The 53,383-nt window shown below is 65.9% G+C and carries 62 protein-coding genes and 3 tRNA genes (2 of these 65 cut by a window edge); 25 read left to right on the plus strand and 40 right to left on the minus strand.

Annotation, left to right across the window (positions count from 1 at the left end; all coding sequences use genetic code 11):
- A protein-coding gene (locus ASG62_RS17120) for a YcbK family protein (RefSeq protein WP_056693668.1) crosses the window boundary here: on the minus strand, nt 1–49 show its start. 992 nt of this gene lie to the left of the window's left edge; 49 of the gene's 1,041 nt are visible here — the first part of the coding sequence; the start codon lies at nt 47–49; the stop codon falls past the left edge of the window.
- A 208-nt stretch (nt 50–257) separates the two neighbouring features.
- The gene (locus ASG62_RS17125; RefSeq protein WP_056693671.1) at nt 258–698 is read right to left on the minus strand and encodes a VOC family protein; all 441 of its coding nucleotides are present in this window, start codon (nt 696–698) and stop codon (nt 258–260) included.
- A gap of 203 nt (nt 699–901) precedes the next feature.
- Between ASG62_RS17125 and ASG62_RS17130 the strand changes: the two genes are divergently transcribed.
- Together ASG62_RS17130 and ASG62_RS17135 are read left to right on the plus strand one after the other, a co-directional pair.
- A complete protein-coding gene (locus tag ASG62_RS17130) occupies nt 902–1,480 on the plus strand; it encodes a cold-shock protein (RefSeq protein WP_056693674.1) in 579 nt (192 codons plus the stop codon).
- A 14-nt stretch (nt 1,481–1,494) separates the two neighbouring features.
- Nucleotides 1,495–1,980: a DUF192 domain-containing protein gene (locus tag ASG62_RS17135; RefSeq protein WP_056694037.1), complete on the plus strand. Its 486-nt coding sequence runs from the start codon at nt 1,495–1,497 to the stop codon at nt 1,978–1,980.
- Between the two features lie 160 nt (nt 1,981–2,140).
- Here the strand turns inward: ASG62_RS17135 and ASG62_RS17140 are convergent, their stop codons facing one another.
- Nucleotides 2,141–2,404 (minus strand): hypothetical protein, encoded by a 264-nt coding sequence (locus tag ASG62_RS17140; protein WP_156382210.1) that lies wholly within the window; start codon nt 2,402–2,404, stop codon nt 2,141–2,143.
- Between the two features lie 155 nt (nt 2,405–2,559).
- Nucleotides 2,560–2,748 (minus strand): hypothetical protein, encoded by a 189-nt coding sequence (locus ASG62_RS17145; protein ID WP_056693679.1) that lies wholly within the window; start codon nt 2,746–2,748, stop codon nt 2,560–2,562.
- A gap of 233 nt (nt 2,749–2,981) precedes the next feature.
- Between ASG62_RS17145 and ASG62_RS26640 the strand changes: the two genes are divergently transcribed.
- From ASG62_RS26640 to ASG62_RS17160, 5 genes are all read left to right on the plus strand, one after another.
- A complete protein-coding gene (locus tag ASG62_RS26640) occupies nt 2,982–3,320 on the plus strand; it encodes a hypothetical protein (RefSeq protein WP_156382211.1) in 339 nt (112 codons plus the stop codon).
- A 327-nt stretch (nt 3,321–3,647) separates the two neighbouring features.
- Complete coding sequence (locus ASG62_RS17150) at nt 3,648–4,886, plus strand: tyrosine-type recombinase/integrase (RefSeq protein ID WP_056693684.1); 1,239 nt, start codon at nt 3,648–3,650, stop codon at nt 4,884–4,886.
- A gap of 51 nt (nt 4,887–4,937) precedes the next feature.
- Nucleotides 4,938–5,180, plus strand: coding sequence for a hypothetical protein (locus tag ASG62_RS26645; RefSeq protein WP_156382212.1), 243 nt, complete (start codon nt 4,938–4,940; stop codon nt 5,178–5,180).
- Nucleotides 5,181–5,216: 36 nt separating this feature from the next.
- A complete protein-coding gene (locus ASG62_RS17155; RefSeq protein ID WP_156382213.1) occupies nt 5,217–5,447 on the plus strand; it encodes a hypothetical protein in 231 nt (76 codons plus the stop codon).
- Nucleotides 5,448–5,578: 131 nt separating this feature from the next.
- Nucleotides 5,579–5,911, plus strand: a complete 333-nt coding sequence (locus ASG62_RS17160; RefSeq protein ID WP_056693690.1) for a hypothetical protein — start codon at nt 5,579–5,581, stop codon at nt 5,909–5,911.
- Nucleotides 5,912–5,989: 78 nt separating this feature from the next.
- On the opposite strand, the gene ASG62_RS17165 is transcribed toward ASG62_RS17160, so the two are convergent.
- From ASG62_RS17165 to ASG62_RS25830, 18 genes are all read right to left on the minus strand, one after another.
- Entirely contained in the window at nt 5,990–6,763 is a 774-nt protein-coding gene (locus ASG62_RS17165) for a hypothetical protein (RefSeq protein ID WP_056693693.1), read from the minus strand.
- Complete coding sequence (locus tag ASG62_RS17170; protein ID WP_056693696.1) at nt 6,760–7,527, minus strand: hypothetical protein; 768 nt, start codon at nt 7,525–7,527, stop codon at nt 6,760–6,762. Before ASG62_RS17170 ends, ASG62_RS17165 begins: the two co-directional genes overlap by 4 nt.
- On the minus strand, nt 7,524–9,458 hold the full coding sequence (locus tag ASG62_RS17175) for a phage tail length tape measure family protein (RefSeq protein ID WP_162246012.1): 1,935 nt from the start codon (nt 9,456–9,458) through the stop codon (nt 7,524–7,526). The genes ASG62_RS17170 and ASG62_RS17175 overlap by 4 nt, the downstream gene beginning before the upstream one ends.
- Nucleotides 9,455–10,504, minus strand: a complete 1,050-nt coding sequence (locus ASG62_RS17180) for a hypothetical protein (protein ID WP_056693703.1) — start codon at nt 10,502–10,504, stop codon at nt 9,455–9,457. Before ASG62_RS17180 ends, ASG62_RS17175 begins: the two co-directional genes overlap by 4 nt.
- Entirely contained in the window at nt 10,504–11,121 is a 618-nt protein-coding gene (locus ASG62_RS17185) for a hypothetical protein (protein WP_057180524.1), read from the minus strand. The genes ASG62_RS17180 and ASG62_RS17185 overlap by 1 nt, the downstream gene beginning before the upstream one ends.
- A gap of 5 nt (nt 11,122–11,126) precedes the next feature.
- Complete coding sequence (locus ASG62_RS17190) at nt 11,127–11,375, minus strand: hypothetical protein (protein WP_056693712.1); 249 nt, start codon at nt 11,373–11,375, stop codon at nt 11,127–11,129.
- Nucleotides 11,376–11,435: 60 nt separating this feature from the next.
- Nucleotides 11,436–12,701: a phage major capsid protein gene (locus ASG62_RS17195; protein ID WP_056693715.1), complete on the minus strand. Its 1,266-nt coding sequence runs from the start codon at nt 12,699–12,701 to the stop codon at nt 11,436–11,438.
- A 12-nt stretch (nt 12,702–12,713) separates the two neighbouring features.
- On the minus strand, nt 12,714–13,406 hold the full coding sequence (locus ASG62_RS17200; protein ID WP_056693718.1) for an HK97 family phage prohead protease: 693 nt from the start codon (nt 13,404–13,406) through the stop codon (nt 12,714–12,716).
- 2 nt (nt 13,407–13,408) lie between these two features.
- Entirely contained in the window at nt 13,409–14,662 is a 1,254-nt protein-coding gene (locus ASG62_RS17205; RefSeq protein WP_056693722.1) for a phage portal protein, read from the minus strand.
- Nucleotides 14,659–16,320 (minus strand): terminase large subunit, encoded by a 1,662-nt coding sequence (locus ASG62_RS17210; protein WP_056693725.1) that lies wholly within the window; start codon nt 16,318–16,320, stop codon nt 14,659–14,661. Before ASG62_RS17210 ends, ASG62_RS17205 begins: the two co-directional genes overlap by 4 nt.
- A 247-nt stretch (nt 16,321–16,567) precedes the next feature.
- The gene (locus ASG62_RS17215) at nt 16,568–16,963 is read right to left on the minus strand and encodes a hypothetical protein (RefSeq protein ID WP_056693729.1); all 396 of its coding nucleotides are present in this window, start codon (nt 16,961–16,963) and stop codon (nt 16,568–16,570) included.
- Nucleotides 16,960–17,283 (minus strand): HNH endonuclease, encoded by a 324-nt coding sequence (locus tag ASG62_RS25825; protein WP_156382214.1) that lies wholly within the window; start codon nt 17,281–17,283, stop codon nt 16,960–16,962. The genes ASG62_RS17215 and ASG62_RS25825 overlap by 4 nt, the downstream gene beginning before the upstream one ends.
- The gene (locus ASG62_RS26650) at nt 17,280–17,615 is read right to left on the minus strand and encodes a hypothetical protein (RefSeq protein ID WP_056693731.1); all 336 of its coding nucleotides are present in this window, start codon (nt 17,613–17,615) and stop codon (nt 17,280–17,282) included. Before ASG62_RS26650 ends, ASG62_RS25825 begins: the two co-directional genes overlap by 4 nt.
- Before the next feature lie 66 nt (nt 17,616–17,681).
- Nucleotides 17,682–17,891 carry a hypothetical protein gene (locus tag ASG62_RS17225; protein ID WP_056693734.1) on the minus strand — a complete coding sequence of 70 codons (210 nt, stop codon included), beginning with the start codon at nt 17,889–17,891 and terminating at the stop codon, nt 17,682–17,684.
- Entirely contained in the window at nt 17,888–18,250 is a 363-nt protein-coding gene (locus ASG62_RS17230) for a hypothetical protein (RefSeq protein WP_056693737.1), read from the minus strand. Before ASG62_RS17230 ends, ASG62_RS17225 begins: the two co-directional genes overlap by 4 nt.
- Nucleotides 18,247–18,549, minus strand: a complete 303-nt coding sequence (locus ASG62_RS17235) for a DUF6074 family protein (protein ID WP_056693740.1) — start codon at nt 18,547–18,549, stop codon at nt 18,247–18,249. Before ASG62_RS17235 ends, ASG62_RS17230 begins: the two co-directional genes overlap by 4 nt.
- A gap of 892 nt (nt 18,550–19,441) precedes the next feature.
- A complete protein-coding gene (locus ASG62_RS17245) occupies nt 19,442–19,651 on the minus strand; it encodes a hypothetical protein (protein ID WP_156382215.1) in 210 nt (69 codons plus the stop codon).
- A complete protein-coding gene (locus tag ASG62_RS25830; RefSeq protein WP_200944666.1) occupies nt 19,648–19,878 on the minus strand; it encodes an AlpA family phage regulatory protein in 231 nt (76 codons plus the stop codon). Before ASG62_RS25830 ends, ASG62_RS17245 begins: the two co-directional genes overlap by 4 nt.
- A 74-nt stretch (nt 19,879–19,952) precedes the next feature.
- Here ASG62_RS25830 and ASG62_RS17250 point away from each other — a divergent pair, with 74 nt between their 5' ends.
- Nucleotides 19,953–20,417: an Arc family DNA-binding protein gene (locus tag ASG62_RS17250; RefSeq protein WP_056693746.1), complete on the plus strand. Its 465-nt coding sequence runs from the start codon at nt 19,953–19,955 to the stop codon at nt 20,415–20,417.
- Nucleotides 20,418–20,440: 23 nt separating this feature from the next.
- Here ASG62_RS17250 and ASG62_RS17255 read toward each other — a convergent pair.
- The 5 genes from ASG62_RS17255 to ASG62_RS17275 form a co-directional block, all read right to left on the minus strand.
- A tRNA-Arg gene (locus tag ASG62_RS17255) sits at nt 20,441–20,517 on the minus strand.
- Nucleotides 20,518–20,601: 84 nt separating this feature from the next.
- Nucleotides 20,602–20,677 (minus strand) — tRNA-Arg (locus ASG62_RS17260).
- Nucleotides 20,678–20,813: 136 nt separating this feature from the next.
- Nucleotides 20,814–21,119, minus strand: coding sequence for an ETC complex I subunit (locus ASG62_RS17265; RefSeq protein WP_056693749.1), 306 nt, complete (start codon nt 21,117–21,119; stop codon nt 20,814–20,816).
- 126 nt (nt 21,120–21,245) lie between these two features.
- Nucleotides 21,246–21,322, minus strand: a tRNA-Pro gene (locus ASG62_RS17270).
- A gap of 289 nt (nt 21,323–21,611) precedes the next feature.
- Nucleotides 21,612–22,637 carry a LacI family DNA-binding transcriptional regulator gene (locus tag ASG62_RS17275; protein ID WP_056693752.1) on the minus strand — a complete coding sequence of 342 codons (1,026 nt, stop codon included), beginning with the start codon at nt 22,635–22,637 and terminating at the stop codon, nt 21,612–21,614.
- Nucleotides 22,638–22,939: 302 nt separating this feature from the next.
- Here ASG62_RS17275 and ASG62_RS17280 point away from each other — a divergent pair, with 302 nt between their 5' ends.
- The 8 genes from ASG62_RS17280 (at nt 22,940) to ASG62_RS17315 (ending at nt 32,021) form a co-directional block, all read left to right on the plus strand.
- Entirely contained in the window at nt 22,940–23,725 is a 786-nt protein-coding gene (locus ASG62_RS17280; protein ID WP_056693754.1) for a ThuA domain-containing protein, read from the plus strand.
- Nucleotides 23,722–24,777 carry a Gfo/Idh/MocA family protein gene (locus ASG62_RS17285; protein ID WP_056693759.1) on the plus strand — a complete coding sequence of 352 codons (1,056 nt, stop codon included), beginning with the start codon at nt 23,722–23,724 and terminating at the stop codon, nt 24,775–24,777. Before ASG62_RS17280 ends, ASG62_RS17285 begins: the two co-directional genes overlap by 4 nt.
- Nucleotides 24,778–24,995: 218 nt before the next feature.
- Entirely contained in the window at nt 24,996–26,255 is a 1,260-nt protein-coding gene (locus ASG62_RS17290; protein ID WP_056693761.1) for an ABC transporter substrate-binding protein, read from the plus strand.
- A gap of 112 nt (nt 26,256–26,367) precedes the next feature.
- Nucleotides 26,368–27,366 (plus strand): carbohydrate ABC transporter permease, encoded by a 999-nt coding sequence (locus ASG62_RS17295; protein ID WP_082537139.1) that lies wholly within the window; start codon nt 26,368–26,370, stop codon nt 27,364–27,366.
- 1 nt (nt 27,367) lies between these two features.
- On the plus strand, nt 27,368–28,210 hold the full coding sequence (locus ASG62_RS17300) for a carbohydrate ABC transporter permease (protein WP_056693763.1): 843 nt from the start codon (nt 27,368–27,370) through the stop codon (nt 28,208–28,210).
- A 3-nt stretch (nt 28,211–28,213) separates the two neighbouring features.
- Nucleotides 28,214–29,917: an alpha-amylase family glycosyl hydrolase gene (locus ASG62_RS17305; RefSeq protein ID WP_082537140.1), complete on the plus strand. Its 1,704-nt coding sequence runs from the start codon at nt 28,214–28,216 to the stop codon at nt 29,915–29,917.
- Nucleotides 29,918–29,960: 43 nt separating this feature from the next.
- Entirely contained in the window at nt 29,961–31,055 is a 1,095-nt protein-coding gene (locus ASG62_RS17310) for an ABC transporter ATP-binding protein (protein WP_056693765.1), read from the plus strand.
- Nucleotides 31,056–31,142: 87 nt separating this feature from the next.
- Nucleotides 31,143–32,021, plus strand: coding sequence for a 1-acyl-sn-glycerol-3-phosphate acyltransferase (locus ASG62_RS17315; protein ID WP_056693768.1), 879 nt, complete (start codon nt 31,143–31,145; stop codon nt 32,019–32,021).
- A 215-nt stretch (nt 32,022–32,236) separates the two neighbouring features.
- On the opposite strand, the gene ASG62_RS17320 is transcribed toward ASG62_RS17315, so the two are convergent.
- The gene (locus ASG62_RS17320; RefSeq protein WP_056693772.1) at nt 32,237–32,494 is read right to left on the minus strand and encodes a hypothetical protein; all 258 of its coding nucleotides are present in this window, start codon (nt 32,492–32,494) and stop codon (nt 32,237–32,239) included.
- 115 nt (nt 32,495–32,609) lie between these two features.
- Nucleotides 32,610–33,149, minus strand: a complete 540-nt coding sequence (locus ASG62_RS17325; RefSeq protein WP_082537141.1) for an NUDIX hydrolase — start codon at nt 33,147–33,149, stop codon at nt 32,610–32,612.
- A gap of 350 nt (nt 33,150–33,499) precedes the next feature.
- On the opposite strand from ASG62_RS17325, the gene ASG62_RS17330 reads away from it, so the two are divergent.
- Nucleotides 33,500–35,152 (plus strand): Na/Pi cotransporter family protein, encoded by a 1,653-nt coding sequence (locus tag ASG62_RS17330; RefSeq protein ID WP_056694047.1) that lies wholly within the window; start codon nt 33,500–33,502, stop codon nt 35,150–35,152.
- Nucleotides 35,153–35,174: 22 nt separating this feature from the next.
- Here ASG62_RS17330 and ASG62_RS17335 read toward each other — a convergent pair whose 3' ends face one another.
- From ASG62_RS17335 to metC, 8 genes are all read right to left on the minus strand, one after another.
- A complete protein-coding gene (locus tag ASG62_RS17335) occupies nt 35,175–35,441 on the minus strand; it encodes a hypothetical protein (RefSeq protein WP_056693775.1) in 267 nt (88 codons plus the stop codon).
- 148 nt (nt 35,442–35,589) lie between these two features.
- A complete protein-coding gene (locus ASG62_RS27030) occupies nt 35,590–36,099 on the minus strand; it encodes an OmpA family protein (protein WP_056693778.1) in 510 nt (169 codons plus the stop codon).
- A 50-nt stretch (nt 36,100–36,149) separates the two neighbouring features.
- The gene (locus ASG62_RS27035) at nt 36,150–37,820 is read right to left on the minus strand and encodes a hypothetical protein (protein WP_056693781.1); all 1,671 of its coding nucleotides are present in this window, start codon (nt 37,818–37,820) and stop codon (nt 36,150–36,152) included.
- Nucleotides 37,817–38,239 (minus strand): ExbD/TolR family protein, encoded by a 423-nt coding sequence (locus ASG62_RS17350; RefSeq protein WP_056693783.1) that lies wholly within the window; start codon nt 38,237–38,239, stop codon nt 37,817–37,819. The genes ASG62_RS27035 and ASG62_RS17350 overlap by 4 nt, the downstream gene beginning before the upstream one ends.
- A 36-nt stretch (nt 38,240–38,275) precedes the next feature.
- Nucleotides 38,276–38,653 (minus strand): ExbD/TolR family protein, encoded by a 378-nt coding sequence (locus ASG62_RS17355; RefSeq protein WP_056693786.1) that lies wholly within the window; start codon nt 38,651–38,653, stop codon nt 38,276–38,278.
- A 66-nt stretch (nt 38,654–38,719) separates the two neighbouring features.
- Nucleotides 38,720–39,436: a MotA/TolQ/ExbB proton channel family protein gene (locus ASG62_RS17360; protein ID WP_056693788.1), complete on the minus strand. Its 717-nt coding sequence runs from the start codon at nt 39,434–39,436 to the stop codon at nt 38,720–38,722.
- A gap of 123 nt (nt 39,437–39,559) precedes the next feature.
- Entirely contained in the window at nt 39,560–39,988 is a 429-nt protein-coding gene (locus tag ASG62_RS17365) for a hypothetical protein (RefSeq protein WP_056693791.1), read from the minus strand.
- Between the two features lie 303 nt (nt 39,989–40,291).
- Nucleotides 40,292–41,485: a cystathionine beta-lyase gene (gene metC, locus ASG62_RS17370; protein WP_056693794.1), complete on the minus strand. Its 1,194-nt coding sequence runs from the start codon at nt 41,483–41,485 to the stop codon at nt 40,292–40,294.
- A 224-nt stretch (nt 41,486–41,709) separates the two neighbouring features.
- Between metC and ASG62_RS17375 the strand changes: the two genes are divergently transcribed.
- From ASG62_RS17375 to ASG62_RS17390, 4 genes are all read left to right on the plus strand, one after another.
- Nucleotides 41,710–42,729, plus strand: a complete 1,020-nt coding sequence (locus ASG62_RS17375; protein ID WP_056693795.1) for an amino acid ABC transporter substrate-binding protein — start codon at nt 41,710–41,712, stop codon at nt 42,727–42,729.
- Nucleotides 42,730–42,871: 142 nt separating this feature from the next.
- Nucleotides 42,872–44,062: an amino acid ABC transporter permease gene (locus ASG62_RS17380; RefSeq protein WP_056693798.1), complete on the plus strand. Its 1,191-nt coding sequence runs from the start codon at nt 42,872–42,874 to the stop codon at nt 44,060–44,062.
- A 16-nt stretch (nt 44,063–44,078) separates the two neighbouring features.
- Nucleotides 44,079–45,578, plus strand: coding sequence for an amino acid ABC transporter permease (locus ASG62_RS17385; RefSeq protein ID WP_056693803.1), 1,500 nt, complete (start codon nt 44,079–44,081; stop codon nt 45,576–45,578).
- 11 nt (nt 45,579–45,589) lie between these two features.
- Nucleotides 45,590–46,366: an amino acid ABC transporter ATP-binding protein gene (locus ASG62_RS17390; RefSeq protein WP_056693806.1), complete on the plus strand. Its 777-nt coding sequence runs from the start codon at nt 45,590–45,592 to the stop codon at nt 46,364–46,366.
- A 393-nt stretch (nt 46,367–46,759) separates the two neighbouring features.
- Here the strand turns inward: ASG62_RS17390 and ASG62_RS17395 are convergent, their stop codons facing one another.
- The 3 genes from ASG62_RS17395 to ASG62_RS17405 all read right to left on the minus strand — a co-directional run bounded on the left by ASG62_RS17395 (nt 46,760) and on the right by ASG62_RS17405 (nt 50,310).
- The gene (locus tag ASG62_RS17395) at nt 46,760–48,727 is read right to left on the minus strand and encodes an OmpA family protein (protein WP_244487542.1); all 1,968 of its coding nucleotides are present in this window, start codon (nt 48,725–48,727) and stop codon (nt 46,760–46,762) included.
- A 157-nt stretch (nt 48,728–48,884) separates the two neighbouring features.
- A complete protein-coding gene (locus ASG62_RS17400; RefSeq protein ID WP_056693813.1) occupies nt 48,885–50,051 on the minus strand; it encodes an FAD-dependent oxidoreductase in 1,167 nt (388 codons plus the stop codon).
- Nucleotides 50,052–50,064: 13 nt separating this feature from the next.
- A complete protein-coding gene (locus tag ASG62_RS17405; protein ID WP_056693817.1) occupies nt 50,065–50,310 on the minus strand; it encodes a zinc-finger domain-containing protein in 246 nt (81 codons plus the stop codon).
- A gap of 174 nt (nt 50,311–50,484) precedes the next feature.
- On the opposite strand from ASG62_RS17405, the gene ASG62_RS17410 reads away from it, so the two are divergent.
- From ASG62_RS17410 to ASG62_RS17425, 4 genes are all read left to right on the plus strand, one after another.
- Nucleotides 50,485–51,252 (plus strand): alpha/beta fold hydrolase, encoded by a 768-nt coding sequence (locus tag ASG62_RS17410; protein ID WP_056693819.1) that lies wholly within the window; start codon nt 50,485–50,487, stop codon nt 51,250–51,252.
- Nucleotides 51,249–52,139 carry an alpha/beta fold hydrolase gene (locus tag ASG62_RS17415; protein ID WP_056694050.1) on the plus strand — a complete coding sequence of 297 codons (891 nt, stop codon included), beginning with the start codon at nt 51,249–51,251 and terminating at the stop codon, nt 52,137–52,139. The genes ASG62_RS17410 and ASG62_RS17415 overlap by 4 nt, the downstream gene beginning before the upstream one ends.
- A gap of 118 nt (nt 52,140–52,257) precedes the next feature.
- Entirely contained in the window at nt 52,258–53,088 is an 831-nt protein-coding gene (gene cysE / locus ASG62_RS17420; protein WP_056693822.1) for a serine O-acetyltransferase, read from the plus strand.
- A gap of 115 nt (nt 53,089–53,203) precedes the next feature.
- Nucleotides 53,204–53,383 carry the 5' portion of a DUF3126 family protein gene (locus ASG62_RS17425; protein ID WP_056693825.1) on the plus strand. Its footprint extends 33 nt past the window's final position, so 180 of the gene's 213 nt are visible here — the first part of the coding sequence; it begins with the start codon at nt 53,204–53,206; the stop codon falls past the right edge of the window.

The following is a 53,383-nucleotide window of genomic DNA, read 5'->3' on the forward strand; positions in this document are numbered from 1 at the left end:
AGGTCCGTCGGAGCCCGCGCAGGCGCGAGCCGAAGGTCGATGTCGTCAAGCCTTGTCCACCCTTAACGATGGGCACGGCCCGTCGAGCCGCTTGCACCCTTGGCCATGCCGCGACGAGGCGGCAGGCCCATGCTGATCCGAACGGGACGATCCCCGAATTATCGATCGCCACATGGGAAGGCGACCGATCCCGTTACGGTCTGTAAATCATTTTAGGCTGTATGGCGAGAATGAGGCGTCACGAAGGCTTGCCTTGCTTACCACGTGCCGGTGTTCGGCATGGAACTCCATGGTTCCACAGGAGGCTTGGCTGGGCCTTTCTGGAGGAGTTCGAAGGAGATATTGTCCGGCGACTTGACGAAGGCCATGTTGCCGTCGCGCGGCGGGCGATTGATCGTGACGCCCTTGTCCATGAGGTTTTGGCAGGTCGCGTAGATGTCGTCGACCTCGTAGGCGAGGTGGCCGAAATTGCGTCCGCCCGTATAGGTCTCGGGGTCCCAGTTGTAGGTCAGCTCGATCAGCGGAGCCTTCGTCTCCGTGGCGGTCGCGGCGTCGTCGGACGCGGCGAGGAAGACGAGCGTGAAGCGGCCCTTCTCGTTCTCGGTCCGCCGGACCTCGACCAGCCCCATCTTCCCGACGTAGAAGTCGAGCGATTCGTCGAGGTCGCGCACGCGAACCATGGTGTGCAGATAGCGCATGAAGGTCTCCGGTTGGGATGATGCTCCAATGGTAGGGCCGCTTTCGCCGTCGCCAACACCCGGCGGCGGGATCGGCCCGGCTGTCGCCCCGTGGGAGCGAGCCCGATGCGGCCTTCTCGACATCAAGACATACTGACAAATCCCGCGATGCTGATATCCTCGATTTTAATGATTCGTTGGGGTGTGAGAGGCCGAAGTCCGGGATGTCCGAGAGTACCTCCGCCATATTCCACCCATCGTCCGATCCGGGCGAATGCGATGGGTTCGATCTCGACGTGGTGTCGGGCCATATCAAATGGTTCGACGTTTCCAAGGGCTTTGGTTTCGTCGTGCCGGATGGCGGCGGCGAGGATGTGCTCCTGCATGTGACCTGCCTGCGCCGCGACGGCTTCTCGACCGTTCTCGAAGGCACGCGCATCGTCTGCGAGGTGCAGCGCGGGGAGCGCGGGCTGCAGGCGTTCCGCGTTCTGTCCATGGATGCGTCGACGGCGATTCATCCCTCGCAGCTGCCGCCCTCGCGGCTGCAGACGCAGGTCGTCGCCGAAAGCGGGCTGGAGCCGGCGGTGGTGAAGTGGTTCAACCGCACGAAGGGCTACGGTTTCCTGTCGCGGGGCGAGGGGACGGAGGACATCTTCGTCCACATGGAGACGCTTCGGCGCTTCGGCATGACCGAGCTTCGGCCGGGGCAGGAGGTGCTCGTGCGGTTCGGGGCGGGCTCGAAGGGGCTAATGGCGGCCGAGGTTCACCCGGCCTCCGGGTCCGAGCAGCCGGCCTCGCACTGATGAAGGCCGCTCGCATGGACACGAAAGCAGGGCGCGGGCTGAAGAGCGTCGCGCTCGGGCTGGTCGTCGCCCTCGGCCTCGGGGCCGCGACGCTTTTCTCGGCGGGCGCCGATGCGGCCGGGACGCTTGTCACGCGCAGCGGCGAACACAGGGTCGATATCGAAGTCGCGGACACGCCGGACGAGCGCGAACACGGCTTGATGAACCGCCAATCCATGCCCGCCGATGCCGGCATGCTCTTCGATTTCGGGATCGACCGGCCCGTGACCATGTGGATGAAGAACACCTATCTTCCGCTCGACATGGTGTTCATGGACGCGTCCGGAACGGTGACGCATATCGCGGTCAACGCTCAGCCGCTCTCGCTCGATCTCATCGAGTCCGACGGGCCGGTCCGCTACGTTCTGGAACTGAACGGCGGCGCCGCCGCGCGCTACGGCCTAAAGGTCGGAGACCGCCTGAAGCACCCTCTGGTCGGCAAGTCGTCGGCGACGCCCTGACGCTTGCCGTCGCTCAATGCTGCGGAAGGCATCGAAGGTCAGCGGATCGGGCTTTTCCCGTCAAAGCGGCTGTTTTACCCACCGTCTCCCGATCGCCGCTGCCGGTCGAGAGGGGCGTCCGCCGACGGGAAGAGCGGTCCCCTCCCGTTCTCGCGACGGCTCAGATCTCGATCTTTCTCGGCACATAGCCGCCGCGCCGGATGATGGCTGCGATGGCGATCTGCTCGTTCAGCGGTTTGGAGAGGATGGGCAGAACGCGGGTTTCCCAGATCTCGCGCTGGGCCGCATTCAGGCTCGCCTGCCCGTTCTCCGCCACGGCGCTCGCGACCGCCATTTCCGGCGAACCGGCAGCGATCAGCTCGGCGGCGATCACATCCCGAATGAGATCTCTCAGTTCGCGATCCACCGACGTCATTCGACTCATGCATTACGTCCTTCACACTCACGTCGGCAGGACCTAATCGGTCCGCGATGGCCGTCCAATGTCCAGCCGACGAAAATCTCGCGAGATGGAAAACGGCAAGGCGTCTCGCCCATCCCGGAAAGGCCTGAATCTAAGGGCCATACCGAACCCATCCGTCAGCTGGATGCGGAATCCCCGACATCGTCCTGATCCGGGTCGGGCAAGGTCCCGGCTCCCGGCGTCCGCTCCTTGTCGGTCAGGGCCGGGTTCGCATGCGGCCCTGCGGCCGGCATGTCCGCGTCCCGCTTGTCGGACGGTTTGGACGGGGCCTCGTTCGGGCTGGTCGGAATGGGTCTCTCGGTCATCTCGTTCCTCCACGCGCAACGATCGGGCCGAGGGTGCTAGGCTTGATGCCTCTGTTCAGCCCAGACCCGATCTGGACGCCGCACCCGAAACGCCGCCGGGGGAGGGAGGTTGCTCCTTGGTCGGCTCGCAAGCCGAGCCGGATTCGCCGCACCGATTTCCTGCGGCGACAGGCTATCGATTGGCAGAGAGGATACCGCTTATCCGATCCGGGGAACCTGTCGGACGTGGAGGGATGAACGAGCGATCCGGCTCCGGCGCACCGCCGTTTCGCTCATCGGCCATGACAGAATCTCACGGGACGATTATCAACGCGGCCGGGGCTTCGATCACAAGCCGACCCTTCGACGAAACGCATGACGATGGTTGCGAGAGCATCGTCTCGGCTGACGAGGACGACAGGATGAACGACGGCGACAAGCCCGGTGGCGTCAGGCCAGAAACCACGAAGGAGAAGTCCGAACGTCTGAAAGCGGCGCGGCTTCAAGCCGAGCGCGACAAGGACACCCGCATCGAGCGCGCCACCCGCAAAGCCATCGCGCGGAGGAAGGTCCTGGGCGATGGGAAGGGCTGACAGGCGCTTGGCTGCGAGGAAACGTGGCTTAGCAGTCGCGCGAGCTAGCGCAAATACTGTGGAGGGAAGGGAAGAACTGAGGCTAAGCCGCTGTAAAAGGCTGGTGATCCCGACTGGATTTGAACCAGTGACCCTCAGATTAGGAAATTGATACAAGGGTTCTGCGAGGAAGTGCGCCTAGCTGCGATAAACATCCACAAGCCATTGTCTTTCAGGCCTTTCAGCGTTTCGCGATGCTCCGTAAGATGCGCTGAGAAGCGCAGAAGCGCGGGGGCGCTGTGCCCCTGACGTGCCCCCGCTTGATCGGGGGCACAGATTGGACACGCGATGAAGCTGACGAACGATCTCCTTAAACGGGCTCTCCCGGAGCCAGGCAAGCGTCTTGAACTTCGGGACGACGACGAGCCCGGCTTGATCTTTCGTGTCACAGAGAACGGCGCCCGCTCTTGGTCTGTCCGCTATCGCAGCGCCGCGGGTGAACAACGGCGGAAGGCGCTCGGTCCTTATCCTGCCGTGACGCTCTCTCGAGCCAGGGATGAGGCCAGAAAGGTGAAAGGCGCCGTCGCTGGAGGTGCGGACGTCGTCGGCATCGATCGCGCCCACAAGGCTGCTGAAGCTGGCAAGCGCCTTCATCGGATTGGCGACCTTGCCGACGCTTATTTCGAGGACGCGGGGAGGGGGCTGCATAAGGCGAATGCCAAAGGCCCTAAGCGAGCCTCTACGTTGAAGGAAGAGCGTAGGATCTTCGATCGCTTCGTGGCGCCGGCTCTGGATGCAAAGGCAGTCCCGGAAATCAAACGCTCCGACATTCAAGCGCTCGTCTCGAAGGAGTCGCGCAAGTCTGCGGCGAACGGGCGACAGTGCCTCGCTGTTGTCCGGCAACTTCTCGGCTATGCCGTCCGTCGAGAGATCATTGAGACCAACCCGGCGCATGATATCGCAGTCACGGCGTCGCAGCCGCGCGAGCGCGTCCTGTCGGACCAAGAGCTTCGCGCGTTCTGGCAGGCGTGCCTTGAGCCTCAGGAGGTGAAGGGGCTCGGGATATCGCAGGAGATGGGGCGAGCCCTTCAGATGGCCGCGGTGACGTTGCAGCGGCGTGGCGAGATCGTCGGCATGCGGTGGGCCGAGATCGATCGTGCGAAACGTGTCTGGACCATTCCCGGAACGCGGATGAAAGGAAAGCGCACGCACCTCGTCCCGCTCTCTGATCTCGCAATGTCCATCCTGGAGAGGTGCGAGGGGCAAAGCGAGTTCGTCTTCACGTCCGGGCGGACAGACTCACACATTGAGGCAGGCGCTTTTTCGCGTGCAATGAACCGGATGACCACAGCCCTCGAGATCAATGGGGCGACTCCTCACGACCTGCGCAGGACCGGGGCAACGAACATGACAAGCGAGCGGATCGGCCTTCCGCGCTTCATCGTTTCCCATGTCATCGCGCATGCTGGTGACACGGGCGGGGCGGCGGCCGTGACGGGTCGGCACTACGATTTAAACGACTACCTACCGGAGAAGCGGAAGGCGCTGGAGGCTTGGGCGGTGCTTCTAAGTTCGATCGTGATTTGACCTAATATGGCTTGTTACGATTTATACAGGCAGTGAAAAAGGCGAGGTAAAATGTCCGAAAACGATACGTTGAAGCGTGATGAGGCCATCGAGCACCTAAGAGCCGTTCGCGCGTACTTGGTTGAAGAAAGACGTGGCGCGGCTCGCAGTCTTGCAACAGATACCATGCTGCCGAACGTGATGGCGGACCGGGTGGTTAACTTCCAACGCATGATTGAGGCGGTAGACGCTGCAATCGAAGATGAAAAGACAGTCACAAGCGAGGCGAAAGTCTCACGGGTTCGTCCTACCTGATTGAATCGTAAAAACCGCGATTGAAGGGCTCGGACAGTGGGAAACGACGTTACTTACTTCCCACGCTTCATGACGGATCATCAGCTTCGGACCTATTTCGGGCTGACAGAACGCGCGCTGGTCCGCCTGAACGCGATGCGCGATTTTCCAAAGCGCGACACGATCACGAACCGGCGCGATAGCCGCGCGGTCGATCTCTTCTTTGACAGGATGAGCGGCTTGGAGCCTCCCGCGCGAAATAGCGCTCCGAGCGTCGATCACTTTTAAGGCCTGCGCATCAGAAGCCGGCAGGCTGCAACGCCTATGTTGGCGGAGGGAAACGGGCGGTGGCTGACTGATCCTCCAATTGCACTCCCACACGCTTAACGATAGCTTGAGAAAGGAAAGGGAGACTGCCTATGTCCGTGACTTTTATGACGAGCAATCCGAAAGCGCTGCTCGCGAAATTCAAAAAAGCTATTGATGAAAAAGACGTCGCAACGTGGTCGTACGACGGCGATGGCGACTTCACGCATGACACAGATCAGTGGCGGAGCAAGGCTTGGATGCGGCCCGAACTTTTATCGGATCGTCTCAATTTTTCTATTTTGGCACCCAAAGATGGCGGCATGACGAAGACAGTTTACGGCATCTATCACGGCAGACTGATAGAATGCTTCCTTTCTCACTTCGATGATGCTTTCGTGAGTGGCGCTGCCACGGCTAAAGTCTCTGGGAAAGACTCTATTTAAGCTCACTTCTTGGGTAATCTGCCGCCGGATGATGCCAAAGCGAAGCATCAAGCCGGCGGCGGTCGCAAGACAGGATGATCAGGCGTCGAAACGCTCCGCTCGTCGTCTGGCGGCACGGTTCAAGACGGCAACCTGTCCGCCTTGAGTGTTCGCCGAAATGAGTCGCCCCAGAGCGGATGACGACGCCGGCCGCGTGGCGGTCAGATCTTCCGCCCATGTGCTGACGACCGTTTGCGAAACCCCTTCCGCCGTGATCAGCGTCTCGAGGATCGCGCCGCCAGGGATCAACGGCCCCTCGAACGTCTGAGGGACTTCAGCGAGGGAGGCGCGCTGCGCTTGCATCAACGGAACGCCGATCGTCCGCTTGTCGAAGCCGGGCCGGCTGGCCTGTCCGACGGCGCCGTAGATCATCAGCAGAGCGGCTTCGCCCAACGGCGGGGCGAAATCGCTTTCCACGGGCCGCCAAACGCATACGCCGTCCTCGAGGCTGAAGCCAAGACACTTTGGGCACCCGTCCGTCTCAGACCATCCGGTGATCCAGAAGCGGCGGGGGAGGGTGCCGAGCGTCGGCGCGAACGGGGCAACGACGGTGAAGACCTCGTCGACCAAGGCGCCGTCGCTGGTGATGATGTCGTCGAAGGTCGTGCCGATCTCCGCGGCCAGATGCGCGATCTCCTTCGCCAAGAACTCAGCGATGAACGGGAAACCGCAAACCGAGACAACCGCTTTCATGCCCTCGATCGGGATCGTCTTGCGATGGTGCTCGATGATCTCGCCGGCCATGTTGAACACGGCCGAGTCCGTCCAGATGAGCGCGCGATTCGGCCCGAGGATGAGGTTGCAGGCGCTCAAGCGACCGCTCCACGACGAAGCGCGTCCTGCCGGCGCCGCTCTCTCCGGTTCACCGCTGGCATCGCAACGACAATGCCGGCCGAAGTCGCGGGCAGCGGACCGGGCTCGATCGTCTCTCCGACGCGGTCATCCCAGCGCTTGAGGATGCGATCGGTGATGCCGTGCCGATCGACCGTGATCAGCATGACGTGACCGCCGATGAGGAGCCGGCCGGACTTGCCCTCGTCCATGCCGTCAGACGGCTGCCGACGCTGTACCTCCATCAGGGCAATGCCGTGTTGTACCGGGTCGAACTCTTCCCGCGTCGGTTCACCGATCTGCCGCAAGAGTGACGCCTTCGCCCCGGATCGAAGCTTGGGGTGATGCAGCCAGGCGAGGTCCACGATGAAGGACGGCTCGCCCTCGCGGTTCGTGAAGTGGACACTCTTCGGGCGCCGATCGCGCTTCGACCATCCGACGACCATTGCACAGAGCCGACCGGAACCGAGCTCATCGATGGTACGCTGAAGGTCGCTCCAGTGCTCCGCGAAGAACGCCTCGCCCCGATCCGCGAAGTCGTCGATGTCGCGGAATCCGCGGCGGATGATCGTCGCCATGATCTGGGGCGCGTTCGCCATGCCGGTACAGGTGACGACGACGTTCGCTTCAGAGACGACGACGTGCTTGGGCCCGAGGGAGAGCAGAACGCCATCCTCGTCGTAGCATGCGGCATCCTGAAGGATGATCGCACGGTGGCCCTGATGGTAGAAGTTGAGAGCGCTCATCGGTCCGTTTCCTGAAGCTCGAGGATTTCGTAATCGGTATCGAGACGGGCAATATCGCCCTGGCTCTTTCCCATGGTCTGCATGTCCAGCATCAGCGACGAGGTGGCGTCCTGCTGCGCCTCCATTCGCTGACGAAGGGATTCGCCTTCTTGGAAGCGAGACTGAGCGAGGGAGAGACTGCGAACCTCCTCGATCCGCCGCCGCTTCTCCTCCTCCGTCATGATCGCGCCGGAGAGGTCCAAGCGGGTGCGCATGGCGTCGATCTCAGCACGCCCCGCAGCAGACCGGACGCCGATGCCGCGGAGGTCGAGTTCATGCCCGGCACGCACGACCTCTTCGACGCGAGCAAACTCCTGCAGGCCGGCTTGCCGCTGGCGTTCGATCTCCATCAATTCGCCGTAGGACCGGGCGAGACCAGACGCCTGCTCGGCTTCCGCGTTGATCCGGTCGGCATCGGTGCGGCGATCGGGAACGAACTCGCGTAGGCGGCCCATGGACTCGCTAAGCTGCTTTCGCGCCATCCGCTCGGTGCTGGTCGAAAGGGAGTCAATCTGCCGTTGAGCGTCAGCGCTCGCGCGTGCGAGTTCGATCAGTTCGGCCCCCATCTTTTGCAAGGCCGCGTTCGCCGGGCTGAGATTGGCGATGCCGGCGACCTCCTCGACGAAGGAAGCCGCGTCGGCCGTTCCATCCCTCAGACCCTTGCGGAGTTTCAGGAGCGGTTCGGAAAAGGCCTCATAGCCAGCGGCAACGCGGAAGGCGTCGCGCCCCTCGCCAGTGCTGGCAGCGCCGCGGGCGGAGCCGCCCAGCACGACGCCGCTGCCGGAGCCGAAGGCGTCGAAGAGGGACGCGCGAGCGGACGTCTGGAGTTCCGCTTCACTGCGACGAAGGGCGAACGAACGCGCGGCCGCGGAGCTATATTCCTCGCTGGCTCTGAGCGCGACGCCGTACTCGTCCGCAATCTCGCCAATGATCCGGCGATGGTTCTCCATCGCCTCGTTGAGCGGCTTCACGGCGCTATCGGTGCGCGTCGCGAAGTAGATGGCCGCGCTGCCTGCCGCCAGGAGCCCGGCCGCGACGGCCGTCACCGGCGTCACCATTCCGGCGATGCCGGTCCCGATCGCGGCAAGACTTCCCTTCACGCCGCCGGGCCCGTCCCCAAGCGCCTGGACGACCTGTCCGCCCTGCGAGGCCAGGATCTGGAACGGGCTCGCACCCATCGCCAGCATCGTTGCGACGTCGTTCACCTGATAGCCGAGGTTCGCCATCTGGTTCGAGGTGAGCTTCGTCGTCGCACCGACGTCGGCCATGGTTTTCTCGGCCAGCGCCATGCGCGCACCGACCATCGCCTCCGCATCGGCAAGCTCACGGGTCGTGATCACCCCTCCCGCCGCGAGATCCCGGTATGTCGCGAGCTCGGCATTCAACTGCCGCTGAGCAGCGCTCAAGGGGTCGAGCTGCGATCGTAACCGCTCGGCCGCGCGCTCAGCCTCTTCAAAGACGGATGCAGACGCGCGGGCCGGGTTTGCAGCCTCTGCGCCGATGTTGAAGCGCTTCGAGATGTCCAGCGCGGCCCCGCTGTCCGAACCCGTCGCGCGGCCGGCATTCTGAAGGTTCGACTGAATCTTCGCGAGCTGTCGCGCGTACTCTTCGCCCTTGACGATGCCGGCGGACATGGCGCTGTCCAGCGCCTTCAGGTCTGTGTGAAACTGCTTCGTTGCTCGCCCCATGCCTTCGAGACGCGCCTGCAGAGCACGATAGCCGCGCTCCGCGCCGCCCAGGCGAACCGTCCCTTCAGCGACGACCTTGTAGGCGCCCTGGCTGGCTTCTGCGACGAGCTGCTGAGATCGTGCGATGGATTTGGCGACGCGCTCGAGCTCGCTGCCGCCCTCCTGGCGATAGCGGACAGTCAGGGTTTTGACGGTATTGCTCATGAGCATGCCTCGCAGTTGAACGCGGAGGCGGCCTTCGCCTTGTCGGCCTTGCTCGCGTACGGGTTACAAGCAACGGAACAGAAGCTCCGCTTCTGTGAGGGGAAGTCGGGCTGGAAGGTTTGTCCGCAGGTCTTGCAGGACAGCACCGGCCGCGCCTCGCGCAAACCGGCGCGGGCTGACGCGCTGCAAGCGGTCGAGCAAAACTTGGAGAGACCTCGCTTCTCGGAAAAGCGCGGCCGGAAGATCGCGCGGCAAACGCCACAGGACACCTCGCGATCGGAGCGAGCTGTCGCGGTGTAGCAATCGAGCGAGCAGTATTTCGGGTTCTTCGTGCCTGGTCGGGCGGTGAAGGTCTTGCCGCAGCCGACGCACGATACCTCCCAGGATCGCCGCTGGCTCTCGCTAACGCAGCTGGTCGAGCAGAACCGAGCGTCGAGCCGGGAGGACAGGAACCGCTTGTTGCATTGTTCGCAGTTCCGGGCCCTTTCCTCGAGCGTCTTGGCCGAGCGCTCAGCGCATCGGGTCAGATACTCCGCGAGCGACACCTGCTCACCAAACTCGGATGCCTTCTTCCGGTAGGCGTACTGTCCGCATTCGAAGCTGCAATACTTCACCGGGTTGCCGGCATGGGTCTTCCGATCCGGCGGAATGCGCCCGTTGCAGTGGGCGCAGAAAGTCCGCAGCGTTCCCACGCTCGAGACGAAGTCGGGTTGCCCATCAGCCCAGGAGGGCCGGGTCGCGCCAAGCTCCTTCAGGGCCGCCGCTACGATCTCAGCCGCGCAAGAATCCGCGTCCTTCCACGCCCAACCTCTCTCGATCAGGCCGATGCGAAGGCCATGACGAGATGCGCCTTCGAACGCGAAGACGGTCGGATCGCCGGCGGCCAGGATTACCTTCGCCTGCCCCACGAGGTGAATGAAGCGCTTGGTGTTCAGCTTGCGATACTTGACCTTGGCCGAGACCGCCGCGCGACGGGCTTTCCGCGCGCGATCCTTGCCAAGCTCCTGCCGCAGGTAGGTCGCGAATTCCGGCGTGATGTGGAGCATCAGAAGATCCTCCGATAATCGGCAAGCAGGCCTGCCGCTTCAGGATCCGCGAGGCCGGCGCCGGCGGACGGAACCCAGAACGATGTCGCGCCAACCCCCTCCGTCGTTTCGCTCTTGATGAGCGCGTCACGACCGCGGATGGAGAGGTAGGCAGCGACGAGCTTGATGGCGGCGCGTTCAACGGCTGGCGGCAGCGTGGATGGAGGAGCGTCGGCATTGTCCGTGGGCAGGACATAGCCTGCGGCATAGGTGACAGAGACCCGGTCTCCCCACCCTACGCGCCAACCGTCGTCATCGATGCGAAAGAGTAAGCCGGTTGCGGGATCGTACTGGACGAAGCGAGGCTCGATTATCTCGGACCCTCGACGAACTTCGTCGAAGGACGTGACCGCCGATCGACCGAGGAGAACGGCACCGCTCGCGGACGGTCCCTCGAAAGTCTCACGGACGGTCTCGGTCGCGAACGGCCGGCGGCAGTGATCGACGATCGCGCTGGAGGCGTGCTCGATCAGGATGCGCACCGTCGCATCATCGCCCACGCCGAACCCCAGGAGAGCCCGAGCGCGTTCGATCGTGGTCAGCTTGGTGTCCGTTGCGGGCGTGATGACGGTGATCATGGTGATCACTCCTTCGGCGTGTCGGGAAGCGGCTTGCGTACGGAGCTCTTCGCCGCCTTGTTCGAAGGTTCGACAGCCATTTTGTTTTCGGGCGTGGGAGCGCTCTTCACGCGGCGCGCAAGTCCGGAAGCCACGAGCTGCTCAGCTCGCGTCGCGGTAACTGGAAACACGTCGCCGATGTCGCAGACGACGGTCTGCGGGGTATGGTGGACGTTGAATGGCTTCAGCGCCTCAATCTCGACTTCGCTGGTCATGGTTCTGATCTCCGGTTCGGGAAAGGTGAGCCGGGCTGTCGGGCGCCCGGCTCCTTGTCGTCAGCCAGCGTTGCCGGCGACGAGGTTGCCGTAGACGAAGGACTCGGGCCGAGTGACAGCGAGCGCGACGCGCTCCTCGGCCCGGATCGTCACCGCGTTCTTGATGAAGTTGTCGCGGTCCTCGGTGGAGACCTGAACGTTCGCATCCTCGCGATCGAAGAGCTGGGCGCCCATGTTGAAGGCGCCCGTCAGGAACTTGCCTGGCGCGATGGCATCGCTGTCGACGACCGGAAGGCCCCAGATGCGCTTCTCGACGACGCCACGCGGATCGCCGATCACGTAGCGACCATCGCCATCCTTCAGCGTCTCGATCTCCGCCCAATCGATCGGGTTCATCACCACAGCCGTCGCGCGGTAAAGCGCGATACGCACCTGAAGGATGGCACGGCGGATACGGTCGATCTTCGTATCGCTCGGAAGCGAGTAGGTTCCGAAGGCGAACGCCGTTGACTGAGGCACGATGCCGAGGAGGTTCTGCCCGGTGCCGTCGCCCCCGAGGATCTGAGCTTCCTCGACCATCGCGAGCCCGTATCGCAGCCGGCCGTCGATGTAGGACTGCAGAAGCGGGATATCGTCGAGGACCTGCTTCGAGGCATGGATCCAGTGCGCGAGCGTGCGGACGGGCGTCGAGAGGAGATCGAACGAGAGATCAGACTGTGGCTTCAACGCGAGTTCGGCGACCGGCGCGGCCATGTTCTGGAAACCGGTCTCCTTCACGTACTCGATGGCATTTGAGTCGGTCCGGCCGGGCATCATCAAGTCACGGATGGTGAAGGTGCGTTCGCCGGGCGTGACGATGTATGGCAGGCGCTGCGGGCGGATCGCGTCACCCACGCCACCGGTCCCGGTCGTCGCACTGGTGACGCTGGTCACGGCCTTGACCGCGATGCGCGCCGTGCCGCCGCCGCGCGTCTTCATGCCCTTCCACTCGTCGCTCTCAGTGAAGGTGTTGCCGAGCGTCTTGACCGCCGGGCCGTCGCCGCCGCCGCGACGCGCAAGCTTCTGCTCCACCGCCAGAAGCTGGGTCTGGAGATCGGTGCCGGCCTTGGCGAGGCTGGTCAGCGCCGCCTTCGTGTCCGCGAGCATCTGCCCGTGGTCCTTGATCTCCGCGGCCGCCTTGTCGGCGAAGGCCTTGATCTCGGCATCCCGGGTCGCGAGAGCGTCGCGAAGGGCACGGATTTCGAGCTGGTCGTCGGCGGCGTCGCCGGCGGCCTTCGTGTGGAACGCGCGATGGGCCGCGGTCAGCTTGGTATCGTGGATCGACATGGTCAGGGTCCTTCAGAAAGTCGGGAGGGTGAGAGGGGTGCTCAGTGCCTTCAGGAGGTCGCTGACCTCGCCGGCGCTGCTGCTGCCGGGGCCGCGCGCGGCCCAGGCGTTGAAACCGACATCAGCGATCGTGTCGGCATCGGAGCGCGCAAAGCCTCGATCGCTGAGGAGCGCCTTGAACTCGCGGTCGCTGATCCGTTCGCCTGCCGCGAGCTTTGCCTTGATCGTGTCGACCCGGGCCTCATCGTTCGCGGGATTGGTGACGACGGAGACCTCGACGAGATCGACCCGCTTCAGGGTCCGAATGCGCGTCTTCTCGTCGAAGCTGTCCTCGCGCGTGTAGAAGCCGATGGAGAGTCCCGTAATGGCGCCGGCCTTCATGCCGCGATGAGCGACACGGGCGTTCGGCGCCTCGTCGGTCCACAGTTCCCCTTCGAGAAAGAGGCCGTGATCGTCTTCGCGCATCACGTCCCATTGCCCGATCGGCTCATCGGAGCGGTGCTGCCAAAGGATCGGAAGCGTCCGGCCTTTGCCCTTCGTGTCGGCAATGCTCGCCGCGAAGGCGCCAGGCGCAACGATCTCGCGATAGCTGTCGACCACGCCCCAGACGCTGCCATAGCCAGAGAAGTGGCCGGACGCGTCCGGCTTGGCCTTGATGCAGAGGTCGAAGCTCCGATGCTGCGTGATCGAGTCCTTGCGCTCCATGGTCATTCTCCTGGGATCGGTTCGCCGGGCGCCGGCTGGACGCGCGCTGGCTTGCGGCCGGCCTGATCGAGCGGCACGAGGGTCGAGTTGACGAGGTGGACGTCTCCGCCAGGGAAGCGCGGCAGGTTCTCGCGATCGGCGATCTGGTTCGGCGTAATGGCCGCGACCTGCATCAGCTTCGAATACATCTCGGCGCGTCCGGCGCTGTCGGCGCGAAGGAGGCCTTCGACGGTGAATTCAGCGTAGAGCGAGGCGCGTTCCGCTGGCGCGATCAAGGAGCGTTTGAGCGCCTGCTCGATCCGCGTCAGGTACGGACGAAGACCGAGCGTGAGCCAACCGAGCATGATCTGTTCGACGCCGGCTCCAAACATGGTCTGTCCGGCCGAGCTGTGCCCGACGAGCACAGGCGGCACGCCGAACCATCGGCAAATCTCCTCGATGTGGAAGGCACGGGTCGCCAGCATCTCGGCATCCCGAGGCGGCATGTTCACGTCCTGCCATTTGAACCCGGCCGCTCCCTCCATCAGCAGCGTCTTGCCGGCGTTCTCTGATCCGGTGATCGGCTCGATGAGAGCCGTCTTCGCCTGCTGCCGCTGTTCCGGCGTCAGGAGCTTGTCGCCCTCGTAGGTGATGATTCCACCCGGCCGCATGCCATTGGCGAAGGTCCGAGCGGAGGCCTCGTCCGTCGCGATCGCCGCGCCCAAAGTCTGCCGAGCATGCCCAACGGGAGAAAGGCCGAGATCACCGCCAAGACCGAAGCCACGGACGTGCATCAGTTCGCCATCACCGAACTCGATCACACCGCGCGGGTCCGAGTACCGGTAACGCAGCGCATCGGACTGGTCGCGGTAGACCATCATCAAGTCCGGCCGCAGCAAGGTCATCGAGACGACGCCGCCGGAAACGCCACGGCCGAGCTCCACATATGCGTTGCCCCAGATCAGCAGGTGAGCGACCAGACCCTCCCAGAACTCCACCGACGTTTGATCGGCGTTCGGCATGTCATGGATGAGCGGATAGAGCGGGTGACCGCTCGCCACGTCGCGGCCACCGTCGGCACGCCGCACGTAGAGCGAGAACGGAAGGGTCGCGATCGTCTGGGAGATCAGACGGACGCACGCCCAGAACGTCGCGATCTGCATCGCCGTGTCCGGCGTGACGTTCTTTCCCGCCCAGGACTCCGTCCCGAAGTAGGTCCGCCAGATGCGGCTTTCCTTCAGGCCGAAGCGGCGCGCGAGGGTCGTGAGCGCGTTCATGCCGTCACCGCATTGTTGAGGAAGTCGTCGAGATCGATCGGAGCGGCCGGCTGGAAGCGCTTCGCGAGGCCAAGCGCCATCACGAGCGTCACGGCCGGATCGACGCGGACGGGTCCGCGTCCATTCGAGCGATCCTTCGCGATCTTCAGATTGCCGGCAGGATCGCTGTCCATGATGGCGCCGGCGACCGCTGCGGTGAGCACAGGATGGCCGCCGTGACGGACACGACCGGTCAGAGCCAGTTCGGCGAACCAATCCACCGCCGGGCCCATCTCCTTGAAGCCCTGGCCGAACGGCTCGAGCGGGACCGGGAAATTGCCGTCGATCTCCTCGAGATCCTGTTTAAAGTCGTCGACCCGCCACCGGTCGAAGCCGAGCACCACAATGTTGAACTCGGCCGCAAGCGCGACGAGCTGCGCAGCGACGAAGCCATAGCGAATCGTCGGCCCCGGCACCGCGATCATGTGGCCGGCCTTGATCCAAGCGCGAAAACGATCCTGTTCGGACGGCCGGCGGACACCCAGCTGGCCTTCCGGCGTCCAGCACCATTGCAGAACGTCAAAGCCGGGCTCTTCAGCGTCATCCGGAAAGACGAGCGTCAGGCTGGTGAGGTCGTGCTTGCCGGAAAGATCCAGCGCGGCGAAACACGTGCGGCCGGCCAGCTCGCTCCGATCCACAGTGACGTTTCCGCGACGCCAGACGGCTGCCGTCACGATGCGATTTTCCTCGCGCGCGTCGACGCGCTGATTCAGACGAAGGTTTCGAAACGATGCCTCGAAGGCCGGGATGCGCCGGGCGCGCGCCGCGGCCTCGCGCATCTCCTGCAGCGAGACGTATTTTCCAAGGGCCGGATTGCAGGCGAGCCAAGTGGCTTCGGCGAAGGGATCGGCCTCCGGCGGTGCGCAGATGAGCTGGACGAAGATGCTCGGATCGGCGCCGCTGAGACCATCATCGATGAGCTGCGAGAGCGGGTGATCGTCGTCGGGCGCCTGCGTCGAAATGATGAGGGCAAGCGCTTCGCGGCGCTTTCCAAGACCATTCATCAGGTTGTCGAGAAGCTCCCGATCGCGAGCCTGAGCAAGCTCGTCGTACACAAAAAGCGACGGCGCGAGACCGTGGGCTCGACGCGCGTCGGCTGAAAGGGCTTCGTAGACCGATCCCTTACCGATACCGTCCAGCACCTCGATCTTCTTCAGGAAGCGCTGCACGTTCACGCGCGCGGCAAACTCCGGAATGCCGAGCAGCATCGCCTCGCACTCGTTGAAGATGATGGCGGCCTGCTGACGATCGATCGCGCCAGAGTAGACCTCGCCACGGGCTTCGCTCTCCGGTCCAAGCAGGTGACAGAGGACAAGACCAGCCGCGAGGCCTGTCTTGCCATTGCCCTTTGGTGCGCTCGACACGCCGATCCGGCGCCGACGCATGCCCTTGGCGTCCAGATCGCCGTAGATCTGCAGGATGAAATCCCGCTGCCCGGGAAGGAGCTTCATCCGCTTCCCCGCCAGCGGACCCTTCGTGATCGGCAGGAACTGCAGAAAGGCGATCACGCGTTCAGCGCGGCCGAGGCCCTTCTTCTGCCAAGGCAGCGTCCGCCGGCGGGCGGGAAGAGCCTCCCGAGCCAGCTTGAGGCGAGATGCGCCAGGTCCGCGGAGGCCCATCAGAAAGCCCTCCGCGAGCGACCGAGATCGAAATCAGCGGCAACTAACTCTGAAGAGAGGTACCCCAACCGGTCTTGATCCCCTTGGGGTCCAGCTTTCGACCCCCCCGCCTTGCCCGACGCGATGGAGACAGCCAAGGAGGCTCCATGGCGGGCCTCTTCGATCCGAGGACGCGAGGCTGCATTCGTCGAGCGAACGGCGTCCAAGGTTTTCCAGCGGTCAGAGCGGAGGGTGCGAGACATGACGATCAGAGCGCCCAGCCCGTGTCGAGGATCGCGAACTTCTGCCCAGGCCGAACGGCGATATCGGCATGGCTGGGAATGTTGTTCACGAGCGGCGGGTCAATGACCGCGCGAGGAACCGCTTCGACCGCGACATTCGAGGTGCCGAAGGCCGGTGTCTCGGTGCCTTCCCAGATGGCGACGTAGCTCCAGCCAGCGCCGCTCTTGGCGACGTCGTCCACATAGCGGCCGCGAAGAGAGACGATGAGATCACAGCCCTTGGGCGCGGCCGGAACGGTGATGACCTCGCTCATGGCCGAGCTCGTGGCGGTCAGCTTGCCGCTGGCGACGATCTTCGTGAACGCGGCGTTGTCGGTGTATCCTCGCAGGTGAGCGAAGATCGTGTAGCGGGCAGCACTCATCGTGCGTCTCCTCGATTGAAAGGATGGTTGGGATCGGTCGGGAGGCCGTCGGCACCAACGCGGGCGGCATAGCCACGCGCCTCGTCGCCCTGCTTCTCTCCGCTGTGATGCGGGGTGCAGAGGGACTGCCAGTTGGTGCGATCCCAGAAGAGGCGCTGATCGCCCCTGTGGGGGATGATGTGGTCGACGATGGTAGCGGGAGCGATGCGGCCTTCGCGGGAGCAGGCGACGCAATGAGGGTGCGAGCGCAGATGGCCGGCGCGGGCTTTGCGCCACGCGGTGCCGTAACCCCGTTCGGAGGCGGACGCGCGCGCGCTCAACCGAGCACCCGAAGATCGTAGCGGACGACCGTTTCGCCGATGACGACGGGCGTTGCCGTGGTGATGGTGCGGGTCTGGCCCTGACGAATGATCTCGTCGCCAGCGACCGGAGGTGCGGGCCAAGCGGCAGCCAGGATCTCTGTCGGGGAAAGGACGACGACGGTTGCGTTCTGGTCTACGCCGGCAACCAGCTCTTCAGGCGTGGCGCCGCGGCAGAAGGCAAGCACGTTGACGCTAAGGGCGGGAGCACCGCGAAGCACCCGGCGCAACGTGACCCGTTCGCCTTTTTTGGCGAGCTGTCGGTCCAGTGCGGCTGTCGTGGGGTGGGTCAAGTCCGATGCCTCTCGAATGAGGCATCAGAGGTAGCGTGAAGGCGAACCGCCCGTCTTTACGGAGGCTTAGGCTGCCTTGGGGTTCGTTGGGCTGCGCCGGTTTTCAGGGCGCTGCATCCATGCGGTGAGCTCGCCTTCGAAGGCATAGAGCCGGCCGCCGGACTTGTAGATCGGAGCATCGGTCTCGCGCGCGAGAGCGTAAACTCCATCGTTCCCGAGGCGGAGAAAGCGCCCGATGGTGCCGGCCGTCCAGAGGATGTCGAGAGGCGCCGTCATCGGGATCCTCCCGCGCACCCCGTCTTGAACTCCTCCACACGATGGCCCTGCTCTCGCAGGTCGGCAACGAGTTCCGCAAGCGCCTCGTCCGACGTGCCCTCCGCAAAGCGCGATCGACGGTCGTTCGCGATCTGCGTGACGATCCAACTCGTGAACGGATGCGTGTTGTAAGGCGGATCGAGGTAGCTCGTCACGAAGTGGAACTCATATCGAAATTTCACCCCGTTGGAAAAGCGAGGCGCGCAGCTGGCGCGCTTTCTGGTCTTTGTCGGAATGAAGGTCGTCCGCCCGCGCTTCTTGATCGTGGTGCCCGCCCAGGCTGCTTTCACGCGGCGCGCCGTCTCGTTCTCGTCGCTCATGACGCACCCCCGTCCGGCTGAGCGCGGACGCCTTCATAGTCAATCCGGTTCATCTCATCCGCGACGGCCTGCTCGAACGCTAGGCGTTGCGCCGTGGCGCGCTCCTGACTGACGCCAACCTTGAGGAACTGGTTCTCGATGCCGCCGAAAATCTTGGAGCGATAATGCGCATCCAGCTTCGGCTTAGATGTCGCGTCGAGGAGCAGTAAGGCGGTCTGCCGTACCTTCTCCAGACGGCGCGCGGACGGGAATGGCACGATCTCGCACCGCGGTGTCCGGCGGTCTTCACGCGTCGACATTGCGAAGCTCCTTCATCCCGAAATGATGGAAAAAACATGCAACTGCGCTCGCTCGCGCCTTTTCGCTTTTGGCGGCAGCTTCGCTCATCGCTGTCAGAGTTAAGCGACTCTTTGGATGTTCAGGGAGATCATTCCGCCTCGTTTTCCGTGCGCGCACGTAAACGCCAACCTGAAATGGTGAGAACGGATTCATTGATCGTTCGATGGGTAGCGAGCGAAGCGAGGTGCCCAGCGGACGAGCGATGAAGACGATCGAACGGGTCGAGGGCAAAACCCTCGCGGGGTTTGGGGCAGCGCCCCGATCTTTTGCCGGCGCCGCGCGATCGAGCCGCTTAGATCCTGTCAGAGGCTCACGCGACATCGACGCGCTCCTCTTCTTCAAGGGTAGCTTCAAGGGTAGTGGGACCACGCGTGGGGCATGGTTCTGGACACGCGTGGTCCCATCGGCGCCTCGGTTCGGTAGGACAACCGTGGTCCCACTGAACGACGTCGGGAACCGCCAGCCGAAGGAACCGACGAGACTGCAATTTGCCGTTCGTTACCCTCCAGTCGTGACGCACGATGAACAGTCCGAGGTTCACCATGTTGCCGATATCGCGCTCGATCGTCTTTCTGGAGCATCTCCCAGCTATCCTCGAGAGCGTTACCGAGGTAGGGTAGAGTTCGCCCGTATCCCAATCGACGAAACGCTTGCAGACGGCGATCACTCGGAAACTGGCCTTGGCATCACTGATGACGGCCATCGCCATTTCATGCCAGTTATCGAAAACGTCGAAGCCTTCTTTTCGGGTCTCCGGCCATTTCAGCGGCCAGCTGGCCGCAGGTGCAATCCGCTTACGTGTGCCACTCCGAGGCGGTAGCCTTACCTCAGCCCTCTGTTCGGAATGAGCATTCATAGCGCTCTCCCCTGGATCAGCGCCGCCTCGCGAAGAGCCGTGCACGCTTCCGCTGCCGAGAGACCGAAGCGCCCCCGCAGCGCCGGGACGATCGGCGTTGGGATTTCGCCCATCGCTCGCGTCGCGATCCAAAGCGTGGCTTCGTCAATCGCCGCGGAGGACAGGTGATTAAGCCCCCTCATCCTGCCGATCGGAAGCGCGCTCATGCGGCCCTCCCGCTGTCGCGAGCGGCGATGCGGGAATCTATCCAGGCCGAAACCTCTTCATCGGTCCAGCCAACCGCACGAGAGGAAAGCTGAATAGCACGCGGAAATTCCCCCTTGCTCATCAGCTCGTAAATCGTTCTGCGAGAAATCCCAGTTTGTGCCTTCACTTCCGGGAGGCGGAGAATACGACTTGCCATGAAAGGCTCCTGAGTGCGAGTTGCACCCATTAATTACCTATTCATGCTATTGGGTGCAACTAGCACCCATAGATAATTTTAGATGCAAGTGGCACTCAGACGATATGACCGACGACAAGAAGTATCCCAGCCAAGCCGCAGAGCGTTTTCAAGTCCGCATGCCGGACGGCTTGCGAGACCGCTTGCGAGACGCCGCAGAGATCAATGGCCGAGCGATGAACACCGAGATCGTTAAACGCCTCGAAGAATCGTTCGAGGAGCATCCGGCCGTCCAGAAGCTCGAGGACGAGGGCTGGAAATCGCTTGAGCGACTTTTGTCGCTGGACGACAGCTTCAGCGAGGTGAAGGAGCAGAACCGTACGTTGGCCCAACTCGTCAAGAATTCGACGGCTATGCTGGAAATGCTGGCTCGCCATCTCGTCAAGAATGATGCAGGAGCGAATGACCTCCTGGCCGAAATCAAACAGTTCGCCGACAGGGCCGACTCGATCGCTGCGCCTGAACTGGTTGCCCCTGACGTGCCCCCGTTGCCGCCTGGACATAACGAACGAACAGAGAAGAAGCTATAACACACTGAAAAGTATCAGCTTTTTGGTGATCCCGGCGTGATTTGAACACGCGACCCTCAGATTAGGAATCTGATGCTCTATCCTGCTGAGCTACGGGACCGTGCGCGGCACGATAGGGGAAATGGTGGCGGGGGGCCAGCCCCTTCGGGTGGCTTCGGCGTGAAGGGGCGGTGGATTCGAACGGTGGTGACCCCGGCTGGATTCGAACCAGCGACCATCGGCTTAGAAGGCCGGTGCTCTATCCTCTGAGCTACGGGGCCGAACCTTGGGCGGCGGTGAGATCGGCGCTCCGTTCGGATGCGGCCGAGGTCTAGCATGGATGGCGGGCGCTCTATAGCCCCGAGCGCTGCGCGACGTGACAGCGATCGAGCGGCGTTCCGTTCGATCGTAAGCGAGTCAGTGCGTCCAGGGCTGGCGGCGGTCGTAGCGGAAGTTGTCGGTGTAGGAGACCTTGCGCCGCGAAGGGTCCTTGGGCTCTTCGACGCGGTAGGGAATGTCGTTGCGCTCGGCATAGTCGATGGCGGCCTCGCGGCTCTCGAAGGAGAGGCGGATCTGCGCCTTCATGTCGCCGGACGAGGTGTAGCCCATCAGCGGCTCGACGCGCTTGGCCTCTTCGGGCTCGTACATCAGCAGCCATTCGCGCGTGCCGGCCTTGCCGGACTGCATCGCGGTGCGGGCGGGACGATAGATGCGTGCGACCATGCCTGTCTGAACCCCATCGCGTCGCCGAAACGGCGTCGGCGAAGACCCTTTCTGGAGAACCCGAACGGCGCTCGTCCGCCCGCGTTCCACTGCCCGTCCGGTCGCCGAACGGGGCCGATCAGGCCTTGGTCGGAGCGGCAGGATTCGAACCTGCGACCCTCTGGTCCCAAACCAGATGCGCTACCAGGCTGCGCTACGCTCCGAAAAGGCCTGAGAGGTGGCTTTGCGGGCTTTCGCCGAGATAGTCAAGACGGTGCAAGGACGGAAGCGGGCAGGGATGGCCGGGACCGGGTGATTTGGTGCGAAAACCGTCGCAGTGGTGAAGCAATGGCGAAGGCTTGACGATCAGCCGCACCCGCCGCCTAGCTGGCGACGCCGTGGAAGCGGGATGGTCACACGACAAAGCGGCGTGTTCGCGGAGGCTGATGATCGAGGATCGATCGGCGTGGCGGTTCGCCGTTCTCCGCTCCAGGGGCGCGGCCGGGCGTTCTCTCAGCCGCGCGGCGGTGCGGTCGAGCCGCCTTCGATCAGCGGGACGTCCCAGACCTCGACGAGGTCGGACGCGGGCGTTCCGCGTGCGCGCTCGATCGCCATGTCCGCGATTCGGCGGCCCGCCGCGCGCACGGGCGAGCGCAGGACCGTGAGGTCGGCGAAGGCCATGTCGGCGGGGAGGGCGGAGACCGCGTCGTCATGCGCGACGAGAGAGATGTCGCCGGGGATCGAGAGACCGGCCTCGGCGATGGCTCTGGACGCGCCGGTCGCGAGCAGGATGGAGGAGCAGAGAAAGGCCGTCGGCCGGTCCGGGAGGGCGAGCATGGCACGCGCGGCCTCGTGGCCCCGGCGATAGGTCTGCTGGCCGCTCGCGATCAGTCTCTCGTCCGGTTGGAGGCCTGCCTCGCCGAGCGCCGCGAGAAAGCCCTCCCGCCGGTCGCGGCCGTAGGCATAGGCCTCCTCGCCGTTGAGGAGCGCGATGCGCCGATGGCCGAGGGCGGCGAGATAGGCGGCGCCTTTGTGAAAGGCGCCGACATTGTCGACGCTCAAGGAGGCGACGTCCTGGCCGAAGATCGGGCGGCCATGGGCCACGACGGGAAAGTCGATCTCGGCAAGGCTCTGAGTCTCCGGCTCGTCGAAGATCGGCGAGAGGAGAACCAGCGCATCGACCGCGCCCGATCCGACGATGCGCTTGCAGGCGGCACTCTCCTCGCCCGCGCGGATGGGAAAGAGGTGGATGGCGAGGCCCCGCTCGGCCGCCGTCTCGCTGATGCCGGCCAGAAGGTCGGTGACGATCGGGCTCTCCAGCATGTTGTTGCGGGTGGAGAAAAGAAGGCCGATCGCATTGGCCCGCCCCGTCGCGAGGCGCTGGGCGGCCGGGTTCGCGCGGTAGTTCAGCCGCTCGGCGGCCTCCAGAACGCGGGCTCGCGTCTTGGCGCCGACCTCGGGATAGCCGTTGAGCGCGCGGCTGACGGTCGTCGGCGACAGCTGCAGATGGTCGGCCAGCGCCTTCAAGCTCGTGATCATTCGCCTCCCCGATTCCCCCGACGGCATCTGAACGGCGTCTCGAGCTGGAGCGCCCCGGTCGACTGCCCGCCCGTGATTTCCGGGGTGCATGTTGACACGTCCCTCAAAGCGCTTCAATCTCCATCCAAAGCGCTTTGATTGTCGTCAAAGTGCTGCATTGCACTCCTGGGAGGGGGTGAGCCGGAGGAGCGGCTGGTGTGGGAGGAGATGGCGGACGCCTGGCTTTCGGCCGGCTCGTTCCCTGTCGAGCCCGTCCGGCTCCGCTTCTTCCGGTCTTCGCATTAGGAGAAGGAAGGACAGAGATGAGCATCCGCACCGTCGTCTGGAACGAGTTCGTCCACGAGCAGGAAAATGCCGTGGTGCAGGGGATCTATCCCGACGGCATCCACAACACGATCGCCGCCGCCATCGCCAAGGATGGCGACATCTCCGTCTCGACCGCGACGCTTGGCGAGGCTGAGCATGGGCTCGCGCAGGAGCGGCTCGACGAGACGGACGTGCTCGTGTGGTGGGGGCACAAGGCGCATGGCGAGGTCTCCGACGAGATCGTCGATCGCGTACAGCAGCGCGTGAACGAGGGCATGGGCCTCATCGTCCTCCACTCCGGCCATTTCTCCAAGATCTTCAAGCGGATGATGGGCACGCCCTGCTCGCTGCGCTGGCGCGAGGCCGGCGAGCGCGAGCGGCTCTGGGTCATCAATCCGTCGCATCCGATCACGCAAGGGATCGACAAGGCAATCGAGCTGCCGAACTCGGAAATGTACGGCGAGCCCTTCCTCGTGCCGGAGCCGCTGGAGACGGTCTTCGTCTCCTGGTTCGAGGGCGGTGAGGTGTTCCGCTCGGGGCTGACCTATCAGCGCGGCGCGGGCAAAATCTTCTACTTCGAGCCCGGCCACGAGACCTACCCGATCTATCACGATCCGAACATCCAGATGGTCCTGCGCAACGCCGTTCGCTGGGCGTACAATCCGGCGCCCGCCTGGAAGGACGTCTCCAAGGCGCCGAACGTGCCGATCGATCAGGCGCGCGAGACGATCGAGAAGAAGGGCGCCTCGCTGCACAAGGCGGGGGAGGCCGGCTACCGATGAGCGCCGAGAAGCGAATCCTCATTCTCGGCACGGGCGGCATCGCCCATCGCCATGCCGAGCATTTCCTCGCCATTCCGCAGATCGCGGTCGTCGCGGCGGTGGACACCCAAGTCCAGCGGGCCCGGGATTTCGCCGCCGAGCATGGCATCGCCCATGCCTTCGGCAGTCTCGAGGAGGCGCTGGCCTGGGGCGAGTTCGACGCGGCGGTCAACGCGACGCCCGACCCGGTCCACAAGCCGACGACGCTGCAGATGATCGCGGCAGGCAAGCCGGTCTTCTGCGAAAAGCCGCTGGCGGTGAACTTCGAGGACGCGATGGCGATGACGGAGGCCATCGAGGCGGCCGGCCTCGTCAACATGGTGAACCTCACCTACCGCAATGCCCATGCCATTCAGATGGCGCGCCGCATGATCGACGAGGGCCGCATCGGCACGGTCCGGCATTTCGAGGCGAGCTACCTTCAGAGCTGGCTGACCAGCAAGCATTGGGGCGACTGGCGCACGGACGAGCGCTGGCTCTGGCGGCTGTCCTCGGATCACGGCTCGAAGGGCGTTCTCGGCGATATCGGCATTCACATCCTCGACTTCGTCCTGTTCGGCACCGGCCTCGAGATCGCGGCGCTGCAGGCCCGGATGAAAACCTACGACAAGGCCGAAGGCGGGGCGATCGGCGCCTACAAGATGGACGTCAACGACAGCGTCGCCATGACGGTGGAGATGTCGAACGGGGCACTCGGCGTTATCCACATGAGCCGCTACGCCACCGGCAATCTGAACGACCTCAACTTGGCCGTCTACGGCGAGACGGGCGCGCTGCGCATCTGGGCGAACCAGCTGGAGTCGCGGCTGGAGGTTTGCCGGGGCAAGGACATGGAGACCGCCATTTGGCGGCCGGTCGAATGCCCGGTGACGCCGCGCAACGAGCATCGCTTCGCGATGGCGCTCCTGTCGGGCGAGAACGGCCAGCCGGACTTCCGTCACGCCGCCGAGGTTCAAAAGCTTCTCGATCTCTGCTTCGTCTCCGACCGCGAGGGCCGGATGCTCGCTGCCTGATGGCACGATACTGTTCGCTTTACTTATAGAATGCGAAAAAGCTGGTCCGGGGTTGCTTACGTCCGACGGAGCGCAACCTTCTCTTCCGAGCTGACGATGCTGTCCGAGCGTATCCCGTCGTTTCGAACGGGAGCGCCGGGGCCGGCGAGGAATGGGTGACGGGACGCAAGGGTTCGCCGGCCGGCGATCGCCGATGACGATGTCTGGGAGGAAAGATCATGTTGAAGTCACTGATGGGGGCGCTCGTCGCCACCACCGTTCTCGGTGCCGCACCGGCCTTCGCGGACGAGCTGTCGATCGTGGCCGGCTCGATCGGCAAGGATATCGAGGAGCTGCGCGGGCAGCTCGACGCTTTCGAGAAGGCGAGCGGACACACGGTCAAGATCGTGACCATGCCGGCCTCGACCACCGACCAGTTCGGCCAGTACCGGCTCTGGCTCTCGGCCGGCAACAAGGATGTCGACGTCTATCGGACGGACGTGATCTGGGCGCCGCAGCTGGCGACGAACTTCGTCGATCTCACCGAGGCGATGAAGGACGTGGTGGGGCAGCACTCGGCCTCCGTCATCGCCTCCCAGACGGTGGACGGCAAGCTCGTCGCCATGCCGCTCTATGCCGATGCGCCGGCGCTCTACTACCGCAAGGACCTCCTGGAAAAATACGGCAAGACCGTCCCCGCGACCTGGGCCGAGCTGACCGCGACCGCGCAGGAGATCCAGGACAAGGAACGCGCGGGCGGCAACGCGCAGATGAATGGGTTCGTTTTCCAGGGAGCGGCCTACGAGGGCCTGACCTGCGACGCGCTGGAATGGATCGTCTCCGACGGCGGCGGGCAGATCGTTTCCCCCGAAGGCGAGATCACGGTGAACAACGCGAAGGCCGCGGCGGCGCTCGACAGGGCGCGCGGCTGGATCGGCACGATCGCGCCGGCCGGCGTCACCGGCTACATGGAGGAGGAGACGCGCGGCGTCTGGCAGACGGGCAACGCGGTCTTCATGCGCAACTGGCCCTATGCGTTTCCGCTGGGCAATGGCGACGACTCGCCGATCAAGGGCAAGTTCGACGCCGCTCCTCTGCCCGCCGGCGACGGCGGCACGTCCGCGGCCTGCCTCGGCGGCTGGAACGTCGCGGTCTCGGAATATTCCGAGCACAAGCCGGCGGCGATCGAGCTCGTGAAGTTCCTGACCTCGGCCGAGGCGCAGAAGCAGCGGGCGCTCGGCACGGCGCGCCTGCCGACCATCGCGTCCGTCTACGACGATCCCGAGATCCAGGAGAAGCAGCCGCTCGTGGCGAAGTGGAAGACGGTGTTCGAGAACGCGACGCCGCGCCCCTCCGCGCCGACCAAGGCGAAGTACAACGAGGTCTCGCAGCAGTTCTGGACCGCGGTCAACCGCACCCTGTCCGGCCAGGGAGACGGGGCGACCAATCTCGATGCGCTGGAAAAGCAGCTCCGCCGCCTGAAGCGCAGCGGCTGGTAGGTTCGGCGGTCGCGATTGGGGCGGCAGCTCCGGTCGCGGCGGTCCGTCCGGCGCAGCACTCCGGCCGACGTCTCGGCCGGAGAGGGTGTTTCCTCCGTTCCAGGCGTGTCCCATGACCCAAGCGACGCTCGGCGTGCCGCCGACGAACCCTCCACCGAAGGCGGACGCCGCCGGCGTGCCCGGCCGGTCCGCCCTGACGCGCCAGCGCCGCCGTGCCGCCTGGATCTTCCTCCTGCCGATGATCGCGGTTCTCGCCCTCGTCGCCGGCTGGCCGCTTCTCCAGACGATCCGCTTCTCCTTCACGGATGCGACGCTCGGCGATCTCGCGGCGGCGAAGTTCGTCGGCTTTCGCAATTATTACGAGTGGGTCGACTATGGCGACGGGGAGGGCGAGGCCTTTGGCCTGCTGGTCGATCCCGTCTGGTGGCAGGCGGTCTGGAACACGGTCTCCTACACCGCGATCTCGGTGACGATCGAGACGCTGCTCGGTCTCGTCTTCGCGCTGGTGCTGAACGCTGAGTTCAAGGGCCGCTCCATCGTGCGCGCCGCCGTTCTCATTCCCTGGGCTATCCCGACGATCGTCTCCGCCAAGATGTGGGCCTGGATGATGAACGACCAGTTCGGCATCCTGAACGACATCCTCGTTTCGGTCGGCATCCTGTCGGCGCCGATCGCCTGGACCGCCTCGCCGGACACGGCCATGCTCGCGGTCGTCATCGTCGATGTCTGGAAGACGACGCCCTTCATGGCGCTTCTCATCCTGGCGGGCCTTCAGATGGTGCCGGGCGACGTCTACGAGGCCGCCAGGATCGACGGCGTGAATCCGGTGAAGGTGTTCTTCAAGGTGACGCTGCCGCTGATCCGCCCGGCGATCCTCGTCGCAGTGATCTTCCGGGCGCTCGATGCGCTGCGCGTCTTCGACCTCATCTACGTCCTGACCCCGAACAACGCGGAGACCAAGACGATGAGCGTCTACGCGCAGGAGAACCTCTTCCAGTTCGACAACTTCGCCCAGGGCTCTGCTGCCTCGACCATGCTCTTCCTGGTGATCGCGATGATCACGCTTCTCTACATCAAGCTGGCGCGGGTGAACTTCGAGGGAGGGCGCTGAGATGACGAGCCGCACGCTGAAACGCACGGCCGGCACGATCGGCTTCTACGCCCTCGTCGTCGCCATCGTCGTCTTCTCGGTCTTCCCCTTCTACTACGCGATCCTGACGAGCTTCAAATCGGGCACCGATCTCTTCCGGATCGACTATTTTCCGCGCTCGTTCAGCCTCGCGAACTATGTCGGCGTGTTCCAGTCCGGCGTCTTCCTGCGCAACATCCTGAACTCAGTGATCGTCGCCTCGACGGTCGTCGCCATCTCGCTCTTCCTGGCGGTGACGGCGGCCTTCGCGCTTTCCCGCGTCAACTTCCGGGGGCGGGGCCTGCTGCTTCTGACGATCCTCGCGGTCTCGATGTTTCCGCAGATCGCGGTGCTGGCGGGCCTTTTCGAGATGATCCGGGCGATGGGCATCTACAACACGCTCTTCGCGCTGATCTTCGCCTACATGATCTTCACTCTGCCCTTCACGGTCTGGGTGCTGACGACCTTCATGCGCGATCTGCCGATCGAGATCGAGGAAGCGGCGATCGTGGACGGCGCCTCGCCCTTCACCATCATCCGCCGCGTCTTCCTACCGCTGATGTGGCCGGCGCTGGTGACGACGGGGCTCCTCGCCTTCATCGCGGCCTGGAACGAGTTCCTCTTCGCGCTGACCTTCGTCGCCAACAACGAGACGCGGACCGTGCCCGTCGCCATCGCGCTTCTTTCGGGCGCGTCCGAGCAGGAAACGCCCTGGGGCACGCTGATGGCAGCCTCCGTCATCGTGACGATCCCGCTGATCGTCCTCGTCCTCATCTTCCAACGCAAGATCATCTCCGGCCTGACGGCCGGCGGCGTGAAAGGCTGATCCATGCTGGACATCGACACCGCGATCCGTCCCGCCGCGAGCGCCGAGACCCCGGTCCGGCCGGCCGGAGCGGATGCGGACTGGTGGCGCGGCGCGGTCATCTACCAGATCTATCCGCGCTCGTTTCAGGATTCGAACGGGGACGGCATCGGCGATCTGCCGGGCATCACGGCGCGGCTGCCGCATCTGGCCAAGCTCGGCGTCGATGCCGTGTGGATCTCGCCCTTCATGACCTCGCCGATGGACGATTTCGGCTACGACGTCTCGGATTATCGCGACGTCGATCCGATCTTCGGGACGCTGGCGGATTTCGACGCGCTGGTGGCGACGGCGCATCGGCTGGGGCTGAAGGTCATGATCGACCTCGTCCTCTCCCACACGTCGGACCGCCATCCCTGGTTCGCCGAAAGCCGGAAGGACCGCGTCAATCCGCGCGCCGATTGGTATGTGTGGGCGGATGCCAAGGACGACGGCTCGCCGCCGACCAACTGGATGTCGAACTTTGGCGGCTCGTCCTGGGAGTGGGACGCCGGACGGCAGCAGTACTACCTGCACAATTTCCTGATCTCGCAGCCCGATCTCAACTTCCACCATCCCGAGGTCCAGGACGCGATGCTGGACGTCGTGCGCTTCTGGCTGGACCGGGGCGTCGACGGGTTCCGGCTGGATACGGTGAACTTCTACTTCCACGACGCCGAACTGCGCGACAACCCGCCGCTCGCGCCGGAATTCTGGAACGAGCGGATGGCGCCGCGCTCGCAGATCTATCACCGGCAGGACCACCTCTACGACAAGAACCGGCCGGAGAACCTGGACTTCCTGCGCCGGTTCCGCGCGCTTCTGGACCGCTACGAGGGCCGCACAGCCGTCGGCGAGGTGGGCGAGCTGATCCGGGGCGTCGAGCTGATGGGCGAGTACACGGGCGGCCCGGACCGCCTGCATATGTGCTACGCCTTCGACTTCCTGAACACGGCGCTGCCGGAGATCGACGACATCCGCCCGGTGGTCGAGCGCTTCGCCGAGACCGCCGCCGACGGCTGGGCCTGCTGGGCCTTCTCCAATCACGACGTCGTGCGTCATGCCACGCGCTGGGCCGAGGGCCATGCCGACCGCGACGCGATTCTGAAGCTCGCCGCCGTGGTTCTTCTCTCGCTGCGCGGATCGGTCTGCCTCTATCAGGGCGAGGAGATCGGCCAGACCGAAGCCGAGATCGCCTTCGAGGACCTCGCCGATCCCTGGGGCAAGCGCTTCTGGCCGACGATCAAGGGCCGGGACGGCTGCCGCACGCCGATGGTGTGGGAAGCTGGCGCGCCGAACGGCGGCTTCTCCAGCGCGCCGAGGACATGGCTGCCGGTGCCGGAGGGGCATCTTCCCGGCGCGGTCGATCGGCAGGAGGGGCGCGAGGGCTCTTTGATCGAGACCTACCGGCGCTTTCTCGCCTTCCGCAAGGCGCATCCGGCGCTGCGTCGGGGCAGCCTCGCCTTCGTCGATCTCGGGACCGGCATCCTGGCCTTCCGCCGGGCGTTCGAGAGAGAAACGCTGCTCTGCGCCTTCAACCTCTCGGGCGAGACGCAGGATCTCGTGCTGCCGGCCGAGTTCGGGGCGGCGGCGCCGCTCGATGCGGCCGGCGATCTCGGGGCCGGGCCGATGGAGGGACGCCGCGTCCGGCTTTCGCGGCATGGCGCTTTCTTCGCAAAGCTCGGCTGAACCACAGGTAGATGCGCCGAAGGCGCCAAGGGAGGACAGGACAATGGCCAATCTGAAGCTCAGCGGCGTCCACAAGGCCTACGGCGCGGTGAAGGTGCTGCACGGCATCGACCTCGACATTCGCTCCGGCGAGTTCGTCGTCTTCGTCGGCCCGTCCGGCTGCGGCAAGTCCACGCTGCTGCGCGTCATCGCCGGCCTGGAGGAGATTTCGGGCGGCACGCTCGCGATCGACGGCGAGGTGATGAACGATCGCACGCCGAAGGAGCGCGGCATCGCGATGGTCTTCCAATCCTACGCGCTCTATCCGCATATGACGGTCTACGAGAACATGGCCTTCGGGCTGACGCTGGAGAAAGGCACGCCGAAGGAGGAGATCGACCGTCGCGTGCGCCAGGCGGCGGCCGTGCTGCAGATCGAGCCCTATCTCGACCGTCTGCCGAAGGCGCTGTCCGGCGGCCAGCGCCAGCGGGTGGCGATCGGACGCGCCATCACGCGCGATCCGAAGGTCTTCCTGTTCGACGAGCCGCTCTCCAATCTCGACGCGGCCCTGCGCGTTCAGACCCGCATCGAGATCGCGCGCCTGCACGAGCGCATGCAGGGCACGACCATGATCTACGTCACCCACGACCAAGTGGAGGCCATGACGCTGGCGGACCGGATCGTGGTCCTCAACAAGGGACGCATCGAGCAGGTCGGCACGCCGCTCGAACTCTACCACGACCCCGACAATCTCTTCGTCGCCCAGTTCATCGGCTCCCCCGCCATGAACATCCTGCCTGGCCGCGTTTCCGGGCGAAACGTCGTTCTCGATGCGGGGCAGGGGGCGGCCACCATCTCGGCGCCATCGGGCGTCGTCGGCGCGCTGCATCTCGGCGTGCGGCCGGAGGATCTGTCGATCGTCGGGGAGGGCGAGGGACGTCTGACCGGCCGGGTGACGCTGACCGAGGCGCTGGGCGAGGTGACGCTGATCTATGTCGATCTCGGCCAGAAGGGCGAGCCTCTGGTGGTGAAGGCGCCCGGCAGCGTCGAGCTCGCGCGCGGATCAAGCGTGCATCTCTCCGCCGAGCCTTCGTCCTTGCGCTTCTTCGACGAGGCGGGCCGGGCGATCCGCACGGAGCGCCGCGTCGAGGCGGCCTGACGCGGAGGGGCGGGCTCGGCTCCTGTCATCGCAGCTTCGCAGAGGTCTGGGATGACGGCATTTGGATCTCTCCGGAGCCGTGCCGCCATGCGCCATCCCGAACTCAGCTATGCCCATGCCGATCATCGCCCGATGCATCGCTTCGTCATCCGCTCCATGGAGCGCGCGGCGGGCCGGGCGAAGCTCGTGCGGCTCTATACGCGCTGGCGTGTCGAGACGGTTCGGCAGGGCGCGCGGCCGTTCCACGCCATGCTGGATCTCATGCGCATACGCCTGGAGATCGACGGCGCCTGGCCGGTGCCGGGCGAGCTGCCCGAGCGCCTCGTGGTCATCGCGAACCATCCGTTCGGCATCGGCGACGGCGCGGCCATGCTGGCGCTGGCCGAGAAGCTCGGCCGTCCCGTGCGCATCCTCATCAGCAAGGATCTGATGAAGATCCCGGAAATGGCGGCCTACGGCCTGCCCGTCGCCTTCGACCTCTCCAAGGAGGCGCAGGCGATGAACCTGCAGACGCGCAAGGAGGCGATGCGACTCCTCGGCGAAGGCGTGACGATCGTCGTCTTTCCGGCGGGCGGCGTCGCGACGGCGGCCAAGGTCTTCGGCCGGGCGGACGACCTGCCCTGGAAGCAGTTCGCCGCGCGCCTCGTGCGCACGGGCGGCGCGTCCATCCTGCCGGTCCATGTTCACGGGCAGAACGGGCCGCTCTTCCACCTCGTCAGCAAATGGTCGCAGACCCTTCGCTACGGTCTTCTGATCGGTGCCTTCCGCCGGCTTTACGGGCGCTCGATCAAGCTGACGGTCGGTGCCGTCATTCCTCATGCCGGCCTGTCCGAGATCGGCGACGGCAAGACCCTGACGGCCGGCCTCCGGCGCCACGTTCTCGGCCTCGCCCCGCCCGCGCCCTATCGCCCTCAGCGTTCGACCGCGCTGACGCACTGGCTGGAGCGTCGCGCCGCCCGCAGTTGAACGGGGCCGCTTGAAGGTCGCTCGGCACGGCGCATCCGTTGGGATCGTGCGCCCCGGCATGGCGTTTTCAGCCATTCGCGGCGGCGGCCGACCCTAAAAGAACCCTCCAGAATGCGAAACGGCGTGCGCCTCGGGGGACGCACGCCGCTTTGTCGATCCGCGGTTCGGAGCCGGCCTTGGCCATCCCGTCGCGGCACTTCCTCAAACGGGTCGAATCAAGAGGCCGGAGCCTTGGCTTCTTCCTCGTCTTCGTCCTCGTCGGTCGCCTCGAAGTCGATGGACTGGAGAACTTCGGCCGCGTCGTCGCGCATTTCATCCAGGAATTCGAGCGCCTCTTCCTGGTTGTCCGCGCCCTGGGCGGCGAGCATGGCGAGCTGGATCGTCAGGATCTGCGCGACATCGTCGAGGCTCAAGCCCTCGAAGAGGTTTCCGATCTCGTTGGCGATCCGGTCTTTCTCGGCTTCGGCGAGCATGGCGGCAGTCCTCTTCCTAAAAGGGCCGACAGCCGGCCCCGCGCCATTATCTAGGCTGGACCTGGGGAATGCCAGTGCAAAGGCGCCGCTCTCACCAGGAGGATGAAGGTCGGGCTCACTCGGCGGGCGTCGCGTCCGTGTCGGCCTTTCCAAGAATGGCAGCGGCGGCGCGCCGCAGAGCTTTGGTCGCACTGCCCTTCGGCCGTTCGGCCTTTTCGCGGGCGCGCCGATGACGCAGGTCGAAGGCGACGAGCAGGTCGGAAAGCTCCTTCTCGTCGACGAGATTCGCCGCTTCGCTCAAGGGAAACCAGTGCCGATGGCGCTGTCCGAACTCGGGCCACGCCGTATCCACCGCTTCGACCGCCAGCGGAAAGACGGTGACGCGGCAACGAACGGAGGAAGCGCGGTCGGGGGCCGCCTTGTCGTAGTCGTAATGTCCGAGGCTCTTTTTGACGACTCGGCCGATGACGCCGGCCTCCTCCCAAGCTTCCTGGGCGGCTGCCTCATACGGCTTCTTGCCCTTCATCGGCCAGCCTTTCGGGATCACCCAGCGACCGGTGTCGCGCGAGGTGATGAGAAGGACTTCCGCGTCCGGCCCGGCTGCGTTTCGAAAAGGAAGCGCTGCAATCTGTGTTTTCAAGGACTTGGCAACCATGAATGATGATCCGCGGAAGAAACGTCAGAGGCTGTTCCGCAAACGACGTCGTCTGCCTCATTCGAACGGTTGACGTATAAGTTATAGCCCCTGCTTCTTTTTTCGAGCCCTCCCGGGGCACGAAATATGTCGTGCCTGCGACATCGGTGACGACGTGCTCGAACGTCGTGCCGGGCGTTCCTGCGCAGTCTAACCGAAGTCCTCTTACAACCCATGCGTCGATTGACGTAGGCCGGTTGAATGCGCACTTTATGCGCTTTGTGACACTGCGATGACAGGCTGACGCAAGATATCGGGCGGACGATGATTCGTCCTGCCGGATGCAGGGCCGCCGAGCGAAGGAAACGCCCATGTCCGCGACCGAGGTTCTCGTAGGGCTGGCAGGACAGATCGCCCTCCTTCTATGGGGGCTGCATATGGTGACGAGCGGCGTTCAGCGTGCTTTGGGAAGCCGGCTTGCCGGCGTCGTGCGCATGGGGCTCGGCAATCGCGCGAAGGCGGCCCTGACCGGGTTCGGCATGACCGCGCTGCTCCAGAGCAGCACGGCGACGGCCATGATGGTCAGCGCGTTTGCCGCGGGCGGCGTGGTCGATCTCATGCCCGCGCTTTCGGTCATGCTCGGCGCCAATATCGGCACGACGCTGATCGTCCAGCTCGTCTCGTTCGATCTCTCCATGCTTTCGCCCGGCCTGATCCTGGTCGGTGTGCTCGCCTACCGCTCGGGCGGCCGACCTGTCCTGCGCGATATCGGCTCCGCGCTGGTCGGGCTCGGGCTGATGCTTCTGGCGCTTCGGCTCCTCACCGCCACGATGGCGCCGCTGGAGGCCTCGGCGGATCTGCGCGCCGTGCTCCATATTCTCGGGTCCGACCCGCTGCTCAACGTGCTGATGGCGGCGATTCTCGCCTGGGCCGCGCATTCGAGCGTCGCGGCGATTCTCTTCGTCATGTCGCTGGCGGGCGCCGGGGTCGTCGCGCCGGAGGCCGCGCTCGCCATGGTGCTCGGCGCCAATATCGGCAGCGCGCTGAACCCGGTCATCGCCCATCTCGGCGGCGATCCCGTGCACCTGCGCCTGCCGATCGGCAACCTCGTCAACCGACTGATCGGCGCGGCGCTTGCGATCGCCTTCGTGGAGCCGGCGTCCGTCCTGCTCCTCTCCTTCGACGATTCGCCCGCCCGGGCGGCGGCGGGCTTTCACATGCTCTTCAACATCGCGACGGGGCTCCTCTTCCTGCCGCTTCTCCGCCCGATGACCAAGCTCCTGAAGCGGCTTCTGCCGGCGGCCGCCGCGGCCAGCGATCCCGGCGCGCCGCGCTATCTCGACAGCGCCGCGCTGACGACGCCCTCCGTCGCGCTCTCCAATGCCGCGCGCGAGGTGCTGCGCATGGCGGACGTGATCGACACGATGCTGCGCCGCTCGCAGGAGGCTTTCCGCCACGACGATCCCGAGAAGATCGCGGCCACCAGCCGGCTCGACGACGTGCTCGACCGGCTGTTCCAGTCGATCCAGCTCTATCTCGGGGCGATCGGACAGGAGGAACTGGAGCCCGCCGAGCAGCGCAAGCTTTCCGACACGCTGACGCTGGCGATCAATCTCGAACATATGGGCGACATCATCGACCGCAATCTCATGGACGTCGCCGCCCGCCGCATCCGCCATGGCCTGCGTCTGTCGGAGGAGGCGGGGCGCCAGATCGAGGACATGCACACGCGCCTGATCGACCATCTCCAGCTGGCCGTCGCGGCCTTCATGTTCGGCGACCGGCAGGCCGCGCAGCGGCTGGTGCTGGAGAAGGAAGCGTTTCGCGAGATCGAGCGCGCGACCCAGGAGCGCCACTTCGCCCGGATGCGGCAGGGAACGGGCGCGGAGATCGACGCCAGCTCCCTCCAGCTCGACATCGTGCGCGATCTCAAGCGCATCGAGGCCCATATCGCGGCGACCGGCCACAGCCTGCTCGAACTTTCCGGCCAGCTGCGCCCGAGCCGCCTGCAGCCCGGTCTTTGACCCGGCCGCAGGCAATGGAGCTTCAGAGAGAACCGGGCTCGCGGCCGAGGGTGGGGGAAGCCGAGTGGCGCTGGCGGCGGCCGATGATCATCATCGGGATGCTGGCGAAGGAGAGGAGAAGCGTCAGCGCGGCGAAGAGGCCGATGGACGGGTTCTCCTCGACCGCGGTCGTGTAGAAGATGAGATAGATCTCATAGATGAAGGCCGGCGGCGCCAGGGTGAAGAGGCCGGCCCCGGCATAGCCGAGCGTGCGGAAGCTGGTGGTGACGAACGTATCCTCGCGGATCATGCCGATATCTCCTGAACGGTAGACGCCACCGTTGACAGGCGAAGCTTGCTCCAGACCATCTGCCGCTCGCGCCCGGCCGACGAAGAGCATCCGTCGGGCCCCGTCCTGTCAAAGGCTTAGCGGGGTCGGTCCGCATCCCTGAAGACCGTCAGCGGATGCGGATGCGCATTTCGACGCGGCGATTGGCGGGGTCGAGCGGATCGGACACACGCGGGTCGCTCTCGCCGAGGCCGGCGACCCCGAGCTTGTCCGGCGCGACGCCGCATTCGAGCAGAAAGTCGCGCACCGCCTTCGCGCGCCGCTCGGAGAGGCTCTGATTGTAGGCCGCGCCGCCACGCGCGTCGCTATGACCCTCGACGACGAAGCTTGCCGTCGCCAGCCGCTCGTCGGCCAGCGTCGCGGCGAAGGCCTTCAGGCTCTCGCGGGAGGCGGGCGTCAGCGTGGCGGAATCGAGATCGAACGCCACGAGAAGATCGAAGCCCTCCGGCGCGGTGAGCTTCTCGATACAGTCGGGCGAGGCGCCGATGCACAGGCCCCCGGCAAGACCGAAGGGCACGATGCCGCCAAGGCTTCGAAGCTCCGCGCCGGCCGGAACGGAAAGGCCGAATAGGGACAGGGCGACGGCCGCGAGGCGGACCGTGGTTGTAGGGGGCGACACGCTATCCTCCCGGTTCGTCCCGTCAGGCTTAGGATCGGTTCGAAGCACCATCAAGGCACGCTCGCCGTCGAGGGAGGGCCGACCGTGAAGGCGGCGAGGGCGACATCGAGCGACTGGCCCTTCTGCTTCAGAAGGCGGTCGATCTCCACGAAATAACGCCGGGCCTCGACGGGAACGGGCGGCCGCATGGTGGAAATCGGTCCGGCGCCGGCCAGCGCGACGAAGAGCTGGACGGTCGGCACGGGATCCCCGGTGAGGCTCAGCGGCGTCTCGAACACCCAGTCTCCGCCCGGCTCTCGCGACAGGAGGAAGCTGGCGTCCTGGATGCGGCCTTCGTCGTCCAGGATCAGCATCGTCAGGGGGCGCTCGCCCACCCCGACGATCCGCCCGGCGATCGTTGCGCCGCTGGCGATCGTGTCCGGCTGGAGCGTCAGTCGGACGGGGAAATCGGGATAGGCCGCCTGGCCGCGTGCAAAGGCGAGGACGGCGCATTGCGCCTGCGAGACCGTTCGGGCGGCGGCCTCGGGGCGCGGCCCCGTCCGCTTTTCCAGCGCGTCCTCGAACCCGGCAAGCTCGGTCTCGTCGCGCGAGAAGCCGGCAATGCTCAGCCTGTCATCGCCCGTCGCGATCGTCAGCGCGGCGAAACAGCCGCCGCCCTGGTAGCCGCGCACGAAGGCGTTGAGCGCCTCGCGGTCCGGCTCGGCCTCCGCCGCATCCGCCGGAAGCGCGGCGACCTGGGGCACCGGTTGCTGGGGAGCCGTATCGGCGGGCGCTGCGCCCGGGAGCGTGCGGGCGACCGAGGGCGTCGTCGGGACGGCGGGCGCGACCACGGCTCCGCCGACCCCGACGGCCTGCGGTACGGTCGGCGCCACGCGAGCGGCCGGAGACACCAGCGGCGATATGCCGGAACCGCCGCTTCCGCCGGACGGCGGGATGTTCGAGACCACCGGAGACGAGGACATGCCGCGCTGCGTCGCCGGCCGGCTGCCAACCGCGGCGATCGAGATGCGCGGCAGAGGCTGGGGTGCCGCGGCGCCGGACGACGCAACGATCGGGCTCGGCGTCCGGCTCGGCAAGGCGGCGCTGGGGGAGATCGCGACCGGAGCGGACGGCGCGATCGTGGGCGACGGTGCGGTGGCGGCGACTGAGCTGGAAGTCGGAGTCACGGAGGCCGGCGTGCCGGCGACGCGCGCGGCTGTCGGCGCCGCGATCGCCGACGGTGCCGCAGGTGTCGCGACGGCCGGCGCGGTGGGCGCCGTCGCCTCGACGGCGGTCGCAGCCGGCGGTGCGTCGGGCGTCGAGGCGATGGCGCGATCGTCCGCGAGGGCGGCCGGCGACGCCGTGCCCGACGCAATGACGCTCGCGATGCTGAGCGGATTGTCGCTGACCGTGGCGGCTGCGCCGGTCGAGGGCACCTGCGCCGGAACGGGGGCCTCCACCCTGGCGCCCAGCCGCGTCGCCGTGATCGGTGCCGCTTCGAGAACGCCGGCGCTTTGCGTCACAGCATCCGCCCGCCCGCCCCGCGTTTCCACCACGCTCACCCGGGCCGTCTCCGGCCGTTCCAGAAGCGTGATGACGCTTTCGGGCGGGCGCGAGGCGGCGATGGCGGCGCCGAACTGCTGGACCGTCACGATCAGCGGGAGATGGATGAGGGTGGCAAGCGTATAGGCGCCGATGCGCCACGCCCGATCTTCCGCCGAGGACGACAGAGCGCCAATCATGGCGCGGCCCTGCTGGCGATCTCACGCCGGGTGACGATCTTCAACGCCATGCCCGTGTCGCCGCGCAGGCGATCCATGAGCGTTAGGAGGTCGCGCGCCGAGAAGGTGCGATCCGCCATGATGTTCAGCGTCGCGAAGGCGGAGGGGTCCGCGAGACGCCGGGCGGCGATGGTGGAGAGGAGGTCGGCCTCCTCGATGGCCTCGCCATCCAGGAAGAGCGCGCCCTCCGGCATCACCGTCAGGAGCGGCCGGGGCAGGCGGTCGCCGGGCAGGAGTTCGGCCGTCGGCGGCGCGACGCTGAGTTCGGGCCGGTTCACCTGACTGCCGCTCGTGATGAAGAAGAGAAGCAGGAGGAAGACGATGTTGATCGCCGGGACGGCGAAGTCCATCGTGGGCGGGGATTTGCGCGCTTTCAGCATGGCGTCGCTTCGCGATCGGAGGGCGGCATGGCCGAACTATCGCATATCCGCGACGGCGATCGAAGCGAAGGCCGCGATCTTGGCGGCCTCCAGCGCGGCGACGAAATCCTGCACCGTCGCATCGGCCGAGGCGAGGATGGTGAGGCGCGTCGTGCCGCTGGCGGCCTCCTCGCGCAGGGCCGGGAGGAGGGCACCTGGGCTGAGCACCCGCCCGTTTAGGCGCACGCGACCGGCATCGACGGAGAGAAGAGCATCCGGCCGCGCCTCGCCGGACGTCGCGAGCGGCGGCGCCGCGGACGCCGGCCCGGAGGCCTGACCCTCCAGTGTCAGCATCGAGAAGGGCGTCAGCTGCGAGGACAGCATGAAGAAGGTGAGGAGAAGGAAGACGATGTCGACCAGCGGCGTCAGCACCATCGGGCGACGCAGCTTTCTGCGGGGGCGGAGGCCGAGGGGTGCCGTTTGCGGGCCTGACATGGCGGCTCAGCCGATTTCGTGGTCGCGAAGACGCTCGGCGCTTCGCGCAGGCGACGAAGCCGTTTTCGCGTCCCGGCTCGCATAGGGACGTCGAGCCTTCGCGAGGATCCTCGCGATGACGCTCTCCATCGCCAGCCGCTCGGTCTCGATCCGCTCCTCAAGCCAGCTTGCGACGAAGTAGAAGGGAATCGCGATGGCGAGGCCGACGGCGGTCGTCGACAGAGCGAGCCAGATGCCGCCCGCGAGCTGCCCGGGATCGCCGACGCCGCCGCTCGCGGCCAGCGCCCCGAAGGCGTCGATCATGCCGAGAACCGTGCCGAGCAGGCCGAGCATGGGCGCGGCCTGGACGATGGTCTCGAGCAGGCGCATCCGCCGCCCCATGGTGGCCAGGATGTCCGAGGCCGTGGTGAGGCCCGCATCGCGCGCGGCATCGAGCTGATCGGGCGCCCAGCCGATGGACCGCATCGTCTCGGCCGCGACGCGCGACAAGGCGGCCTTGTGCACCTCGACGGATTCGAAGGCGGCCTTGCGGTCGCCCTCCGCCCAGAGACGCAGGGCCCGGTCCGCTCTCTTGTGCGAGCCGACGCCGAGGCGGGCGAAATCCATGACCTTCAGGATGGATGTCGCAAGCGCCACGATCGAGACGACCACGAGCGCGCCCATGACCGGTCCGCCGATCGACAGGAACACCTGACGGAGAATATCGATATCCAGGTCCGGCATCGGCTTGCCCCTCTCTTCTTCGCCGCTCTCACTACGACATCCGGATGATCGCTTCGTGATCCCGGATGTCGGCGTCCGCTCCCTCGCCGCGCGGGGAGCGGTGCGCCTCGCGTTTGACCCGGACTACAGGTCGAGCGCGATCGAGGTGCGCGAGGTCGGCTTTGCGGCGTCGAGGCAGAGCGGCAGGGTCGCGCCGCCGGCCTCGCAGCGCGATGCGCTGTTGATGACGATGCGGGAAATGTCGGCGCATTTCGAATTGGCGATGTCGAACTGGACGATCTTCGTCTTGCGCTGGGGCAGAGCCCCGAAGTCGAGGAGAACGAACTGCGAGATGCGCTGGCCGCCGTCGAAGACGACGACCTCGTAGGACACCGCCTCGAGGGCCCTGTCCGTGCCGTTATAGGCGACGAAGGCGAGGCGGCAGCCGTCGCCGACATCGTTGGCCGTGTTGAGTTCGAGCGCGAGAGCCGAGGCAGGCGACGCATTTTGTGCAGCGGACGGCGCATCCTGCGCGGCCGCCGGCGCGAGCCCGCCGGCCAGGAACGCCGCCATACAGGCCAGGACCCGCAATCTCGAACGCGACGACGCCATCTTCGAAAACTCCACTCGATACGCTGCATGCCGGCGCGACAAACACCTGCGCCATTTGCGACATTGGCATCATTCGCCCGCCAGTTCAAACCGTCGACGGAGGTCTCGTAGGGCGGATCTGCGGTCGGCCGAGGGCACTTCGGAACTCGGGTGCGGGTCCGTCGCCGATGCCTGTCCATGCCGAAGGCATCGGCGACGGACCGGCATGGAACGGCTGGCGGATCACCCCCGGCGGTTTGGGCCGCCGCGGGTCGAGGCCGGTCGTTAAAGACCGCGCTTCACGTCCGCGAGGGCCGCAAAGCCCCGTTCCAGATCGGTTTTCAGATCGGCCACGTCCTCCAGTCCGACCTGGAGACGGATGACGGGGCCCTCCGGCGCCGCCGTCGCATGGCGGCGGTCCGAGAGGTCGACGTGGACCGCGAGGCTTTCGAATCCGCCCCAGGAAAAGCCGAGGCCGAAGAGCTTCAGCGCATCGAGGAAGGCCGCCGCCTCCCGGTCTCCGCCGCCCGCGAGGACGAAGGAGAAGAGGCCGCTCGCGCCCTTGAACTGGCGCTTCCAAAGATCGTGGCCGGCAAAGGAGGGCAGGGCGGGGTGGAGCACCCGGGCGACCTCGTCCCGACCTTCGAGCCATTCGGCGAGGGCTAGCCCCGATTCCTGATGGCGCTCCAGGCGCAGGCCCATCGTCTTCAGACCGCGCAGGACGAGATAGGTGTCGTCGGGCGCGGCATTGATGCCGATGGTCATCTGCGTGTCGCGCAGGCGCGCATAGGTGGCGGCATTGGCCGAGACGCTGCCCATCATGACGTCGGAATGGCCGCCCGGATATTTCGTCAGCGCATGGATCGAGAGGTCGACGCCGTGGTCGAGCGGGCGGAAGAAGAGGGGCGTCGCCCAGGTGTTGTCGATCATGGTGACAGCGCCGCCGGCGTGCGCGACGTCGCAGGCCGCCTTGATGTCCATCATCTCGAACGTGTTGGAGCCCGGCGCTTCCAGAAACACGACCTTGGTCTCCGGCCGCATCAGCGCCACGATGCCGTCCGGACGGGCCGGGTCGAAATACTCGACCTCGACGCCCATCCGCTTCAGCACCGTATCGGCGAACTTGCGCGTCGGCGAGTAGACGCAATCGACGATGAGGACATGATCGCCATGGCCGAGAAAGGCGAGAAGCGGAATCGTCACCGCGGCCAGACCGGAGGGAAGAAGGATCGTGCCGGCGGAGCCTTCCAGCTCGTCGAGCGCATCTTCCAGCGCGTCGGTCGTCGGCGTTCCCCAGAGCGCGTAGCGATACTTCCCGCCTCGGCGCCGCATCGTCTCGGTATCTTTGAACAGAACCGTCGAGGCGTGCACGACCGGCGTGTTCACGAAGCCGTGGAATTCGTCGGGATCACTTCCAGATCGAACCAACTGCGTGTTCGGGCCCCATTTGGCCAGGGACGAATGCTCTTCTTTGCTCAATTGATGGGCTTCCAGCTTCGTTTTCGGGCAGTTTCAGGCGGAAAAAGCTTTCCCCTGAAAAAAAAGTATCACAACCTTGACCTGCCAATTTTTTTGGCATGATGTCGAGGGGGTAAAGGCGTCCGCGAGGACGCCTTCCGGCGGTTTCCGAGCAGAATAGCGTTTGCATCGTTCGGCTTAGCGCATCCGGATCGGACAATGACATTCCAATGGGAAGGTATCTCATGAAGACGAAGCTTCTGACAGCCGCGCTCGGCCTCGCCGTTGCGGGTCTCGCAGCCAGCCATGCCTCGGCAGCGACCCTCGACGACGTCAAGGCGCGCGGCACTCTCAGATGCGGCGTGAACACCGGCCTGCCCGGTTTCGCTTCGCAGAACGATGCCGGCCAGTGGCAGGGCCTCGACATCGACTACTGCAAGGCCGTCGCCGCAGCCGTCTTCGGTGACGTCACGAAGGTCCAGTACGTTCCCCTCTCGGCCGTTCAGCGCTTCCCCGCGCTTCAGAACAACGAGATCGATCTCCTCGCCCGCAACACGACCTGGACCATGAACCGCGACACCGCGCTCGGTCTCGATTTCGTGGGCATCAACTACTACGACGGCCAGGGCTTCATGGTGAAGAAGGAGTTGAACATCAACTCCGCGCTGCAGCTCTCGGGCGCCACGGTCTGCGTGCAGAGCGGCACGACGACCGAGCTGAACCTCGCCGACTACTTCGCCGCCAACAACATGCAGTTCAACCCCGTCGTCATCGAGGCGCAGAACGACGTGAACGGTGCCTATGACAGCGGCCGCTGCGACGTTCTGACCACGGACCAGTCGGGCCTCTACGCCTCGCGCCTGGAGCTGGCCAAGCCGGACGACAACATCGTCCTGCCCGAGATCATCTCCAAGGAGCCGCTCGGACCCGCCGTGCGCGGCGGCGACTCGCAGTGGTTCGACGTCGTGAAGTGGACCCACTTCGCGCTTCTGAACGCCGAGGAGCTGGGCATCACGCAGGCCAATGTCGAGGAGATGAAGAACTCCCCGAACCCCGAGATCAAGCGCATGCTCGGCGTCGGCTCGACCTTCGGCGCCGATGCCGGCCTGCCCAACGACTGGGTCGTCGCCATCGTCAAGGGCGTCGGCAATTACGGCGAGGTCTTCGAGCGCAACATCGGCGCGTCCACCCCGCTCGGCATCGCGCGCGGCCAGAACGCTCTCTGGACCAAGGGCGGCCTCCAGTACGCACCGCCGATCCGCTGATCGATCGAAGGCGGGCCAGGCCCTCGGGAGCCGGCCCGCTATCGCATGACAAAGGACCCGCGCCAACGGCGCGGGTCCTCCGCAGCCGCCCGGGCCACCTTCGGCCGAGTTCGATCAACCCTGGAGAGGCAAGCAACGCTTCATGACCGCCGAGACCCATCCGCTGCCGCGCCAAGGCTCGAAAACCGCGATCTTCACCAATCCGACCGTGCGCAGCGCCGTGGTGCAGGTCGTTCTTCTCGGCGCGCTCGTCGCCTTCGCCTGGTGGATCATCGACAACACCGCCGCCAATATGCGGCAGGCGAACATGGCGTCCGGCTTCGGCTTTCTCGGCACGCGGTCGAGCTTCGAGATCGGCCAGCATCTCATCGAATATTCCAGCAATTCCACCTATGGCCGGGCGATCCTCGTCGGCATTCTGAACACGCTGGTCATCGCGATCTCCGGCATCGTGCTCGCGACCATTCTCGGCTTCATCGTCGGCATCGGGCGCCTGTCGCGCAACTTCCTCGTCCGCAGCCTCGCCACGGTCTATGTCGAGACCTTCCGCAACATCCCGCCGCTGCTGGTTATCCTCTTCTGGTATTTCGGCGTCCTGGCGCTGCTGCAGGCGCCGCGCGGTCTCGCCGAGTCGCCGATCGGCGTCTACCTGACCAATCGCGGTCTCCAGATTCCCGCCGTGATCTTTCAGCCGCTGGCCTGGGTGACGCTCGCGGCGCTCGTCGTCGGCATCGTCGCGACGATCCTTCTCAGCCGCCGGAACAAGGCGCATCAGCTCGCGACCGGCGAGCGGCGGAGCCTCCTTCTTCCGGCTCTTGGCCTCATCGTCGGCCTTCCCGTCGTCGCCTTTGTCGCGACCGGCCTGCCGGGCACGCTCGAGTTTCCGGCGGCGACGCGCTTCAATCTCGTCGGCGGCCTGCAGGTCCGGCCCGAATACATCGCCCTGTTCCTGGCGCTCTCGATCTATACGGGCGCCTTCATCGCCGAGATCGTGCGCGCCGGCATTCTGTCGGTCTCCAAGGGACAGAGCGAGGCGGCGATGGCGCTCGGGCTGACGCGCAGCCAGCTTCTGCGCCTCGTCGTGGTGCCGCAGGCCTTCCGGGTGATCATCCCGCCGCTGACGAGCCAGTATCTGAACCTCACCAAGAACTCGTCTCTCGGCTTCGCGATCGGCTATCCCGAGCTCTATTCGATCGGCTCGACCGTCGCCAACCAGGCGGGCCAGACGGTCGAGGTCGTGGCGATCTGGATCTGCGCCTATCTCGGCATCAGCCTCGTCTCGTCCTTCCTGATGAACATGTTCAACGCCCGCATGGCGTTGGTCGAACGCTGATCCCGGAGCGCACCCCATGGAAGAACAAGTCGCGCGCTTCGTCTCGACCGAGCCCAAGCTGCCTCTGCCGCCGCCGGCCGGAGAAACGGGTCCGATTGCCCGCATTCGCAAGAACCTCTTCGCGACGCCGGTCGACGCCCTCCTGACGATCCTGGCCGCTGCGCTGATCGTCTACGTCGTCTATCATCTCTTCGAATGGGGCATCGTCAACGCGGCCTTCACGGGTAGCGACCGGTCTGTCTGCCTGCCCGCCGAAGGGCGTGAAGCCGGCGCCTGCTGGGCGTTCATCGGGGCGAAGTTCGAGCTCTTCATGTACGGCATCTATCCCGAAGCCGAACGCTGGCGGGCCGATCTCCTGATCATCCTTCTCGTGGCGCTCGTCGTTCCGATCGCCATTCCGAGCGTGCCCTTCAAGCGGCTGAACGCGATCCTGCTTCTCGCGGTGTTCCCCTTCGTCGCGCTGGTGCTTCTGACGGGTGGCGACTTCAATCTCGGCGCGAGCGGCGCGGCCTTCTTCATGCTGCTCGCCGCTGCCGTGACGCTCTATGTCGCAAGTGGCAAGATCGGTTTCCGCTGGGAGGCGCCGCTCGTCCGGCTGGCGCTCGGCCTTCTCGCCGTGTCCTTCGTCGCCTTCGTGGCGTCGCTCGTGGTGAAGACGGACGACGTGCGCTTTCTCGACTTCGAGCTGACCGTTGCCGGCCTCGTCTCCGTCGGCGCGGCGATTTTCGTCGTCGTCCTCACGGCGATCTCGACGCTCGCAACGCCCGAGACGCGCGGGACGGTTCTCTCCGTGCTGACGCCCTTCGTCGCCATCGTGGCCGTGCTTGCCTTCCTCACGTCCGATCTCGGCCTGACGCCCGTCGCCACCAATTCCTGGGGCGGCCTTCTTCTGACGCTCGTCGTCGCGATCTCTGGCATCGTCGCGTCGCTGCCGCTCGGCATTCTGCTGGCGCTCGGTCGGCGCTCGAAAATGCCGATCGTGAAGATGTTCTCGGTGATCTTCATCGAGTTCTGGCGCGGTATTCCGCTGATCACCGTGCTCTTCATGGCGAACTTCATGCTGCCGCTCTTCCTGCCGCCGGGCGTCAGCTTCGACCAGCTCCTGCGCGTTCTCGTCGGCGTCGCCCTCTTCTCGGCCGCCTACATGGCCGAGGTCATCCGCGGCGGTCTCCAGGCGATCCCGAAGGGCCAGTACGAAGGCGCCGATGCGATGGCGCTGACCTATTGGCAGAAGATGCGGATGATCATCCTGCCGCAGGCGCTGAAACTCGTGATCCCGGGCATCGTCAACACGTTCATCGGGCTCTTCAAGGATACGAGCCTCGTCGCGGCAGTCGGTCTCGCCGATCTGCTTGGCCAGGTCCGGCGCGGCTTCAGCGACCAGAACTGGGCGACGGAAAACACGCCCGCGACGGGTCTCGTCTTCGCCGCCTTCGTCTTCTGGCTCTTCTGCTTCTCGATGTCGCGCTATTCCGTCTACATGGAACGCCGCCTCGATACCGGACACAAACGATAAGGACCTCGGCCATGTCGCAGACCGCACCCGCCGCGTCGAAGATGCAGATCTCCAACGAGGTCGCCGTCGAACTCGTCGCCGTCAACAAATGGTATGGCGAATTCCATGTCCTTCGGGACATCAACCTCCGGGTCCGCCGCGGCGAGCGCATCGTCGTCTGCGGTCCTTCGGGGTCCGGCAAGTCGACCATGATCCGCTGCATGAACCGGCTGGAGGAGCATCAGAAGGGCCAGATCGTCATCGACGGAATCGAACTCACCAACGATCTGAAGAAGATCGACGAGGTGCGTCGCGAGGTCGGAATGGTGTTCCAGCACTTCAACCTCTTCCCGCACCTGACCATTCTTGAAAACTGCACGCTCGCGCCGATTTGGGTCCGCAAGATGCCGAAGGCCAAGGCCGAGGAGATCGCGATGCACTTCCTGAAGCGCGTGCGCATTCCCGAGCAGGCGAACAAGTATCCGGGGCAGCTCTCCGGCGGCCAGCAGCAGCGCGTGGCCATTGCCCGCTCGCTCTGCATGAACCCGAAGATCATGCTCTTCGATGAGCCGACGTCGGCCCTCGATCCCGAGATGATCAAGGAAGTGCTGGACGTGATGGTCGGGCTCGCCGAGGAGGGCATGACCATGATCTGCGTCACGCACGAGATGGGCTTCGCCCGGCAGGTGGCCAACCGCGTCATCTTCATGGATGCCGGTCAGATCGTGGAGCAGAACGAGCCGGTCGCCTTCTTCACCAACCCGCAGCACGAGCGCACCAAGCTCTTCCTCTCGCAGATTCTGCACTAGCGCCTGCCCGGTTCATTCTGAACCAGACAGGCCCTGGATTTCCTCCGTTTCGTTTGTCTTTTCGGGATAACCGGTTTCCACTTATCCCTGACAAATGCTAAGGCCGCGAGCTTCGCGCCGCCCAGAGATCGGGTGGCGCGTCGCCTGATGTTTCGATTCAACGGCGGCTGAAAAGCTGGGAGATCGAAGACGTTGGGCGGATCGTCTCTCGATCCGAATCAAGGAGAAGCCGGCGGCTCCATGAGAGCCGCCGGCTTTTTCGTTTCGCAGGTTCGGACCGAACGGTTCGGCAGTCTGCGGTGTCGCTTGAGTCGAGGTCTCGGGGTCTTCAGGTCTGCGAGACCTTTGCAGGCGGCCGCGAGTGCCGCCTGCGTGAGAGTCATGCTGCTCTGATCACTGCGCCTTGGCGGTGGTCACGGGCTTCACCAGCGAGGTGATGCGGCGCAGGGTCACGCGCCGGTTTTCGCGGCTTGGCTCCTGCGTGTTCACCTTCAGGTCTTCCTCGCCATAGCCCTGCGTCACGAGGTTTTCGGCGGGAACGTCGAAATACTCCGTCAGGGCCGAGGCCACGGCTTCCGCGCGCTCGTCGGAAAGGGCGAGGTTCGCGATGTTCTTGCCCACCGCGTCCGTATGTCCTTCGATGAGGAAGGTCTCGCCGGGATTGGCCTTGATGACGCGGGAGACCGCGTCGGCCAGCGCCTGGAGGTTCTTCACCTCCGCCTGGGAGATCGAGGCCGAGCCGAAGTCGAAGTTGATCGTGTTCACGTCGATGCGGCGCACCTTCTCGCGGATGCGGGGGGAGCGACGCACTTCGTCGACCGAATAGATCCGCTCCACCGTTTCGACGGGCGGCGCGATGATCGTGTTGAAGTAGAGCTCCTCGTCGGGCTCGGAGACGTCCACGATATACTCGTCCTCGGGGATGGCGAGGTCGAGCGGCGGCAGGTCGGCGCCGGGATCGTAGAAATAGTCGGGCCGCTGCTCGTCCTCGGAATAGGGGTCGTAGAAGAGCACGACCTCCTCGTCGCCGGGCAGGATGCGCGAGCGCTGGATGACGTCGCCATATTCGTTGGTGATCGTCACGACCCTCACGCCGTTCGGCCGAACGATCGTCTCGCGATAGCGGCCGCGCGGCAGCTGCTCGGTGTAGCGCTCGGTCGAATCCGCGCGCAGGCGCTGATCGTCGTCCGAGCGGATGAAGTAGGTCGCGGCGGCTCCGACCGCCGCGCCGACGACTGCGGCGCCGGCGATGGCGATGATGTCGCGATCGCGAACGCGCTGAACGACCTCCGTCTGCGGGGGCAGGATGTATTGCGGAGCGGTCTCGACACGCTGGCCCTGCTCGACCGTCACCGACTGCACCACGACCGGCTGCGAGAGCTGCTGGACGCGCGCATCGCTCTGGTTGATCGCTGCGGGATCGACTGGTGCCGTCTGCACCTCGACCGGAACGGCCTGGGGCGTTTCGGCGACGGGCGGAGCGGCCGGTTGCGCCGGCGCGGCCTGCGCGGCGGCATCGGGAGCCGGCGTCACCGTGCCGGGCGCTGCAGGCGCGGCCGCGTCAGGCGCGACCGGAGCTGTGGCATCCGGGGCGACAGGCGCGGTGCCCGGAGCTGCAGGGGCCGCCGCGTCGGGGGCAGCGGGCGGGGTGCCGGGAGCGGCCGGGGCAGCGTCATCGGGAGCCGCCGGAGCCACGCCGCCGGCGGGAGCGGTCGCATCCGGTGCAGGGCTTGCGGGGGCGGCCGCCGGGGCGTCGGCGGCCGGAGGCGTTGCGGCCGGAGCTTCGGCTGCCGGAGGAGCGGCGGGCGTCGGTGCTTCCGCCGGAGCGGGCGCAGCTGCCGGCGTTTCCGCTGCGGGGGCCGGCGCTTCCGCAGGTGCCGGTTCGGATCTGGCTGCGGGCGCCGCCTCGGGGGCCGGCGTCTCGGCGGGGGCCGGTGCCGGCTCGGGTGCCGCCGGCTCCGGCGCTGCCGGTGCCTCGGGCTCGGGAGCCGGGGCCTCGGGCGCGGGGGCCGGTGCAGGCTCCTCGGCGGGCGCAGGCGCGGGTTCAGGCGCTGGAGCGGGCTCGGGCTCTGGAGCGGGGGCCGGTTCCTCGGCGGCAGGTTCCGGGGCCGCGGGCTCCGGGGCCGGAGGCGGCTCTTCCGCGACGGGCTCCGGCGGTGCCGGCTCGGGCGCGGGTTCCGGCTGGGGGGCAGGCTCTTCCGCGGGTGCGGCCTCGGCGGGCGGCACTTCGTCCGGCGCGGCCTGGGCCAAGCGAAGGCGCGCGGCCTCCTCGGCATAGGCGAAGGACGGGGCCGTCAGCGTTGTGGAGGCGGCGAGGGCCGCCATCATCAGCAAGCTGCCGGTTTTCTTCAAAGTCGGCATAGGTCTACCTTTGTTCGAGATCCGTCCCTTACGGATGTCACCTGTTCGCGCGGCCCGTCGGCCATGCGCAAGCCACGGCCGCTCGCGCTTCAGCGCAACCGGTCGCCTGCCGAGAAGTAGGGCAGCGCGATGGTGGTTCCATGACGCCGCGCCCGCGTCAGCGATCCGGCGGCGTCCAATCGTAGAGCCAGGCGAGGTCGCGCTTCAGCGCGCTTTGCGGGCGCAGCGCGAGCGCGGCATCGCGAGCCCAGGCGAAGGGCGGCGGCAGATGGTAGACGAGCCGGTGGAAGGCGACCCGGCGGCGAACCTTCTCCAGCCGGGCGCGGCGCGCCTCGCGGAAAACGGCTGCTGCTTCTCCGAGCGAGGACGAGGTCTCGACCGCATCGGCCAGGACGGCCGCGTCCTCGATCGCCATGGCGGCTCCCTGCGCGGCGAAGGGCAGCATGGCATGGGCCGCGTCGCCGATGAGCACGATGCCCTCGGGAAGCTTCGCCTCCATGCGGTCGGTCTCGAAGAGCGACCAGGCCGTGACGGGGCCCGCGCGATCGAAGAGCGCGAGCAGGCGAGAGTCCCAGCTGGCGAAGCGGCGGACGAGATCGGATCGGTCGACCGGGCGCGGCGCTCCGTCCTTCACGGCGGGACCGATCGCCACGAGGTTGGTCCTCGCACCGGCGGCGACGGGATAGGCGACGGCGTGATGCCGCGTGCCGAGCCAGGCCTCGATGCTGCCGGAGGGGGATGGCGCGTCCAGCATCATGCGATAGGCGGCGAGGCCGGTGAAGACGGGCGCGTCGAGGGCGAGCGCCGAGGCGACGGCGGAGCGGACGCCATCGGCCGCGACGATCAGGCGGCGGCCGATCCTCGTGGTCTCGACGCCCGCGCCATCGCGGGTCGCGATCTCGAACGTCGCGGACGCGGTCGATGTCAGCGCGACGAGGCTCTGGTCGAGCGCCAGCCGGATGCGAGGCTCCGCCATGACGGCATCGACGAGGGTCGCCTGGAGGTCGGACCGCAGGATCGAGAGGTAAGGCGTTCCGTCGCCGGAAAGAACCGGCACCGAGGCGAGAACGCGGCCCGACCGGCCCGAGCGCAGCGTCACGGCTTCGGCCGAGACCCCTCGTTCCCTCAAGGCGGGGAGCAGGCCGAGGCGGCCGAGGACGCGGAGCGCGTTCGGCGACAGCTGGAGACCGGCGCCGACCTCCTCGAGCCGGGGAGAGCGCTCCAGGATCTCGACCTCGTGCCCGGCTTTCGCCAGACAGAGGGCTGCCGTCAGGCCCGCGATCCCGGCGCCGACGATCGTCGCGGGTTCGGGCCCGAGTTTCATCGACGGGTCGGTTTCAGGCGGCGCGCTCGACGAAGAGGCAGCCGGACGGGCGCGTCTCTTCGGCCTTCAGGGCCGGATCGTAGCGATAGAGGGTCGAGCAGTAGCCACAGACCTTCTCGCCCTCGTCGCCCATGTCGAGATAGACATGCGGGTGGTCGAAGGGCGGATTGGCGCCGACGCACATGAATTCGGTGACGCCGATCTCGATCGCGTCGTGTCCACCGTCGTTCTGGAAATGGGGAATGATGTGAGCGGCCATCGGCTCGTCCTCGGCGCATGAGCATGGTTCGGTTCGGCGGGACCATAGTCGCGGCGCTTTCAAAAGAACAGGGTGGCCGGACGGGGCCGCGCTGCGATATGGGCTGCGCATGAAGGGGGCGGCGCCGGGTCGTCGTCCCGTCCACGCGCGATCGCCGAGCAGGAGCCGGACCGGATGGATGTCTTCGAGAACGAAGGTCTGAAGCTCGCCTTCATCGACGAGGGCGATCCGAGCGCGCCCGCGATCGTGCTCGTCCACGGTTTCGCCTCCACGCTCGCCGTGAACTGGGTCGATCCCGGCTGGGTCGCGACGCTGACCGGCGCAGGCTACCGGGTTCTCGCCTTCGACCATCGCGGACACGGCAAAAGCGAGAAGCCGCACGATCCCGCCGCCTACGCGCCGCAGCGCATGGCCTCCGACATCCGGGCGCTGATGGCTGCGCGAGGGGTCGGGACAGCGGTCCTCTTCGGCTATTCCATGGGCGCCCGCGTTTCCGCGTTCGCCGCGATCGAGACGCCGGAGCTTTTCCCCGCCCTCGTCTTCGGCGGCCTTGGCCTCGGGCTCGTCGACGGCGTCGGCGACTGGGACCCGATCGCGGAGGCTCTGCTCGCGCCCTCTCTCGACGACGTGACGCATGAGCGCGGCCGCATGTTCCGCGCCTTCGCCGATCGCACGCGGAGCGACCGGCTGGCGCTCGCCGCCTGCATCAAGACCTCGCGCGTCGAGCCCGGCATCGAGGAGGTCGCCGGCATCGCGGTTCCCGTTCTCGTCGGCGTCGGCACGCGCGACGATATTGCCGGGTCCGCTGAGGGGCTCGCCGCCCTGATGCCCCATGCCGAGGCCTTCGCCATCCAGAACCGCGACCATATGCTGGCGGTCGGCGACCGGAGCTTCAAGGCCGAGGTCCTGCGCTTCCTGGAGGCCCATCCTTGGGCGGCGTGAAGCCGGCCGAGCCGGTCGCCGTCTCCTATCGCGGGGCGGACGGGAACCGGATCGCCGGTGTCCGCTTCGGAGATGGCGGCGCTCCCGTTCTCCTTCTCCACGGGGCCGGTCAGACGCGCTATGCCTGGACGCGAACGGGCGGGGCGCTCGCGAGCGTCGGCTTCCGCGCGATCGCGCTGGACCAGCGGGGCCACGGCGAGAGCGACTGGGTGGCGGACGGGGCCTATGCGTTCGAGGATTTCGGGCGCGATGCGCTCGCGATCTGCCGCGCGATCCGCGACGAGTCCGGCGAGCCGCCGATTCTCGTCGGCGCCTCGCTCGGCGGGATCGCGGGGCTGATCGCCAGCCATGCCACCGAGAGCGAAATCCTGAAGGCGCTGGTCCTCGTGGACGTGACGCCGAGTCTGGCGCTGGCGGGGCTCCTGCGCATACGGGCTTTCATGGCCGAGCATCTGGAAACGGGGTTCGCCTCGCTGGAGGAGGCGGCCGAGGCTGTGGCGCGCTATCAGCCGGGGCGCTCGCGGCCCCCCTCGCTCGACGGGCTCTCGCGCAATCTGCGCAGGCAGGCGGACGGCCGGTTTCATTGGCATTGGGACCCCGCTCTGCTTCTCAGCTCGCGAAACGTGATGAGCGGCGGGGAGGAAGGAGCAGTGCAGCTTCGCGCGGCGGCGGCGGCGTTCCGCGCGCCCGCGCTGCTCGTGAAAGGCGGCGCGTCCGACCTCGTGACGGCGCCGGAGGTCGAGGAATTCCTGCGCCTCGTGCCGCATGCGGGCTTCGTCGATATCGCGGATGCCGGCCATATGGTGGCCGGCGATCGCAACGATGTCTTCGCCGCGGCGATCCTCGGCTTTCTCGAAGCTCTTTCGCCGAACGCCGCGAAACGGTAACGCTCGTCTCGTAATCCCGACGGGATGGGGTGTCGTTTCGCCCCGGACCCGACTATTTAGCACGCCAGCGGCTTGTCCCCTTTCGAGGGGCAGACTTGGACGAGACAGGAGATCCGCGATGACGGCGATCGGCAGGCAGGCGCAGGATCGGCTTCAGGCGATCGATCCGATCTGGGACCGGGTGCGCGAGGAGGCTCTGGAGGCGGCGGACCGGGAGCCGGTCCTGTCCGGCTTCTTCTATTCGACCGTTCTCAACCACAAGAGCCTGGAAGCCGCCGTCGTCCACCGCATCTCGCAGCGGCTGGACCATGCCGACGTGCCGGCGATCCTGATCGCCCAGGCCTTCGCCGGATTTCAGAGCGGCGACACGCTCTGGTGCGAGATGCTGCGCAGCGATCTCCAGGCCGTGCTCGACCGAGATCCCGCCTGCGACCGGTTCATCGAGCCGTTGCTCTATTTCAAGGGCTTCCACGCGATTCAGACGCATCGTCTGGCGCATTGGCTCTGGAATGCGGGCCGTCGCGATTTCGCGCTCTATCTGCAGTCGCGCTCCTCGGCCGTGTTCCAGACCGACATCAACCCCGCCTCCAAGCTCGGGCGCGGGCTCTTTCTCGACCATGCGACGGGTATCGTGATCGGGCAGACCGCCGAGATCGGCGACAATGTCTCGATCCTTCAGGACGTGACGCTCGGCGGGAACGGCAAGGAGCACGGCGACCGGCATCCCAAGATCGGCAATGGCGTGCTCATCGGCGCGGGGGCCAAGGTGCTCGGCAATATCCGCATCGGGGAGTGCTCGAAGGTCGCAGCCGGATCGGTTGTTCTCAAGGCCGTGCCGCCGCATACGACGGTCGCGGGCGTTCCGGCGAAGATCGTCGGATCGACCGACGACTGTTGCGGCGGCGAGCCGGGCCGGGCCATGAACCACATGTTCGGCCGCGAAGACTGACGTTCCCGGCCGGGACCCATTGAACGACCGCGCGGACAGGACTGTCCCGCCCATCTCGAACGCGCCGCTCGCCATAAATCGCGGGTGGCCCGACATCATTTGAAGGAGAAGACCCTTGAAGCCTGACGAACTCCGCAAGGTGGAAGCCTATCTGAAGACCGTTTTCGCGGGCTCGCCCATCCGGGTGAAGGCGCTGCCGCGCAAGTCCGACTCGGCGGAAGTCTATGTCGGCGAAGAGTTCGTCGGTACGCTGAACAAGGATACGGACGAGGGCGAAACGTCTTATTACTTCACC

Source organism: Aureimonas sp. Leaf427 (assembly GCF_001425485.1).
In the GTDB taxonomy this organism is placed as follows: Bacteria; Pseudomonadota; Alphaproteobacteria; order Rhizobiales; family Rhizobiaceae; genus Plantimonas.

Excerpts from the sequence above, each read along its gene's own strand:
- ASG62_RS17125 (WP_056693671.1), bottom strand. The coding sequence starts at position 698 with ATGCGCTATCTGCACACCATGGTTCGCGTGCGCGACCTCGACGAATCG.
- ASG62_RS17130 (WP_056693674.1), top strand. The coding sequence starts at position 902 with ATGTCCGAGAGTACCTCCGCCATATTCCACCCATCGTCCGATCCGGGC.
- ASG62_RS17135 (WP_056694037.1), top strand. The coding sequence starts at position 1,495 with ATGGACACGAAAGCAGGGCGCGGGCTGAAGAGCGTCGCGCTCGGGCTG.
- ASG62_RS17140 (WP_156382210.1), bottom strand. The coding sequence starts at position 2,404 with ATGAGTCGAATGACGTCGGTGGATCGCGAACTGAGAGATCTCATTCGG.
- ASG62_RS17145 (WP_056693679.1), bottom strand. The coding sequence starts at position 2,748 with ATGACCGAGAGACCCATTCCGACCAGCCCGAACGAGGCCCCGTCCAAA.
- ASG62_RS26640 (WP_156382211.1), top strand. The coding sequence starts at position 2,982 with ATGAACGAGCGATCCGGCTCCGGCGCACCGCCGTTTCGCTCATCGGCC.
- ASG62_RS17150 (WP_056693684.1), top strand. The coding sequence starts at position 3,648 with ATGAAGCTGACGAACGATCTCCTTAAACGGGCTCTCCCGGAGCCAGGC.
- ASG62_RS26645 (WP_156382212.1), top strand. The coding sequence starts at position 4,938 with ATGTCCGAAAACGATACGTTGAAGCGTGATGAGGCCATCGAGCACCTA.
- ASG62_RS17160 (WP_056693690.1), top strand. The coding sequence starts at position 5,579 with ATGTCCGTGACTTTTATGACGAGCAATCCGAAAGCGCTGCTCGCGAAA.
- ASG62_RS17170 (WP_056693696.1), bottom strand. The coding sequence starts at position 7,527 with ATGAGCGCTCTCAACTTCTACCATCAGGGCCACCGTGCGATCATCCTT.
- ASG62_RS17175 (WP_162246012.1), bottom strand. The coding sequence starts at position 9,458 with ATGAGCAATACCGTCAAAACCCTGACTGTCCGCTATCGCCAGGAGGGC.
- ASG62_RS17180 (WP_056693703.1), bottom strand. The coding sequence starts at position 10,504 with ATGCTCCACATCACGCCGGAATTCGCGACCTACCTGCGGCAGGAGCTT.
- ASG62_RS17185 (WP_057180524.1), bottom strand. The coding sequence starts at position 11,121 with ATGATCACCGTCATCACGCCCGCAACGGACACCAAGCTGACCACGATC.
- ASG62_RS17190 (WP_056693712.1), bottom strand. The coding sequence starts at position 11,375 with ATGACCAGCGAAGTCGAGATTGAGGCGCTGAAGCCATTCAACGTCCAC.
- ASG62_RS17195 (WP_056693715.1), bottom strand. The coding sequence starts at position 12,701 with ATGTCGATCCACGATACCAAGCTGACCGCGGCCCATCGCGCGTTCCAC.
- ASG62_RS17200 (WP_056693718.1), bottom strand. The coding sequence starts at position 13,406 with ATGGAGCGCAAGGACTCGATCACGCAGCATCGGAGCTTCGACCTCTGC.
- ASG62_RS17205 (WP_056693722.1), bottom strand. The coding sequence starts at position 14,662 with ATGAACGCGCTCACGACCCTCGCGCGCCGCTTCGGCCTGAAGGAAAGC.
- ASG62_RS17210 (WP_056693725.1), bottom strand. The coding sequence starts at position 16,320 with ATGGGCCTCCGCGGACCTGGCGCATCTCGCCTCAAGCTGGCTCGGGAG.
- ASG62_RS17215 (WP_056693729.1), bottom strand. The coding sequence starts at position 16,963 with ATGAGTGCTGCCCGCTACACGATCTTCGCTCACCTGCGAGGATACACC.
- ASG62_RS17225 (WP_056693734.1), bottom strand. The coding sequence starts at position 17,891 with ATGACGGCGCCTCTCGACATCCTCTGGACGGCCGGCACCATCGGGCGC.
- ASG62_RS17230 (WP_056693737.1), bottom strand. The coding sequence starts at position 18,250 with ATGAGCGACGAGAACGAGACGGCGCGCCGCGTGAAAGCAGCCTGGGCG.
- ASG62_RS17235 (WP_056693740.1), bottom strand. The coding sequence starts at position 18,549 with ATGTCGACGCGTGAAGACCGCCGGACACCGCGGTGCGAGATCGTGCCA.
- ASG62_RS17245 (WP_156382215.1), bottom strand. The coding sequence starts at position 19,651 with ATGAGCGCGCTTCCGATCGGCAGGATGAGGGGGCTTAATCACCTGTCC.
- ASG62_RS25830 (WP_200944666.1), bottom strand. The coding sequence starts at position 19,878 with ATGGGTGCAACTCGCACTCAGGAGCCTTTCATGGCAAGTCGTATTCTC.
- ASG62_RS17250 (WP_056693746.1), top strand. The coding sequence starts at position 19,953 with ATGACCGACGACAAGAAGTATCCCAGCCAAGCCGCAGAGCGTTTTCAA.
- ASG62_RS17265 (WP_056693749.1), bottom strand. The coding sequence starts at position 21,119 with ATGGTCGCACGCATCTATCGTCCCGCCCGCACCGCGATGCAGTCCGGC.
- ASG62_RS17275 (WP_056693752.1), bottom strand. The coding sequence starts at position 22,637 with ATGATCACGAGCTTGAAGGCGCTGGCCGACCATCTGCAGCTGTCGCCG.
- ASG62_RS17280 (WP_056693754.1), top strand. The coding sequence starts at position 22,940 with ATGAGCATCCGCACCGTCGTCTGGAACGAGTTCGTCCACGAGCAGGAA.
- ASG62_RS17285 (WP_056693759.1), top strand. The coding sequence starts at position 23,722 with ATGAGCGCCGAGAAGCGAATCCTCATTCTCGGCACGGGCGGCATCGCC.
- ASG62_RS17290 (WP_056693761.1), top strand. The coding sequence starts at position 24,996 with ATGTTGAAGTCACTGATGGGGGCGCTCGTCGCCACCACCGTTCTCGGT.
- ASG62_RS17295 (WP_082537139.1), top strand. The coding sequence starts at position 26,368 with ATGACCCAAGCGACGCTCGGCGTGCCGCCGACGAACCCTCCACCGAAG.
- ASG62_RS17300 (WP_056693763.1), top strand. The coding sequence starts at position 27,368 with ATGACGAGCCGCACGCTGAAACGCACGGCCGGCACGATCGGCTTCTAC.
- ASG62_RS17305 (WP_082537140.1), top strand. The coding sequence starts at position 28,214 with ATGCTGGACATCGACACCGCGATCCGTCCCGCCGCGAGCGCCGAGACC.
- ASG62_RS17310 (WP_056693765.1), top strand. The coding sequence starts at position 29,961 with ATGGCCAATCTGAAGCTCAGCGGCGTCCACAAGGCCTACGGCGCGGTG.
- ASG62_RS17315 (WP_056693768.1), top strand. The coding sequence starts at position 31,143 with ATGCGCCATCCCGAACTCAGCTATGCCCATGCCGATCATCGCCCGATG.
- ASG62_RS17320 (WP_056693772.1), bottom strand. The coding sequence starts at position 32,494 with ATGCTCGCCGAAGCCGAGAAAGACCGGATCGCCAACGAGATCGGAAAC.
- ASG62_RS17325 (WP_082537141.1), bottom strand. The coding sequence starts at position 33,149 with ATGGTTGCCAAGTCCTTGAAAACACAGATTGCAGCGCTTCCTTTTCGA.
- ASG62_RS17330 (WP_056694047.1), top strand. The coding sequence starts at position 33,500 with ATGTCCGCGACCGAGGTTCTCGTAGGGCTGGCAGGACAGATCGCCCTC.
- ASG62_RS17335 (WP_056693775.1), bottom strand. The coding sequence starts at position 35,441 with ATGATCCGCGAGGATACGTTCGTCACCACCAGCTTCCGCACGCTCGGC.
- ASG62_RS27035 (WP_056693781.1), bottom strand. The coding sequence starts at position 37,820 with ATGATTGGCGCTCTGTCGTCCTCGGCGGAAGATCGGGCGTGGCGCATC.
- ASG62_RS17350 (WP_056693783.1), bottom strand. The coding sequence starts at position 38,239 with ATGCTGAAAGCGCGCAAATCCCCGCCCACGATGGACTTCGCCGTCCCG.
- ASG62_RS17355 (WP_056693786.1), bottom strand. The coding sequence starts at position 38,653 with ATGGTGCTGACGCCGCTGGTCGACATCGTCTTCCTTCTCCTCACCTTC.
- ASG62_RS17360 (WP_056693788.1), bottom strand. The coding sequence starts at position 39,436 with ATGCCGGACCTGGATATCGATATTCTCCGTCAGGTGTTCCTGTCGATC.
- ASG62_RS17365 (WP_056693791.1), bottom strand. The coding sequence starts at position 39,988 with ATGGCGGCGTTCCTGGCCGGCGGGCTCGCGCCGGCGGCCGCGCAGGAT.
- ASG62_RS17375 (WP_056693795.1), top strand. The coding sequence starts at position 41,710 with ATGAAGACGAAGCTTCTGACAGCCGCGCTCGGCCTCGCCGTTGCGGGT.
- ASG62_RS17380 (WP_056693798.1), top strand. The coding sequence starts at position 42,872 with ATGACCGCCGAGACCCATCCGCTGCCGCGCCAAGGCTCGAAAACCGCG.
- ASG62_RS17385 (WP_056693803.1), top strand. The coding sequence starts at position 44,079 with ATGGAAGAACAAGTCGCGCGCTTCGTCTCGACCGAGCCCAAGCTGCCT.
- ASG62_RS17390 (WP_056693806.1), top strand. The coding sequence starts at position 45,590 with ATGTCGCAGACCGCACCCGCCGCGTCGAAGATGCAGATCTCCAACGAG.
- ASG62_RS17395 (WP_244487542.1), bottom strand. The coding sequence starts at position 48,727 with ATGCCGACTTTGAAGAAAACCGGCAGCTTGCTGATGATGGCGGCCCTC.
- ASG62_RS17400 (WP_056693813.1), bottom strand. The coding sequence starts at position 50,051 with ATGAAACTCGGGCCCGAACCCGCGACGATCGTCGGCGCCGGGATCGCG.
- ASG62_RS17405 (WP_056693817.1), bottom strand. The coding sequence starts at position 50,310 with ATGGCCGCTCACATCATTCCCCATTTCCAGAACGACGGTGGACACGAC.
- ASG62_RS17410 (WP_056693819.1), top strand. The coding sequence starts at position 50,485 with ATGGATGTCTTCGAGAACGAAGGTCTGAAGCTCGCCTTCATCGACGAG.
- cysE (WP_056693822.1), top strand. The coding sequence starts at position 52,258 with ATGACGGCGATCGGCAGGCAGGCGCAGGATCGGCTTCAGGCGATCGAT.